Source organism: Streptomyces sp. NBC_01808, assembly GCF_035917395.1.
Taxonomy (GTDB): domain Bacteria; phylum Actinomycetota; class Actinomycetes; order Streptomycetales; family Streptomycetaceae; genus Streptomyces.
Genome location: NZ_CP109072.1, coordinates 2967501 through 3024605, shown reverse-complemented (window position 1 = coordinate 3024605; position 57105 = coordinate 2967501). Strand labels below are relative to the sequence as shown.

The 57105-nt window shown below is 73.5% G+C and carries 48 protein-coding genes, 1 pseudogene and 1 riboswitch (2 of these 50 running past the window's edge); of the genes and pseudogenes, 33 read left to right on the top strand and 16 right to left on the bottom strand.

All coding sequences use genetic code 11. From position 1 onward, the window contains the following. On the top strand, positions 1-172 hold the 3' portion of the coding sequence (locus OG946_RS12850) for a Bax inhibitor-1/YccA family protein (protein ID WP_326796245.1). The gene continues 728 nt to the left of window position 1, outside the view; 172 of the gene's 900 nt are visible here — the last part of the coding sequence; its start codon lies off the left edge, out of view; it ends in the stop codon at positions 170-172. Between the two features lie 81 nt (positions 173-253). Further along, positions 254-907, top strand: coding sequence for a pyridoxine/pyridoxamine 5'-phosphate oxidase (locus OG946_RS12845; protein WP_326796244.1), 654 nt, complete (start codon positions 254-256; stop codon positions 905-907). A gap of 87 nt (positions 908-994) precedes the next feature. Here the strand turns inward: OG946_RS12845 and OG946_RS12840 are convergent, their stop codons facing one another. Continuing rightward, positions 995-1186 carry an Arc family DNA-binding protein gene (locus OG946_RS12840; RefSeq protein WP_326796243.1) on the bottom strand — a complete coding sequence of 64 codons (192 nt, stop codon included), beginning with the start codon at positions 1184-1186 and terminating at the stop codon, positions 995-997. On the opposite strand from OG946_RS12840, the pseudogene OG946_RS12835 reads away from it, so the two are divergent. Further along, positions 1142-1399 (top strand): annotated as a pseudogene (locus OG946_RS12835) (zinc ribbon domain-containing protein); the annotation flags it as partial. The gene OG946_RS12840 and the pseudogene OG946_RS12835 sit on opposite strands and share 45 nt — an antisense overlap. Before the next feature lie 283 nt (positions 1400-1682). Here the strand turns inward: OG946_RS12835 and OG946_RS12830 are convergent. Together OG946_RS12830 and OG946_RS12825 are read right to left on the bottom strand one after the other, a co-directional pair. Then, a complete protein-coding gene (locus OG946_RS12830) occupies positions 1683-2489 on the bottom strand; it encodes an SDR family oxidoreductase (protein WP_326796242.1) in 807 nt (268 codons plus the stop codon). Positions 2490-2616: 127 nt separating this feature from the next. Then, entirely contained in the window at positions 2617-3981 is a 1365-nt protein-coding gene (locus tag OG946_RS12825; protein ID WP_326796241.1) for a diaminopimelate decarboxylase, read from the bottom strand. Positions 3982-4125: 144 nt separating this feature from the next. Here OG946_RS12825 and hutU point away from each other — a divergent pair, with 144 nt between their 5' ends. From hutU to hutI, 4 genes are all read left to right on the top strand, one after another. Next, positions 4126-5799, top strand: coding sequence for a urocanate hydratase (hutU, locus tag OG946_RS12820; RefSeq protein ID WP_326796240.1), 1674 nt, complete (start codon positions 4126-4128; stop codon positions 5797-5799). 20 nt (positions 5800-5819) lie between these two features. After that, positions 5820-7040, top strand: coding sequence for an allantoate amidohydrolase (locus OG946_RS12815; protein ID WP_326800237.1), 1221 nt, complete (start codon positions 5820-5822; stop codon positions 7038-7040). Then, entirely contained in the window at positions 7037-8377 is a 1341-nt protein-coding gene (locus OG946_RS12810; protein ID WP_326796239.1) for a formimidoylglutamate deiminase, read from the top strand. The genes OG946_RS12815 and OG946_RS12810 overlap by 4 nt, the downstream gene beginning before the upstream one ends. Before the next feature lie 84 nt (positions 8378-8461). Beyond that, positions 8462-9661 (top strand): imidazolonepropionase, encoded by a 1200-nt coding sequence (gene hutI / locus OG946_RS12805; protein WP_326796238.1) that lies wholly within the window; start codon positions 8462-8464, stop codon positions 9659-9661. A 67-nt stretch (positions 9662-9728) separates the two neighbouring features. Here the strand turns inward: hutI and OG946_RS12800 are convergent, their stop codons facing one another. Both OG946_RS12800 and OG946_RS12795 read right to left on the bottom strand, forming a co-directional pair. After that, positions 9729-11096, bottom strand: a complete 1368-nt coding sequence (locus tag OG946_RS12800) for an alpha/beta fold hydrolase (protein WP_326796237.1) — start codon at positions 11094-11096, stop codon at positions 9729-9731. A 94-nt stretch (positions 11097-11190) separates the two neighbouring features. Next, positions 11191-12225, bottom strand: a complete 1035-nt coding sequence (locus OG946_RS12795; RefSeq protein WP_326796236.1) for an RNA polymerase sigma factor SigF — start codon at positions 12223-12225, stop codon at positions 11191-11193. 245 nt (positions 12226-12470) lie between these two features. On the opposite strand from OG946_RS12795, the gene OG946_RS12790 reads away from it, so the two are divergent. Then, the gene (locus OG946_RS12790) at positions 12471-12839 is read left to right on the top strand and encodes an STAS domain-containing protein (RefSeq protein ID WP_326796235.1); all 369 of its coding nucleotides are present in this window, start codon (positions 12471-12473) and stop codon (positions 12837-12839) included. A 200-nt stretch (positions 12840-13039) separates the two neighbouring features. Continuing rightward, positions 13040-13573 (top strand): ATP-binding protein, encoded by a 534-nt coding sequence (locus tag OG946_RS12785; protein ID WP_326796234.1) that lies wholly within the window; start codon positions 13040-13042, stop codon positions 13571-13573. A 118-nt stretch (positions 13574-13691) separates the two neighbouring features. Here the strand turns inward: OG946_RS12785 and OG946_RS12780 are convergent, their stop codons facing one another. Further along, positions 13692-14645: an alpha/beta hydrolase gene (locus OG946_RS12780; protein ID WP_326796233.1), complete on the bottom strand. Its 954-nt coding sequence runs from the start codon at positions 14643-14645 to the stop codon at positions 13692-13694. A gap of 202 nt (positions 14646-14847) precedes the next feature. Here OG946_RS12780 and OG946_RS12775 point away from each other — a divergent pair, with 202 nt between their 5' ends. Next, on the top strand, positions 14848-15522 hold the full coding sequence (locus OG946_RS12775; RefSeq protein ID WP_047016091.1) for a response regulator transcription factor: 675 nt from the start codon (positions 14848-14850) through the stop codon (positions 15520-15522). A 27-nt stretch (positions 15523-15549) separates the two neighbouring features. Continuing rightward, positions 15550-16791: an ATP-binding protein gene (locus OG946_RS12770; protein WP_326796232.1), complete on the top strand. Its 1242-nt coding sequence runs from the start codon at positions 15550-15552 to the stop codon at positions 16789-16791. Positions 16792-16900: 109 nt separating this feature from the next. Here the strand turns inward: OG946_RS12770 and OG946_RS12765 are convergent, their stop codons facing one another. Beyond that, a complete protein-coding gene (locus tag OG946_RS12765; RefSeq protein ID WP_326796231.1) occupies positions 16901-17518 on the bottom strand; it encodes a GtrA family protein in 618 nt (205 codons plus the stop codon). A 155-nt stretch (positions 17519-17673) separates the two neighbouring features. Between OG946_RS12765 and OG946_RS12760 the strand changes: the two genes are divergently transcribed. From OG946_RS12760 to OG946_RS12745, 4 genes are all read left to right on the top strand, one after another. Then, positions 17674-18804: a 5-(carboxyamino)imidazole ribonucleotide synthase gene (locus OG946_RS12760; RefSeq protein ID WP_442814611.1), complete on the top strand. Its 1131-nt coding sequence runs from the start codon at positions 17674-17676 to the stop codon at positions 18802-18804. 7 nt (positions 18805-18811) lie between these two features. Continuing rightward, positions 18812-19327, top strand: coding sequence for a 5-(carboxyamino)imidazole ribonucleotide mutase (purE, locus tag OG946_RS12755; RefSeq protein WP_326796229.1), 516 nt, complete (start codon positions 18812-18814; stop codon positions 19325-19327). Positions 19328-19416: 89 nt separating this feature from the next. Further along, positions 19417-20634 carry a dipeptidase gene (locus tag OG946_RS12750; RefSeq protein WP_326796228.1) on the top strand — a complete coding sequence of 406 codons (1218 nt, stop codon included), beginning with the start codon at positions 19417-19419 and terminating at the stop codon, positions 20632-20634. 231 nt (positions 20635-20865) lie between these two features. Next, positions 20866-21058: riboswitch (cyclic di-AMP (ydaO/yuaA leader) on the top strand. Positions 21059-21061: 3 nt separating this feature from the next. Continuing rightward, on the top strand, positions 21062-22276 hold the full coding sequence (locus OG946_RS12745; RefSeq protein WP_326796227.1) for a transglycosylase family protein: 1215 nt from the start codon (positions 21062-21064) through the stop codon (positions 22274-22276). Between the two features lie 85 nt (positions 22277-22361). Here the strand turns inward: OG946_RS12745 and OG946_RS12740 are convergent, their stop codons facing one another. Next, positions 22362-23702, bottom strand: coding sequence for a UDP-glucose dehydrogenase family protein (locus OG946_RS12740; RefSeq protein ID WP_326796226.1), 1341 nt, complete (start codon positions 23700-23702; stop codon positions 22362-22364). A gap of 100 nt (positions 23703-23802) precedes the next feature. Here OG946_RS12740 and OG946_RS12735 point away from each other — a divergent pair, with 100 nt between their 5' ends. Together OG946_RS12735 and OG946_RS12730 are read left to right on the top strand one after the other, a co-directional pair. Continuing rightward, positions 23803-25143, top strand: a complete 1341-nt coding sequence (locus OG946_RS12735) for an LCP family protein (protein WP_326796225.1) — start codon at positions 23803-23805, stop codon at positions 25141-25143. A gap of 95 nt (positions 25144-25238) precedes the next feature. Next, positions 25239-26408 carry an acyl-CoA dehydrogenase family protein gene (locus tag OG946_RS12730; protein ID WP_326796224.1) on the top strand — a complete coding sequence of 390 codons (1170 nt, stop codon included), beginning with the start codon at positions 25239-25241 and terminating at the stop codon, positions 26406-26408. A 37-nt stretch (positions 26409-26445) separates the two neighbouring features. On the opposite strand, the gene OG946_RS12725 is transcribed toward OG946_RS12730, so the two are convergent. Together OG946_RS12725 and OG946_RS12720 are read right to left on the bottom strand one after the other, a co-directional pair. Continuing rightward, positions 26446-27384, bottom strand: coding sequence for a DNA-3-methyladenine glycosylase family protein (locus OG946_RS12725; protein WP_326796223.1), 939 nt, complete (start codon positions 27382-27384; stop codon positions 26446-26448). 126 nt (positions 27385-27510) lie between these two features. Then, entirely contained in the window at positions 27511-28818 is a 1308-nt protein-coding gene (locus tag OG946_RS12720) for a peptidoglycan recognition protein family protein (protein WP_326796222.1), read from the bottom strand. Between the two features lie 82 nt (positions 28819-28900). Here OG946_RS12720 and OG946_RS12715 point away from each other — a divergent pair, with 82 nt between their 5' ends. The 4 genes from OG946_RS12715 (at position 28901) to OG946_RS12700 (ending at position 34911) form a co-directional block, all read left to right on the top strand. Beyond that, complete coding sequence (locus tag OG946_RS12715; protein WP_326796221.1) at positions 28901-29644, top strand: TIGR03089 family protein; 744 nt, start codon at positions 28901-28903, stop codon at positions 29642-29644. 156 nt (positions 29645-29800) lie between these two features. Then, on the top strand, positions 29801-30964 hold the full coding sequence (locus OG946_RS12710) for an LCP family protein (protein ID WP_326796220.1): 1164 nt from the start codon (positions 29801-29803) through the stop codon (positions 30962-30964). A gap of 221 nt (positions 30965-31185) precedes the next feature. Next, positions 31186-33114, top strand: a complete 1929-nt coding sequence (locus tag OG946_RS12705) for an LCP family protein (protein ID WP_442814337.1) — start codon at positions 31186-31188, stop codon at positions 33112-33114. Positions 33115-33165: 51 nt separating this feature from the next. After that, on the top strand, positions 33166-34911 hold the full coding sequence (locus OG946_RS12700; RefSeq protein WP_326796218.1) for an LCP family protein: 1746 nt from the start codon (positions 33166-33168) through the stop codon (positions 34909-34911). Between the two features lie 66 nt (positions 34912-34977). On the opposite strand, the gene OG946_RS12695 is transcribed toward OG946_RS12700, so the two are convergent. After that, positions 34978-36009: a glycosyltransferase family 2 protein gene (locus tag OG946_RS12695; protein WP_326796217.1), complete on the bottom strand. Its 1032-nt coding sequence runs from the start codon at positions 36007-36009 to the stop codon at positions 34978-34980. Positions 36010-36244: 235 nt separating this feature from the next. Here OG946_RS12695 and OG946_RS12690 point away from each other — a divergent pair, with 235 nt between their 5' ends. Then, the gene (locus OG946_RS12690) at positions 36245-37672 is read left to right on the top strand and encodes an LCP family protein (protein WP_442814609.1); all 1428 of its coding nucleotides are present in this window, start codon (positions 36245-36247) and stop codon (positions 37670-37672) included. 36 nt (positions 37673-37708) lie between these two features. On the opposite strand, the gene OG946_RS12685 is transcribed toward OG946_RS12690, so the two are convergent. Then, positions 37709-38239: an acyl-CoA thioesterase gene (locus OG946_RS12685; protein WP_326796215.1), complete on the bottom strand. Its 531-nt coding sequence runs from the start codon at positions 38237-38239 to the stop codon at positions 37709-37711. Positions 38240-38436: 197 nt separating this feature from the next. Between OG946_RS12685 and OG946_RS12680 the strand changes: the two genes are divergently transcribed. Further along, a complete protein-coding gene (locus OG946_RS12680; RefSeq protein ID WP_326800236.1) occupies positions 38437-39606 on the top strand; it encodes an LCP family protein in 1170 nt (389 codons plus the stop codon). Positions 39607-39702: 96 nt separating this feature from the next. On the opposite strand, the gene OG946_RS12675 is transcribed toward OG946_RS12680, so the two are convergent. From OG946_RS12675 to OG946_RS12665, 3 genes are read right to left on the bottom strand one after another with little or no spacing between them, the layout of a single operon-like run. After that, on the bottom strand, positions 39703-41109 hold the full coding sequence (locus OG946_RS12675; RefSeq protein WP_326796214.1) for a coenzyme F420-0:L-glutamate ligase: 1407 nt from the start codon (positions 41107-41109) through the stop codon (positions 39703-39705). After that, positions 41106-42062 carry a 2-phospho-L-lactate transferase gene (gene cofD, locus OG946_RS12670; protein ID WP_326796213.1) on the bottom strand — a complete coding sequence of 319 codons (957 nt, stop codon included), beginning with the start codon at positions 42060-42062 and terminating at the stop codon, positions 41106-41108. The genes OG946_RS12675 and cofD overlap by 4 nt, the downstream gene beginning before the upstream one ends. A 24-nt stretch (positions 42063-42086) precedes the next feature. Further along, on the bottom strand, positions 42087-42608 hold the full coding sequence (locus OG946_RS12665; RefSeq protein ID WP_326796212.1) for a cysteine dioxygenase: 522 nt from the start codon (positions 42606-42608) through the stop codon (positions 42087-42089). A gap of 629 nt (positions 42609-43237) precedes the next feature. Between OG946_RS12665 and OG946_RS12660 the strand changes: the two genes are divergently transcribed. The 3 genes from OG946_RS12660 to OG946_RS12650 all read left to right on the top strand — a co-directional run bounded on the left by OG946_RS12660 (position 43238) and on the right by OG946_RS12650 (position 49149). After that, the gene (locus OG946_RS12660) at positions 43238-43501 is read left to right on the top strand and encodes a WhiB family transcriptional regulator (RefSeq protein ID WP_018840771.1); all 264 of its coding nucleotides are present in this window, start codon (positions 43238-43240) and stop codon (positions 43499-43501) included. 288 nt (positions 43502-43789) lie between these two features. Then, entirely contained in the window at positions 43790-47620 is a 3831-nt protein-coding gene (locus tag OG946_RS12655) for a glycosyltransferase family 2 protein (RefSeq protein ID WP_326796211.1), read from the top strand. After that, positions 47617-49149, top strand: a complete 1533-nt coding sequence (locus tag OG946_RS12650; protein WP_326796210.1) for a DUF5719 family protein — start codon at positions 47617-47619, stop codon at positions 49147-49149. Before OG946_RS12655 ends, OG946_RS12650 begins: the two co-directional genes overlap by 4 nt. Positions 49150-49164: 15 nt before the next feature. Here the strand turns inward: OG946_RS12650 and OG946_RS12645 are convergent, their stop codons facing one another. Next, positions 49165-49545, bottom strand: coding sequence for a metallopeptidase family protein (locus tag OG946_RS12645; RefSeq protein ID WP_326800235.1), 381 nt, complete (start codon positions 49543-49545; stop codon positions 49165-49167). Positions 49546-49897: 352 nt separating this feature from the next. Here OG946_RS12645 and OG946_RS12640 point away from each other — a divergent pair, with 352 nt between their 5' ends. From OG946_RS12640 to ahcY, 7 genes are all read left to right on the top strand, one after another. Further along, positions 49898-50347 (top strand): DUF3499 domain-containing protein, encoded by a 450-nt coding sequence (locus tag OG946_RS12640; protein WP_326796209.1) that lies wholly within the window; start codon positions 49898-49900, stop codon positions 50345-50347. A gap of 130 nt (positions 50348-50477) precedes the next feature. Further along, positions 50478-51836, top strand: a complete 1359-nt coding sequence (locus OG946_RS12635) for a phosphomannomutase/phosphoglucomutase (protein WP_326796208.1) — start codon at positions 50478-50480, stop codon at positions 51834-51836. Positions 51837-52067: 231 nt separating this feature from the next. After that, positions 52068-52280 carry a Trm112 family protein gene (locus tag OG946_RS12630; protein ID WP_326796207.1) on the top strand — a complete coding sequence of 71 codons (213 nt, stop codon included), beginning with the start codon at positions 52068-52070 and terminating at the stop codon, positions 52278-52280. An 8-nt stretch (positions 52281-52288) separates the two neighbouring features. After that, positions 52289-53410: an SIS domain-containing protein gene (locus tag OG946_RS12625; protein ID WP_326796206.1), complete on the top strand. Its 1122-nt coding sequence runs from the start codon at positions 52289-52291 to the stop codon at positions 53408-53410. A gap of 19 nt (positions 53411-53429) precedes the next feature. Further along, a complete protein-coding gene (gene manA / locus OG946_RS12620) occupies positions 53430-54623 on the top strand; it encodes a mannose-6-phosphate isomerase, class I (protein WP_326796205.1) in 1194 nt (397 codons plus the stop codon). A gap of 161 nt (positions 54624-54784) precedes the next feature. Next, positions 54785-55708: a cation diffusion facilitator family transporter gene (locus OG946_RS12615; protein ID WP_326796204.1), complete on the top strand. Its 924-nt coding sequence runs from the start codon at positions 54785-54787 to the stop codon at positions 55706-55708. 340 nt (positions 55709-56048) lie between these two features. After that, positions 56049-57105 carry the 5' portion of an adenosylhomocysteinase gene (ahcY, locus tag OG946_RS12610; protein WP_326796203.1) on the top strand. 407 nt of this gene lie beyond the right edge of the window, so the window shows 1057 of its 1464 coding nt (coding positions 1-1057); it begins with the start codon at positions 56049-56051; the stop codon falls past the right edge of the window.

Genomic DNA, 57105 nt, shown 5'->3' with positions numbered 1-57105 from the left:
GGTGCTCGGCGCGTGCTTCCTGGCCCTGGACTTCAAGCAGGTCGAGGACGGCATCGCCTACGGCGCCCCGAAGAACGAGGCGTGGCTCGCCGCCTTCGGCCTGACCCTGACCCTGGTCTGGATCTACCTGGAGATGCTGCGCCTGGTCGCCATCCTCCAGGGCGGCGACTGACACGGCGACACGACTGACACGACTGACCGTGTGGCCCGGCCGGATCCCTCCGGCCGGGCCACCGGCACGAAGGGGGCGGGCATGACCGACCTGAGGCGGCTGCTGCGCGGGATCGAGGTCTTCGAGGGCGACCTGCCGTCGTTCGACCCGCGGGAGACACCGGACGAGCCGGTCGCGCTCTTCACGAGCTGGCTGCTGGACGCCGTACGGGCGGGGGTGCGCGAGCCGCACGCGATGACCCTGTCGACGGCGGACGCGGCCGGCGACCCGTCGGCGCGGGTGCTGATCCTCAAGGACGTCGGCCCGGACGGCTGGCAGTTCGCCTCGGACGCGGGCAGCCCGAAGGGCCGGGAGCTGGCGGGGCGGCCGTACGCGGCGCTGACGTTCTACTGGTCCCCGCTGGCCCGCCAGGTACGGATCCGGGGCCCGGTCGCGACCGCGGACCCGGAGCTGAGCGCCGCGGACTTCCGCGCCCGCGGCGCCGGCGCCCGCGCCGAGGCCCTCCTCGCCCGCCAGTCCCGCCCGCTCGCGGACCCGGCGGAACGGGACGCGGCGGTCGCCGGATCCCTGGCCCGGATCGAGGCGGATCCGGAGCTGGTGGCCCCGGGCTGGACGCTGTACGCGGTACGGCCGCGGACCGTGGAGTTCTGGCAGGGCGACAGCTCGCGGCGCCATACCCGTATGGTCTACGAGTCCAAGCCGCCGGGCTGGACGAAGCAGATGCTGTGGCCGTGACCGGGTACTGGGTTCCTCCGAGGACGCCCCGACTTCGGACCGAGGGGATCCGCACTTCGGCGGCGGGGCGGGCAAGTCGAAACGGCGTCAGCGCGATTTGTTGTCCGCTTCGGCAGCGGTGCGCTCGGTCTCCAGGCGATAGACGATCTCGGAGTTGAGGGACCTTCGGGCGGACTTGGCCTGAGCTGCCAGCCACTCGTGGAGGTCGGCGGGTAGGCGGAGCGTGATGCGCCTCTCTTCATGGGCCGCAAGCACGGGCGGGACATCCGGCTCGTGCACCCTGCGCACACCACCATGGACTGCGCGTCGTGCGGAGCGAGAACCAAGCACGCACTTCCGCTGTCCGAGCGCACCTACACCTGCAGCGCATGCGGAGTCGTGTCCCCCAGGGACAAGAACTCCGCCCGCGTGATACTCATCCGGGCAGGTCTCAACCCGGCTGGTGCCGAGGGCGTAAGACCTCCGGGGGCGCTGCTCCCGGAGGCGGCCTGAGCCAGGAATCCCCTTTGCATCAGGGAGGGGAGGACGTCAAGGAGTCCTCGAACCCCATCACCGATGCCGACCAGCCATCCACGGCGAGCGGGTGGCCGACGACCCGGCAGTTGCCCGCCCGGCTGATCGCTACGCGAGGAGATGGCTGGTGAAGCCGTCGCGAACGAGGGATGCGTACGCCGCGTACACCTCCCCCGGACCCGAGCTTGGGGTGCCTTCCGGTCCGCGGCCCCGGCCCCGGAGTCATCCCCGCCCCGGACCCCCGGGCCGGAGCTGCGCGGCTTCAGCGGAGGGTGATGATGTTGCCCGTCACGAGGGCGGCGTCGTCGGAGGTGAGAAACACGATGGCCCTGGCGACGTCGGCCGGCGCGGCGACGTGGAAGTGCGTGCCGCTCGACGCGACGAACTCGCGGACCTCGTCGGTGATCCAGCCGGTGTCGGTCACCGGCGGGTGCACGACGTTCGCGGTGATGCCGAGATCGGCCAACTCCGCCGCGGCGGACAAGGTGTAGTCGGTCTGAGCGGCCTTCGCGGCCCCGTAGGAGACCTCACCGGGGAATCCGAGGTCTCCGCCCGAGGTGAGGCCCACGATGCGTCCCCAGGCGGCCCCGCGGGCGCGGTGGCGCCGGGACAGCTCGCCGATCAGCAGGGCGGGGGCCATCGCATCGACGGCGAACTGCTGGGACCACGTCTCGGCGGTGACCGCGCGCAGCGGCCGGCCGAACCGGTCGGCCGGCCGGGGCGCGAAGGAGTCCTGGATCCAGCCGGACGCGTTGTTGATCAGGATGTCGACCGCGCCCAGGCGTTGCTCTGCCGCGTCGAAGAGGGCCGCAGGGGCCGCCGGATCGCTCAGATCCGCTTCGAGGGACTCGGCCCGCCCTCCTGCCTCGCGGATCTCCTCGACGACCGCCTCCCCTCCGGCGGACCGGGCGCGCCGGTAGTCGTCCGTCGCCTCCTCGCCGGATTCGCGCAGGTAGGTGCAGAGCACGGCAACGCCGCGAGCGGCAAGGGCCTTTGCCACTGCCGCCCCGATTCCGTGGTTGGCACCGGTGACGATGGCGACGTGGTCCGTCCGGGCTGTCTCGGGCATGACGAAGTACTAACAGAGCGAGACCACACCGCGACATCGGTTTTCCGGGGTGCTGTCCTTCGCCGGCGGCCGTCTCACCGCAGGGGCCGGCCAGTCCGCGGCCTCGGGCATGTCAGCCGCCGCGGCGTCAGGTCAGAGTGGTGAGGGACCTGCTGTGGTTGCCGCCGGATTCCTTGACGATCTCCGGGAGGGTCTGGGCTGTTCTGACCGTGGCGAAGCGGACCTCGGTGGCGTCCGTCGTGAAGCCGTGGATCGCCGGGCGGGGGAGGCTGTTGTAGGAGAAGGGGTTGGAGAAGTAGTACGCGCCCGTGTCGAGGAGCGCCACGTGGTCGCCTGCCGCCAGCGGGGGGAGTGCGCGGGCGCGGGCCACCAGGTCGCCGGCGAAGCAGCACGGGCCCGCCACGTCCTGGGCGACCGGGGTGCCCGTCTTGGGGTGGCCTGCCGCGTCGTACGCCGTCACGCGCAGCGGCCAGGAGTCCGGGGCGAAGACCGTGCGTACGGCCACCTGGACGCCCGCGTGGGTGACCGCGATGGGGCGGCCGCCGGCGGACTTGGCGTACTCGACGCGGGCCAGCACCAGGCCGTTCTTCGCCAGAAGGGAGCGGCCGAACTCCGTGATCAGCGCGTAGCGGCCGTCGAACAGGCCCGGGATCCCGGCGCGCAGCAGCCGGGCGTAGTCCGCGAACGCCGGCGTGACCTCGTCGGAGTCGAAGTTGACCGGCAGGCCGCCGCCGATGTCCAGCGTGGTGACCTGCCGCCGGCCCGCGGCCGCGTTGATCTCCTCCGCCAGTTCGTACGCCGCGCGCACCCCCGCCGCCATCAGCGGCAGCGGCACGCCCTGCGAGCCCGTGTGGGTGTGCAGCGCGGTGAGCCAGGGGCGGTCGACGTACGCGCGGACCAGCCAGTCGCGGGCGCCCTCGTCCTGGAGCGTCACGCCGAACTTCGACGTGGCCGTCGCCGTGCTCATCGCGCCGATGCTGCCGCCGCCGACCTGCGGGTTGACCCGTACGCCGATCGTCGAGCGGGTCGGCGCCGAGCGGACCAGGGCATCGATGCGGGCCAGCTCTTCGGGGTTGTCGGCGTTGACCGCGATGCCCAGGGCCAGGGCGCCGCGCAGTTCGGCGGCGGTCTTGGCGGGGGAGTCGAGCACGGTGCGGTCCGGGGGTACGTCCGCCGCGCGGGCCAGCTCCAGCTCCCCGGGGCTGGCCACTTCCGCGCCCAGGCCCTCGTCGGCGAGCAGCCGCAGCACCGGCACCAGGGAAGCGGCCTTGACCGCGAAGGAGTGCAGCACCGGCGTCCCCGGCGCGATCACCTCGTCGAACGCGGCCCGCAGCGCGGCCGCGGACTCGCGGATGCCCGCGACGTCCAGCAGCCCCACCACCGGCTCGGCGTCGGACACCAGGCCCCCGGCCAGCGCCGCGCGTACCGCCAGGTCGCGGCGGGCGGCGAGCGGGAGATCCTGCGGCACGGGAACGGGCTCGTCGTCAGGCATGGCGGCAGTCAATCATCCGTCCGCAAATGCTGTCGTACGGCGTCCAACTGTCGGACGCGAGGCGGCCTTGACTAGGGTAATTCAGTCGCGCCAGGATGTGTTTCTGTTCATTCAGGAACGGACGGTGCGCGCCAGGAGGCAGGCATGGCAGGACCCCGACCCGTGCGGGCCCCGCGCGGCAACCAGCCCGGTGCCCGCGGGTGGCAGCAGGAAGCCGCCCTGCGGATGCTGCAGAACAACCTCGACCCCGAGGTCGCCGAGCACCCCGACAAGCTCGTCGTCTACGGCGGCACGGGCAAGGCCGCCCGCGACTGGGACTCCTTCGACGCCATGGTCCGTACGCTGACGACCCTCGGCCCCGACGAGACCATGCTCGTCCAGTCCGGCCGCCCCGTCGGCGTCATGCAGACCCACGAGTGGGCGCCCCGCGTCCTCATCGCCAACAGCAACCTCGTCGGCGACTGGGCCACCTGGGAGGAGTTCCGCCGGCTGGAGGCCCTGGGGCTGACCATGTACGGCCAGATGACCGCCGGTTCGTGGATCTACATCGGCACGCAGGGCATCCTCCAGGGCACGTACGAGACCTTCGCCGCCGTCGCCGCGAAACGGTTCGGCGGCACCCTCGCCGGCACCGTCACCCTCACCGCGGGACTCGGCGGCATGGGCGGCGCCCAGCCGCTCGCCGTCACCATGAACGACGGCGTCGCGCTCTGCATCGAGTGCGACCCCTCCCGCATCGAGCGCCGCCTGGAGCACGGCTACCTCGACGCGAAGGCCGACAGCCTGGAGCACGCCCTGCGGCTGGCCACCGAGGCCCGCGACGCCCGCCGCCCGCTGTCCGTCGGCGTCCTCGGCAACGCCGCCGAACTGGTGCCCCGGTTGCTCGCCGCCGGCGCCCCGATCGACATCGTCACCGACCAGACCTCCGCCCACGACCCGCTCGCGTACCTGCCCCTCGGCGTCGACTTCGCCGACATGGCCGCGTACGCCGCCGAGAAGCCCGCCGACTTCACCGTCCGCGCCCGCGAGTCGATGGCCCGGCACGTCGAGGCCATGGTCGGCTTCCAGGACGCCGGCGCCGAGGTCTTCGACTACGGCAACTCCCTCCGCGGCGAGGCCAAGCTCGCCGGCTACGCCCGCGCCTTCGACTTCCCCGGCTTCGTACCCGCCTACATCCGCCCCCTGTTCAGCGAGGGCAAGGGCCCCTTCCGCTGGGCCGCGCTCTCCGGCGACCCGGGGGACATCGCCGCCACCGACCGCGCCATCCTCGACCTCTTCCCCGGGAACGAGTCGCTGGCCCGCTGGATCCGGCTGGCCGGCGAGCGCGTGCGGTTCCAGGGCCTGCCCGCCCGCATCTGCTGGCTCGGCTACGGCGAGCGCGACCGGGCCGGCGAGCGGTTCAACGACATGGTCGCGAGCGGCGAGCTGGCCGCGCCGCTGGTCATCGGCCGCGACCACCTCGACTGCGGCTCGGTGGCGTCCCCGTACCGCGAGACCGAGGCCATGCGCGACGGCTCCGACGCCATCGCGGACTGGCCGCTGCTCAACGCCATGGTCAACGTCGCCTCCGGCGCCTCCTGGGTCTCCCTCCACCACGGCGGCGGCGTCGGCATGGGCCGCTCGCTGCACGCGGGACAGGTCACCGTCGCCGACGGCACGGCGCTCGCGGGCGAGAAGATCCGCCGGGTGCTGACCAACGACCCCGGCATGGGCGTCATCCGGCACGTCGACGCGGGCTACGAGCGGGCCGAGGAGATCGCCGCCGAGCGGGGCGTGCGCGTACCGATGCGGGAGAACGCGGAAAGCGGACCCGCGTGAGCCCGTCCTCGTTCCAGGAGATGTGGCGCGAGCTGCGCCCCCTCGGGCGGTACGCGCCCTCCGGCGGCTACCGCCGGTTCGCGTGGACGGCGGCGGACGCCGACTGCCGGGCCTGGTTCCGGGCGCAGGCGAGCGCGCGCGGGCTCGCGTACGAGACCGACCGCAACGGCAACCAGTGGGCCTGGCTCGGCGACCCCGCCGCAGGCGGCGCCGTCGTCACCGGTTCGCACCTCGACTCCGTACCCGACGGCGGCGCCTTCGACGGCCCCCTCGGCGTCGTCTCCGCCTTCGCCGCCCTCGACGAGCTGCGCGCCCGCGGCGTCCGCCCAGGGCGCCCCCTCGGCGTCGTCAACTTCGGCGACGAGGAAGGCGCCCGCTTCGGCCTGGCCTGCGTCGGCTCCCGGCTCACGACCGGGCAGCTCACCACCGCCGCCGCGCACGAACTGCGCGACGCCGACGGCGTCACCCTGCCGCAGGCGATGGAGCGCGCGGGCCACGACCCCGACGGCATCGGCCCCGACCCCGAGCGGCTGGCGCGCCTCGGCGCCTTCGTCGAGCTGCACGTCGAGCAGGGCGTGGCGCTCGCCGGTACGGACCACGCGGTGGGCGTGGCGTCGGCGATCTGGCCGCACGGCCGCTGGCGGTTCGACTTCCGCGGCGAGGCCAACCACGCGGGCACGACCCGCATGGAGGACCGCCACGACCCGATGCTGACCTACGCCCACACGGTGCTGTCCGCCCGCAAGAAGGCAGCGCAGGCCGGCGCCCGCGCCACCTTCGGCAAGGTCGCCGTCGAGCCCAACGGCGTCAACGCCATCCCCTCGCTCGTCCGCGGCTGGCTCGACTCGCGCGCCGCCGACGAGGAGACCCTCCACACCCTCGTCGCCGCCGTCGAGCAGGCCGCCCGCGAGCGCGCGGGACGCGACGGCACGGCGCTGGAGGTCACCCGCGAGTCGCTGACGCCCGTCGTCGACTTCGACCACGCCCTGCGCGACCGCCTCGCCGCGCGCCTCGGCGGCGCGCCCCTGCTTCCGACGGGGGCGGGACACGACGCCGGGATCCTGTCGGGGGCGGTGCCGGCGGCCATGCTGTACGTACGGAATCCGACCGGCGTCTCGCACGCGCCGGCCGAGTCGGCGGACGAGGACGACTGCGCGGCGGGCGTACGGGCGCTCGCGGACGTGCTGGCGGACCTGTCCTGCGACGGCAGCTCCGTACCACGGTCGGAAGGGGCCGCGTGACGACGTACTGGGCGGAACAGGCATGGGTCGGCGGGGTCGTCGAACCCGGTGTCGTCCTGGAGGCGGCGGCGTCCGGCGGGCTGCTCGCCACGGTACGGACCGCGGTCCCCGCGCCGCCGCCGGGCGCCACCGTCCTGCGCGGGCTCACCCTCCCCGGTCTGGCGAACGCCCACAGCCACGCCTTCCACCGCGCGCTGCGCGGCACCGTCCAGGTCGGCTCCGGCACGTTCTGGACCTGGCGCGAGGTGATGTACGGCGTCGCCGACCGGCTCACCCCCGGCACGTACTACGACCTCGCCCGCGCCGTCTACGCCGAGATGGCGCTCGCCGGGATCACCTGCGTCGGCGAGTTCCACTACGTCCACCACGCGCCCGGCGGCGCCCGCTACGACGACCCCAACGCCATGGGCCACGCGCTGATCGCCGCCGCCGCGGCGGCCGGGATCCGGCTGACCCTGCTCGACACCGCGTACCTGGCCGCCGGCTTCGGGCAGCCGCCGGGGCGGCACCAGCTCCGCTTCAGCGACGGCGACGCCGACGCGTGGGCAGAACGCGCCGGCGCCCTCGAACCCGACGACGACACCGTCCGCGTCGGCGCCGCCGTCCACTCCGTACGCGCGGTGCCCGCGGGACAGCTCGCCACCGTCGCGGGCTGGGCCGCCGACCGCCGCGTCCCGCTCCACGTCCACCTCTCCGAGCAGCCCGCCGAGAACGAGGCGTGCATCGCCGCCCACGGCGTCACCCCCGCCCGCCTTCTCGCCGACCACGGCGTCCTCGGCCTCCGCACCACCGCCGTGCACGCCACCCACCTCACCGCCGACGACCTCACCCTCCTCGGCCGCAGCAGCACGGGCGTCTGCATGTGCCCCACCACGGAACGGGACCTCGCGGACGGCATCGGCCCTGCCGCGGCCGTGGAGCGGGCGGGCAGCCCGCTGTCGCTGGGCAGCGACAGCCACGCCGTGATCGACCTCTTCGAGGAGGCGCGGGCGCTGGAGCTGAACGAGCGGCTGCGCACCCGCCGCCGCGGCCACTGGACGGCCCACCAACTGCTGCGCGCCGCCACCGAGGGCGGCTACCAGGCCCTCGGCTGGGACGCGCCGGCCCGGCTGGAGCCGGGCGGGCTCGCGGACTTCACCACCGTGGCACTGGACAGCGTGCGCACGGCGGGCGCGGTGCCGCGGCTGGGCGCGGAGGCGGCGGTGTTCGCGGCGACGGCGGCGGACGTGCGGCACACGGTGGTGGGGGGCCGGCACGTCGTACGGGACGGGGTGCACGCGCTCGTGAAGGACGTACCGGGGGCGCTGACGGCGGCGATCGCGGCGCTGCGCGGCTGACTCCCGTACCCCGGTCCCGCACACCACCGGCCCACGGAACCGTATTCCCGTCCCGCACGCCACCCCGACCCACGAGGGCAGGACATGACCGCCACAGCCATCGTCAACATCGGCAGCCTCGTCACCAACGACCCGGCCCTCGGCGACGGGCCGCTCGGCCTGCTGGAGGACGCGGCCGTCGTCTTCGACGGCGACCGCGTCGCCTGGGTCGGCGCGGCGGACGCGGCGCCGGCAGCGGACACCGCGTACGACGCGGCGGGGCGGGCGCTGCTCCCGGGCTTCGTCGACTCGCACTCCCACCTCGTCTTCGCCGGCGACCGCACCCGCGAGTTCGCCGCCCGGATGTCGGGGCGCCCGGCCGCGTCCTATCAAAAGCGTGGGGCAGGCGGCATCCGCACGACGGTCGCCGCGACCCGCGCCGCAACCGACGAGGAACTGGCGGCGAACCTCGCCCGGTTCGTCCGCGAGATGCTCCGGCAGGGCACGACGACGCTGGAGACGAAGTCCGGCTACGGGCTGACGGCGGCGGACGAGGCGCGGGGGCTGCGGGTCGCGGCGGAGCAGGTGGAGGAGGTCACGTACCTCGGTGCGCATGTCGTCGCGCCGGAGTACGCGGACGATCCGGGCGCGTACGTCGACCTGGTCACCGGCGAGATGCTGGACGCCTGCGCGCCGTACGCGCGGTGGATCGACGTCTTCTGCGAGAAGGGGGCGTTCGACGGCGACCAGGCGCGGGCGATCCTCGCCGCCGGCAAGGTACGCGGCCTGACCCCGCGGGTGCACGCCGGCCAACTGTCGTACGGGCCTGGGGTGCAGCTCGCCGTCGAGCTGGAGGCGGCGTCCGCGGACCACCTGACGCACCTGACCGACGCGGACGTGGCGGCGCTGGCGTCGGGGGTGACGGTGGCGACGTTCCTGCCGGGCTGCGAGTTCTCGACCCGGGCCGTCTACCCGGACGTGCGGCGGGTGCTGGACGCGGGCGCGACGGTGGCGCTGTCGACGGACTGCAACCCGGGCTCGTCGTTCACCAGCTCCATGCCGTTCTGCGTCGCCGTCGCGGTACGGGAGATGGGCATGACGCCGGACGAGGCGGTGTGGTCCGCGACGGCGGGCGGCGCGGCGGCGCTGCGGCGCACGGACGTGGGCCGCCTGGCACCGGGCGCGCGGGCGGACGCGGCACTGCTGGACGCGCCGAGCCACGTACACCTGGCGTACCGCCCGGGGGTGCCCCTGGTGGCGGAGGTGTGGCGCCGGGGGGAGCGGGTGACGGCGGGCGGCAACTGAGGAGCGACGGCGGGCGCGTGCGCGCCGGGCGGCAACTGAGGAGCGGCGGCCGGTCCCGGCGGGCCGGTCAGCAACTGAGGTTCGCGTCCGGGTCCGCCGCGGGGCGCGCCGTCAGATGCTCCACCGCCGCGCGTTCCGCGCACTCGTTGCCGAAGCCCACCAGCCCGTGCCGCCTGCCCGGCACCGTCAGCAGCGGCGCCCGGAACCGCATCGCCACCCGCTCCGCGCCCGCCGCCGGCGTGCGGATGTCGTCCTCGCTGTTGATCAGCAGCAGATCCGCCCCGTCGGCCGCGCCGTAGTCCCCGTCAACGGCTCCGTCTGCGCCCCGTTCACCGGCCCCGGGCCGGACCGCGCCCAGCGGCTCCCCGCGCCCCGGCCAGTGCACGCAGGGTGCGTAGTCGCGCGCCACCGTCCGCGTACGCCACCGCGCCTCGTGGGCGTCGTCCAGCTCCCGCAGCAGCGCCCGCACGTTCCCCGGCCACCGGAAGTCCGTGCAGTGGACGCCCAGGAAGAGCGCGAGGGGCGGCGGTCCCGGGTCCAGTTCGTCGAATGCCGCCCGCACGTCGGACGGCACCGCCTTCGGTACGGCCCTGGGGCCCGGCTCCGGCACCTGCTCGTCGTCCAGCTCCTCGCGGGTGTGCAGCGTCCTCAGTACGTAGGACGTGCCCGGCCGGTCCGGGTCGACGACCCCGTCGAAGACCGCCGCGCGCACCCGCTCAGGGTGGCGGGTGACGTAGACCTGGCCGGCCACCGTGGCGTACGAGTGCAGCAGCAGGCTGATCCGCTCCTCGCCCAGCGCCCGCCGGACCCGCTCCAGGTCCGTCGCGCCCGCGCGGGAGCCGAGGCGGGCCAGCAGCGGGCCGTAGGCGAGGCGGCAGCCCTCGACGTAGTCGCGGGCGGCGGCGTCGACGGCGGTGACGTCCCGGACGAGCCGGAGGCTGCGCGCGGTGCCGAGGCGGTCGAGGGCGCCGCGGGGCTCGCCGCAGTCGACGCGGTGGCTGCGACCGGTGCCGCGGCGGTCGTAGCCGACGATGTCGAATCGGTCGCGCAGCGCGCGCGGGTAGTCGACGCCGGCGGACACGGCCTCCTGGAGGCCCGACAGACCCGGCCCGCCGGGCGCGAGGACGAGCGCGCCGATGCGGCGGGCGGGGTCGCGGGCGGGCAGCCGGGAGAGCGCGAGGCGGAGGGTCTCGTGGCTGCCGCCGCCGACGGGCACGGTGACGCCGCGGCACTCGCGCTGCTCCATGCCCGTCAGCGGGCAGGGGGTCCACTCGTCGCCGCCGGGGTCCGGTTCGTACGAAGAGGTGCCAGCAGCAGACGGCTCCGGGCCGTCCCCGCCCGGCATCGCGCACGCGCCCGTCCACGCCAGCGCCAGCGCCGTGAGCAGGGCGAGCACCGGGCCCTGGCGGCCGGGCCGCCGCCGGGGGGAGGCCATGGGCCGATCATGGCACCGCCTCCCCGGAAACCCGGGGAGGCGGCTCTCGGCCAGGTCCGCGGTCCGGTGTCCGGTCCGCGGCCCGGTCTCCGGCTCACTCCTCGACCATCAGCCCCTTGCGCAGCCGCACCAGCGTCCGCGACAGCAGCCGGGAGACGTGCATCTGCGAGATGCCCAGCTCCTCGCCGATCTCCGACTGGGTCATGTTGGCCACGAAGCGCAGCGAGAGGATCTTCCGGTCGCGCGGCGTCAGCTCCGCTATCAGCGGCTTGAGGGACTCGACGTACTCGATGCCCTCCAGGCCGTGGTCCTCGTAGCCGATGCGATCGGCGAGGGCGCTCTCGGAGTCGTCCTCCTCGGGCTGCGCGTCCAGCGAACTGGCGGTGTAGGCGTTCGAGGCGGCCATGCCCTCGATGACCTCGTCCCTGCCGATGTCCAGCCGCTCGGCCAACTCGTCGACCGTGGGGGCGCGGTCGAGCTGCTGTGCCAGCTCGTCGCCCGCCTTCGCCAGGTCGAGGCGCAGCTCCTGCAGCCGCCGCGGGACGCGTACGGACCAGGAGGTGTCGCGGAAGAAGCGCTTGATCTCGCCGATGATCGTCGGCATCGCGAAGGTGGGGAACTCCACCCCGCGGGCGGGCTCGAAGCGGTCGATCGCCTTGATGAGCCCGATCGTGCCGACCTGGATGATGTCCTCCATCGGCTCGCTGCGCGAGCGGAACCGGGAGGCGGCGAACTTCACCAGCGCCAGGTTGAGTTCGATCAGGGTGTTGCGCACGTACGAGTACTCGTGGGTGCCCTCTTCGAGGGTGCCGAGCCGGTCGAAGAGGGTCTTGGACATGGCCCGCGCGTCCGCGGGGGCGACCTCGTCGAAGGCGATGCCCTCCAGCTCGTCGATGCTCCCCGTGAACGAGGCCGCCGCGATGCCGGCGGCGTCAGCGGCGTCAGCGCCGCTCGCGGTTTCCGCGATGCTCGCGATGTCCTCGGTGGCCTGGTCGGCGGCGTCCTCGCCGCCGGGCCCGCCACGGGAGACGACGGTGTCCGCGCCGTGGTGCTCAGTGTGGTCGTCGCCGTGCTCGGCGTGGGGTCGTGCCGGCGGCGTGCTCGCCGCGGCGTCGAGCCGGGTTGACATTTGTCCTCCATCGTTCTCGGCAATGCGGCTGCCGATGCCAGTTCTTGTCCGCTTGTGGTCTGCGGCGCCTCCCAAGGCCACGTGTGGTGAGTGCTTCTAGCCCTACCCGCTTCTCTCCTCCGGTGCAAGAATCAGGTGTCCATATTTGCCCTATTATGTTGGCTGTTCGGGTGCCGAACGTGTGACCAAAGGCGTAGGGTCGGAGCTGCATCGCACGACAGCCCGAGGTCAGGAGACAAGCGCGCATGGACGCCGGAACCGCCGGAAGCCCGAGCCGCGGCCGACTGCACGTCGACGTGCGGGTCCATGGCGGGAGCGCCGTCCTCACACCTGCGGGTGAACTCGATTACCACACGGCCGAGGTGCTGCGGGAGCCGCTGGAGCGATGTATCGCCGGCGGCCGCAGCCGGCTCGTACTCGACTGCTCGCGCCTGGAGTTCTGCGATTCGACCGGGCTGAACGTGCTCCTCGGCGCCCGCCTCAAAGCGGAGGCCGACGGCGGAGGTGTGCACCTCGCGGGGCTGCAGCCGGTGGTGGCCAGGGTCTTCGAGATCACGGGTGCGGAGGCGGTCTTCTCGCTGCACGACACCCTGGAGGCCGCCCTCGTGGAGTGACCTCCCGGTCACCGGATGCCGGGTGGGGCCGGTGCGTCAGGTGATGCGCGTCACAGTGTCCCGGGGAAACTCGGGGGTGTTTCCGCGATCTCGTAGGGCAGAAGCCCAGGCGAAACTTCTGGAACGGGCAGGAAGGGCACGAATGCGCGGACGGGTGCGCGAGCGGGCGTGCGGTTGCGCGAAGGGGGTGTCGTGAGGCGATGAGCTTCAGGTCGTTGCCGCCGGGCGCACTGCCGCCGGAGGGCGAGGCCGGCAGCGGCGCCGCCGCGCCCGCGCGCCCGGACGGCGCCGCCGCGGACGATCCGGCCGCCGAGCCCGCCCCCGCGGGACAGGTCCGCCGGCTGCGGCTCGTCGGCGCCAGCGGCATGGTGCCCCGCGCCCGCGACTTCGCCCGCCGGGCCCTGGAGGACTGGGGCTGGCTGCCCGCGGTCAACGCGGAGCAGCGCGCGGCCGCGGAGGACGTCCTGCTCGTCGTCTCGGAGCTGGTCACCAACGCCTGCCTGCACGGCGGCGGCCCGGACGAGCTGCGGCTGCGCACGGCGGGCAAGGTGCTGCGGCTGGAGGTCAGCGACTCCGGCACCGGCACGCCCGAGCCGCGCACCCCGCACCGCGCCAGCCGGCCGGGCGGGCACGGGATGTTCATCGTGCAGCGGCTGTGCCTCGACTGGGGCGTGCAGCGGGAGCCCGGAGTGGTGGGCAAGACCGTGTGGGCGGAGCTGTCCGCGCCGCTCTAGCCCGTCGTACGCCGCACTGGCGGTTCGCCGTACGAGCCGCTTGCCGTAAGTCGTACGTGTCCCGCCAGCCGCACGTCGTACGAGCCGATCGTCGCACGCCCCCGCCCGGCGCGTACGCCTATCCGATCCGCTCCCGCAGCCACCCCTCGATCTCCCCGACCACCCCCGGCTCCGTCAGCAGCCGCATCCCGTGCGCGCTGCCCGGCACCACCCGCACCCGGACGTCCCCCGCGGGCATCCCCTGCGCCCGCTCCGCCGCCGCCACCTGCTCCGAGTGGTACGCGGGCACGAAGTCGTGCGCCGAGTGCAGCAGCAGCATCGGGGCGTCGTCCCGCCCGGACGCCGTGCTCCGCGGGTCCAGCGACCACCACGCGCGCCGGCACCCCGGGTCCGCCGACAGCGACGGCGTGCCGTCCGGTACGCACCCCGCCAGCCGCTCCGCGCTCGCCCGCAGCCGCCGCTCCGCCGCCGTCGCCCCCGGCGCCCCGCCGTCCAGCCAGGCCCGGTACGGCGACGCCACCGGCGACAGCGCCACCACCCCGGCGCTGTGCGCGGCCCCCGCCCCGTACGTGGCCGCCGCGACGGCGAGCTGCCCGCCCGCCGACGAGCCCAGCACCCCCACCCGCGCCGGATCCACGGCGTACCCCGCGGCGTGGTGCCGCACCCACCGCAGCGCCGCCAGCACGTCGTCCCGCTGCGCCGGCCACGACACCTCGGGGGTGAGGCGGTAGCCGGCGTCGAAGACCGCGTAGCCGCGCCGGGCGAAGTCCCGCGCCCAGTGCTCCCAGTCGGTGTCGTACGACCAGTACCCCCCGTGCACCACGACCAGCCCGCCCCGGAGCGCCCGCCGCGGCTGCCAGTGGACGGTGACGCGCTGCCGCGGATGCTCCCCGTACGCCTCGACGCTCCGCCTGAGCGCCCCGTCCGCGCCGGGCCGCTGCTCCGCCATCCGCTCCGCCGTGCGCTCCGCGGGCACGATCCCGGCCGGCAGCACCACCGCCGTGAGCGCCGCGGCGGTCCCCAGCGCCGCGGTCACGAGCCGCCGACGCCACCGGACCCGTACCGCAGCCATCGCACCCGCCTCCCGCGGACCGGCCGGCCCGGTGCCCTCATGGTCGCCGACAACCCCGCGCGCCGCGATCCGGCGACCGCGATCAGGCGGACGGCGCGAACCGGCGCACGGACGCCGCCGAGACGTTCGAGCGCGTACCGGGAGGTGAGAGAACCCGACGCCACCGGCACACTCTCGGTGACCGGAGGTCTACCATCGCACCATGACCCGAGTACTGCTGGCCGAGGACGACGCGGCCATCTCGGAACCGCTTGCCCGCGCGCTGCGCCGGGAGGGCTACGAGGTGGAGGTACGGGAAGACGGTCCCACGGCGCTCGGTGCCGGGCTCCGCGGCGGCGTCGACCTCCTCGTGCTCGACCTGGGCCTCCCCGGCATGGACGGCCTGGAGGTGTGCCGGCGGCTGCGCGCCGACGGGCACGGCTTCCCCGTGCTGGTGCTCACCGCCCGCGCGGACGAGGTGGACACCGTCGTCGGCCTCGACGCGGGCGCCGACGACTACGTCACCAAGCCCTTCCGCCTCGCCGAGCTGCTCGCCCGGGTCCGGGCCCTGCTGCGCCGCGGCTCCACCGAGGCGCAGCCGCCGGCCACCCACGGCGTACGCATCGACACCGACTCGCACCGGGCCTGGCTCGGCGAGGAGGAACTGCAGCTCACGGCGAAGGAGTTCGACCTGCTGCGGGTGCTGGTGCGGGACGCGGGCCGGGTGGTCACGCGCGAGCAGTTGATGCGCGAGGTGTGGGACACCACCTGGTGGTCCTCCACCAAGACGCTCGACATGCACATCTCCTGGCTGCGCAAGAAGCTCGGCGACGACGCCGCGAACCCCCGCTACATCGCGACGGTCCGCGGAGTGGGCTTCCGCTTCGAGAAGAGCTAGGCCGGCCGCCCGCGGCCTCAGGCAGCCATGCGCAGACGGCTCATCAACAGCACCCTCGCGGTCGTGCTCGTCGTCATCGCCGTCTTCGGCGTCTCGCTCGTCATCGTCGAGACCCGCACCATCGAGGCCGCCGCGCGCGACCGGGTGCAGTCCGAGGCCGTGCGGCTGTTCAGCGTCGTGGAAGGCAAGATCGCCGACGACGCGCGGGTGACCCGCCAGGCGCTCGCCGGGCAGGTCACGGACGGGCGGTACGCGGAGGTGGAGCTGCCGGGCCGGCCGCCGCTCAAGATGGGGGAGCGGCCCGAGGGCTCGGTCATCGAGGCCACCGAGACCGGCAGCAGGGGCGAGCGGGTCACGGTCATGGAGGCCCGCGACCGGGTCAACGACGAGCTGGGCCAGACCCTGCTGATCATCTTCGCGGTGGCGCTGCTCGCCGTCGGCGCCGCCGTGCTGCTCGCCGTCCGCCAGGCCAACCGGCTCACCGCCCCGCTCACCGACCTCGCCGAGACCGCCGAGCGCCTCGGCTCCGGCGACCAGCGCACCCGCCACCGCCGCTACGGCGTCCCCGAGCTGGACCGCGTCGCCGACGTGCTGGACGCCAGCGCCGAGCGGATCGCGCGGATGCTCACCGCCGAGCGGCGGCTGGCGGCGGACGCCTCGCACCAGCTCCGTACGCCGCTGACCGCGCTGTCCATGCGGCTGGAGGAGATCGCGCTGACCGACGACCCGGCGACGGTCAAGGAGGAGGCGGCGGTCGCGCTCACCCAGGTGGAGCGGCTGACGGACGTGGTGCAGCGGCTGCTGACCAAGTCCCGGGACCCCAAGGCCGGCTCGGGCATGGGCTTCGACCTGGACGAGGTCGTCAAGCAGCAGTTGGAGGAGTGGCGGCCCGCGTACCGCGGCGAGGGGCGGGCGATCGTCCGCTCCGGCAAGAAGGACCTGCGCGCGGTGGGCACGCCGGGTGCGGTGGCGCAGGCGCTCGCGACGCTGATCGAGAACGCGCTGATGCACGGCGCGGGGACGGTCGCGCTGCGCACCCGGGTCACGGGCAACCAGGTGGTCGTGGAGGTCACCGACGAGGGTCCCGGCGTCCCGGCGGACCTCGGCTCGCGGGTCTTCGAGCGCACGGTCAGCGGGCGCAACTCGACGGGGCTGGGGCTGGCGGTCGCCCGCGACCTGGCGGAGGCGGACGGAGGGCGGCTGGAGCTGGTGCAGCAGAAGCCGACGACGTTCGCGCTGTTCCTCGCGCGGGAGCACGAGGAACACTGAGGGGGCGTGCGGCGCACGCGGCCGGCTCGGGCACGGGGCGCGCGGGAGGGCTTGCGGGGGTGGAGGGGGCGCGTACGCGATACGTGAGGGCTCGTACGGGGCGCGGACGCTACCGCCGCGCCGCGACCGCCTCTTCCTGCGCCTCGGGTTCCTCCGGTTCCCCTGGTTCCCCCGGCTCCTCCGGCTCCTTGGCCTCCCGCGGCTTCCGCCGGCCGCCCGGGATCCGCACCTCGGGGGCCACGGCTATGTCACCGGCTTCGCCGGCATCGGCGGGCGCGGCGGCGGGCCGGGCCGCGGGCACCGCACGGAACACCCAGCTCCGGTAGGACCAGAAGCGGAACAGCGACGCCACCCCGATGCCCAGGAACTTGAAGATGTTGTTCTGCAGTGGCGTGTCCCAGTCGAACCCGTACGTGGCCACGTACAGCAGGCCGTTCTCGATGACGAGCCCGGCGGCGCTGAAGACCAGGAACAGGGTGAACTCGCGCGGGGGCCGGGTCTTGTCCCGGTCGCGGTAGGTGAAGTACCGGAAGCCTATGTAGTTGAAGATGATCGCGACGGCCGTCGCGATCATGCTGCAGCGGACCACGGGAAGCTCCGTGGAGTTCCGCACGAGGTTGAAGACCACCAGGTTGACCAGGACACCGATGCCCCCGACCGCGGCGAACTCGGCCACCTCGCGGCTCAGGCGGCGCAGCCGCGTTGCCCCCGGTTGCCGTGCACTCATCAAGATCGTCAGACTCCGATGGTCGGTGGTGTTCCCCTGGTCCCGGTCTTCTCCGGCGGGCCGGAGCCCTCATGCTAACCGGGCCCGCCGACGGAGGGGGCGGCTCCGCCCGGCCGGCCGATACGCTGGGACGCGTGACATTCCCGGTAGTCGGCATGATCGGCGGGGGACAGCTCGCCCGGATGACCCACCAGGCAGGCATCCCCCTCGGCATCAGGTTCAAGCTCCTCAGCGGCACCCGTACGGACTCCGCCGCCCTGGTGGCGGGTGACACGGTCGTCGGGGATTACCGCGATCTCGACACGCTGCGTGAGTTCGCCCGCGGCTGCGACGTGATCACGTTCGACCACGAACACGTACCGACCGAGCATCTGCGGGCCCTCCAGGCCGAGGGCGTCGCGGTCAGGCCGGGCCCGGACGCGCTGGTGTACGCGCAGGACAAGGGCGCCATGCGGGCCCGGCTGACGGAGCTGGGCATCCCCTGCCCGCGGCACCGGATCGTGGCGGACCCGGCGGACGTGGCGCGCTTCGCGCGCGAGGGCGGCGGCTTCCCGGTCGTGCTGAAGACGGTCCGCGGCGGGTACGACGGCAAGGGCGTGTGGGTCGTCCGTACGGAAGAGGACGCCGCGCCCCCGTTCCGCGCGGGGGTGCCGGTGCTGGCCGAGGAGCTGGTGGACTTCCGCCGCGAGCTGGCCGCGAACGTCGTCCGCTCGCCGAGCGGCCAGGCGGTCGCGTACCCGGTGGTGGAGTCGATCCAGGTCGACGGCGTCTGCGACACGGTCCTCGCCCCGGCGCCCGGGCTGGCGCCGGAGGACGCAGTGCGTACGCAGCAGCTCGCGCTGCGCATCGCGATGGAGCTGGACGTGGTGGGCCACCTCGCGGTGGAGCTGTTCGAGGCGGACGGGCCGGACGGCGAGCCCCGGATCCTCGTCAACGAGCTGGCCATGCGCCCGCACAACTCCGGTCACTGGACGCAGGACGGCGCCGTCACCTCGCAGTTCGCCAACCACGTGCGCGCCGTGCTCGACCTGCCGCTGGGCGACCCGCGCCCGCGCGCGCCGTGGACGGTGATGGCGAACGTCCTCGGCGGCGACTACCCCGACATGTACCCGGCGTACCTGCACTGCATGGCCCGGGACCCGGGGCTGAAGATCCACATGTACGGCAAGGACGTGAAGCCCGGCCGCAAGGTCGGCCACGTCAACACCTACGGCGACGACCTGGCCGACGTGCGCGCCCGCGCCCGCCACGCCGCCGACTACCTGCGGGGGACGATCACGGAATGAGCTACGCATGAGCGCGGAGAACAGCCCGCTGGTCGGCATCGTCATGGGCTCCGACTCCGACTGGCCGGTCATGGAGGCGGCGGCGCAGGCCCTGGACGAGTTCGAGGTCCCGTACGAGGTCGACGTCGTCTCCGCACACCGGATGCCGCACGAGATGATCGCCTACGGCGAGCAGGCCGCGCCCCGCGGCCTGCGCACCCTCATCGCCGGCGCCGGCGGCGCCGCCCACCTCCCGGGCATGCTCGCCTCCGTCACCCCCCTCCCGGTCATCGGCGTCCCGGTCCCGCTGAAGTACCTCGACGGCATGGACTCCCTGCTCTCCATCGTCCAGATGCCCGCGGGCGTCCCGGTCGCCACGGTCTCCGTGGCCGGCGCCCGCAACGCGGGCCTCCTGGCCACCCGCATCCTGGCCACCCACGACGAGGACCTCCGCGCCCGGATGACGGCGTTCCAGGAGGACCTGAACCACCAGGCCCGCGAAAAAGGCACCCGCCTCCGCCGCAAGACCACCCACGCGGGCTGACACACCGTCCGATCAGGGCCCGGTCGTCCGGCTGTCAGCCTGCGCGGATAGCGTGTGTCTCACGCTATCCGCGCAGGGAGGACGACCTTATGACCGGCGAACTGCTCGCGCGTGCGCGCGAGGTGCTGCGGGCGCATCCCGTCGTCGACGGGCACAACGACCTTCCCTGGGCCCTGCGCGAGCAGGTGACGTACGACATCGACCGGCGCGACATCGCCGTCGACCAGAGCGCGCGGCTGCACACCGACCTCCCGCGGCTGCGGGCCGGCGGGGTGGGGGCGCAGTTCTGGTCCGTGTACGTGAGCGCCGAGCTGGCCGGGGACGCCGCCGTGAGCGCGTGTCTGGAGCAGATCGACGTGGTGCGCCGGCTCGTGGACCGCTATCCCGGGGAGCTGCGGCTCGCCGTGACCGCCGACGAGGTGGAGGCGGCGCGGGCCGACGGGCGGATCGCCTCGCTGATGGGGGCCGAGGGCGGGCACTCCATCGCCAACTCGCTCGCCACCCTCCGCGCCTTCCGCCGGCTCGGCGTGCGCTACATGACGCTCACGCACAACGACAACACCGACTGGGCCGACTCCGCCACCGACGAGCCGCGGCACGGCGGGCTCACCGCCTTCGGTGAGGAGGTGGTGCGCGAGATGAACCGGGTCGGCATGCTCGTCGACCTCTCCCACGTGGCGCCCTCGACCATGCGCCACGCGCTGCGCGTCACCGAGGCGCCGGTCGTTTTCTCCCATTCATCCGCTCGCGCCGTGTGTGACCACCCGCGCAACATTCCGGATGATGTGCTGGAAATGCTCCCCGCCAACGGCGGCGTGGCGATGGTCACGTTCGTGCCGAAGTTCGTCCTGCCCGCCGCCGTGGCGTGGACCGCGGAGGTGGACGAGCACATGACCGCCCGCGGCCTCGACCCGTTCGGCGCGGACGACGAAGCGGTCCGCGTGCGGCGTGCGTTCGAGGAGGCGCACCCGCGGCCGCAGGTGACGGCCGCGACCGTGGCGGATCACCTGGATCATATGCGCGAAGTGGCGGGAATCGACCATATCGGTATCGGTGGCGACTTCGACGGCACGCCGTTCACGCCGGAGGACCTCGCCGACGTGGCCGGTTATCCGCATCTCGTCGCCGAACTGCTGCACCGCCGTTGGTCGGAAGAAGACCTGGCCAGGCTGCTGTGGGTCAACGCGCTGCGGGTGTTGCGCGACGCCGAGGCGGCGGCGCGCGAAGTGGCCGCTCGGCGCGGCCCGTCGATCGCCACCATCGAACAGCTCGACGGCCCCGCGAAGGTCCAGGGGCGAGCAGAGTGACATAAGTCACTCACAGAATTCTCACGTCATGAGGCGATGTGTCCGACTCCTCTTGTGTCGACAAGTCTCCACCGGAGAGGGGGAATTGAGGAGTGGCACGGGATGGGGCGATTGTCGGGCTGATTCCGATGTGATGTGGGGAACGGCCTTGATGACGGTTCGCAGCTTGTTCTGTTTTCGGCTGTGTGATTACGGTGCTCGCCGTGCTCGCGCCACCGATGCGGGTACCTCGTCGCCGTAACGCCGAATCCTGTCGGCGGCGACGGGCAGGCACTTGAGCTTTCACGGCAGGAGCGGGGGACCCAGGTAAGTGCCGCACCGCGCGCAAGCGCGGGGAGGCTTGGGGTGAAGCCATGCTCCGCATGGCCGGGCATCTCCAGCTCGAACCCGACAGCTCACCTCGCAGGCGTCGGAGAGGAGCATGTCCATGTCCGCACGCGGACGTCACCGTCGCCTGGGCCGGATAGCCCGGGGCAGCAGGGCCCTCATCGTCACCGCCGGCAGCGCCGGCGTCGCCATTCCGCTCATCGCCGGCGGCCACGCCCAGGCCGCCTCCGTCGACACCTGGGACCGCGTGGCCCAGTGCGAGAGCGGCGGCGACTGGAGCATCGACACCGGCAACGGCTTCTACGGCGGCCTGCAGTTCGTGCAGAGCACCTGGGAGGGCTACGGCGGCACGCAGTACGCGCCGCGCGCCGACCAGGCCACCAAGGAGCAGCAGATCGAGATCGCCGAGAAGGTCCTCGCCTCGCAGGGCCCCGGCGCCTGGCCGGTCTGCTCGGTGCAGGCCGGGCTCACCCAGGGCGGCCCCGCCCCGGACCTCTCCACCGGCGGTGGCGAGAAGAGCGAGCCCGAGGCGCAGACCGAGTCCGGGCAGCCCGCCGAGCAGGCCGCCAAGGACGAGGCCCCGAAGCAGGAGAAGGCGCCGGAGAAGAAGTACGAGAAGGCCGGCAACTACACCGTCGTCTCCGGTGACACCCTGTGGGACATTGCGCGCAAGCACGGCATCGCGGGCGGTTGGCAGACGATCTACGAGGGCAACAAGGACGTCATCGGCGACGACCCGGACCTGATCTTCCCCGGTCAGGAGTACGAGTTCGACGGCGGCGAAGAGGTCACCCTGGACGAGCCGGAGACCACGTCGGCCCAGCCGTCCTCCGCGCAGGAGGAGAAGCTGGCGGCCGAGGAGCCGCAGCAGGAGGAGCAGTCCGCCGAGGCCGCTCCTGCGGGCGGGTTCTCCGCCCCGGTCGACGCGGGTCTCTCCACCGCGTACCGGGCCGCGGGCGGCTCGTGGTCCAGCGGTTACCACACCGGTGTCGACTTCTCCGCCGGCACCGGCACCCCGGTCAAGGCCGTCACCTCCGGCACCGTCGTCAAGGCCGGCAACGGCGCCGACGGCGGCGCGTACGGCATCGCCGTCGTGATCAAGCACGACGACGGCCGCTACAGCCAGTACGCCCACCTGTCGTCCACCTCGGTGAGCGTGGGCCAGAGCGTGGGCGCCGGCGACCAGATCGGTCTCTCCGGCTCCACCGGCAACTCCACCGGGCCGCACCTGCACTTCGAGGTGCGCACCAGCCCGGACTACGGTTCGGACGTCGACCCGGTCGCGTACCTGCGCGACAACGGCGTCTCCATCTGAGGGTCCCCCGCACGGCGCAGCCCCCCGTTTCCGGCGGAACGGGGGGTTCGCCGTGTCCGGCGTCCCGGAGCCGCCCCGGCGTGCGCTACGCCGCCGGGCGGCCCATCGCGCGGAACGTCCAGCCCGCGGCGCGCCACGGCACCGGGTCGAGCGTGTTCCGGCCGTCGATCAGATGCGGCCGGGAGACGACGTGCGCGAGCTGCCCGGCGTCGAGGGCGCGGAACTCGGGCCACTCGGTGAGGTGCAGCACGAGGTCGGCGCCGCGCAGCGCGTCCTCCGCCGACTCGGCGTAGCGCAGGGTGGGGAAGACGCGGCGGGCGTTGTCCATGCCCTTCGGGTCGTAGACGGTGATCTGGCCGCCCTGGAGGTGGATCTGCCCGGCGACGTTGAGCGCGGGGGAGTCGCGCACGTCGTCGGAGTCGGGCTTGAACGCGGCGCCCAGGACGGCGATCCGGCGGCCCAGGAAGGTCCCGCCACAGGCTTCGCGGGCGAGTTCGACCATGTGGGCGCGGCGGCGCATGTTGATCGAGTCGACCTCGCGGAGGAACGTCAGCGCCTGGTCGACGCCGAGTTCGCCGGCGCGGGCCATGAACGCGCGGATGTCCTTGGGCAGGCAGCCGCCGCCGAAGCCGATCCCGGCGCGCAGGAACTTCTTGCCGATCCGGTCGTCGTAGCCGATCGCCTCGGCCAGCTTGACGACGTCGCCGCCCGCGGCCTCGCAGATTTCGGCCATGGCGTTGATGAACGAGATCTTCGTGGCGAGGAAGGAGTTGGCGGCCGTCTTCACCAGCTCGGCGGTGGGGTAGTCGGCGACCACGAACGGCGTGCCGGAGTCCAGCGGCGCGGCGTACACCTCGCGCAGCACCTTCTCGGCGCGGTCGCTCGCCACGCCCACGACGATACGGTCGGGGCGCAGGGTGTCCTCGACGGCGAAGCCCTCGCGCAGGAACTCCGGGTTCCACGCCAGCTCGGCCTGCTCGCCCGCCGGGGCCAGCTCGGCCAGCCGGCGCGCCAGCCGGGCCGCGGAGCCCACCGGCACCGTCGACTTCCCGACCACCAGACAGGGGCGGTCGAGGAGGGGCGCCAGGGTGTCGATCGCGGCGTCGACGTAGCTCATGTCGCAGCCGTACTCGCCCTGCTTCTGCGGCGTGTTGACACAGACGAAGTGCACGTCGCCGAAGGCCGCCGCCTCCGCGTACGACGTCGTGAAACGCAGCCGGCCGGACGAGCCCTCGACCCCGGAGACGTGCGTGCGCAGCAGGTCTTCCAGGCCCGGCTCGTACATCGGCACCCTGCCGGTGGACAGCAGCTCGACCTTTTCCTCGACCACGTCGAGGCCGAGCACGTCGAAGCCCAGCTCGGCCATCGCGGCGGCGTGCGTGGCCCCGAGGTAGCCGGTGCCGATCACGGTGATCTTCAAGGTCATGGTCCCGAGCATAACGGCGGGCTCCGACACACCCACCTGGGCAACCATGGGCCCGGGTGCGGAGTCTGACTCATGACCGTGCACGAAAAGGAGTGGGACCGTGGCGAGGCAGCATCTGGACGGAGCGGGCAGCGGAACCGACGAGCCCGGTACGCCGCGCGCCCGCGAACCGGAGGCGCCGTACGCCGGGGACACGTCGACGGCGGCGCACGCGGCGTACGTGGACGCGGCGTTCGCGCCGGGCGCGCAGGGGGCACCGGGAGCGCCGGGTGCAGCGGGGGACGGGCCCAAGGGACCCGACGGCCGTGACCCGCTTGCAGACCCGGCGGCCGATCCGGCGACCGGCCCCGTCGACCCGGCCGGCCCGGACGACCCCGAAGACCCCGCCGGCGCCCCCTCCCACGCCGCGCCCCGCCGCCGCATGCGCCGCGGCCGCAAGGTGCTCCTCGGCGCCGTGATCATGCTCTTCGCCGGCGTGCTCATGGTCGCCGGCGGCCTCTGGTGGGCGTACGAGCACTACACGGGACGCGTCGACCGCATCCCGAACGCCTTCCCGACGAACGTGCCGGAAAAGCACCGGCCGGCGCCGTCCAAGGGCGGCGAAACGTACCTTCTCGTCGGCGTCGACGCCCGCTCCGACCTCCCGCTCACCGGCGACGGCGCCGGGGAGCACACCTGGAAGCCGGGCGCGCAGCGCAGCGACACGATGATGCTCGTCCACCTCCCCGAGGGCCGCGACGGCGGCTACGTCGTCTCCCTGCCCCGCGACTCCTGGGTGAACATCCCCGGCAAGGGCGACGCCAAGCTCAACGCGGCCTTCTCCTACGGCGGCCCCCCGCTGCTCATCGACACCGTGCAGCGCATGACGAAGGTCGAGATCGACCACCTCGCGGTGATCGACTGGAGCGGCTTCAAGCGGCTCACCGACGCCGTCGGCGGCGTGGACATCACCATCGACGAGACCACCCCGCGCCGCAACGGCGGCGGCGAGTGGACCGCCGGCACCCACCACATGGACGGCAAGACCGCCCTCGACTACGTACGCGAACGCCACGGCCTGCCCCGGGGCGACCTCGACCGCACCCAGCGGCAGCAGAACTTCCTGCGCGCCGTCATCACCGAGACGATGTCCTCGGACAACTTCTCCAACCCGCTCAAGGTCAAGCGCCTGCTGGACGCGGTGACCGCCACGGTCAGCGTCGACGACCGGTTCTCGGACGGCGCGATGCGCGACCTGATGTGGGACATGAAGGGGGTGCGCTCCGGCGACCTGGTGTTCATGAACGCACCGGTCGCGGGCCTCGACATGATCGAGGGCCAGTCGGTGGTGCTGCTGGACGACAAGGCGGGCGATCCCCTGTGGGAGGCCATGCGGAACGACACCATGGCGCAGTACGTCGAGAAGTACCCGACCGACCGCCTGGGCGGCACGGCACCCTGAGCCGGGCCGCGCCCCTGTCGCCAACGTCACGTAGGTCCGCTCGCCGCGCACGGCATACCATCAGAACTACTTAACGGTAATTAGCATGTGCGGGAATGGAGAGAGCCTTGGCAGGAGCGCCCGAATTCGACCTGTACCGCCCGGCCGAGGAGCACGACATGCTCCGCGACGCCGTACGCTCGCTCGCCGAGGCGAAGATCGAGCCCTTCGCGGCCGAGGTGGACGAGGAGGCGCGCTTCCCGCAGGAGGCGCTGGACGCGCTCGTCACCAACGACCTGCACGCCGTCCACGTCCCCGAGGCGTACGGCGGCGCGGGCGCGGACGCGCTGGCGACGGTCATCGTCATCGAGGAGATCGCCCGCGTCTGCGCCTCGTCCTCCCTCATCCCGGCCGTCAACAAGCTGGGCTCGCTGCCCCTGATGCTCTCCGCCTCGGAGGAGCTGAAGGCGAAGTACCTGACGCCGCTGGCGCGCGGCGAGGCGATGTTCTCGTACTGCCTCTCCGAGCCCGAGGCCGGCTCCGACGCGGCCGGCATGAAGACCCGCGCGGTACGGGACGGCGACTCTTACGTCCTCAACGGCGTCAAGCGCTGGATCACCAACGCGGGCATCTCCGAGTACTACACGGTGATGGCCGTCACCGACCCGGAGAAGCGCTCCAAGGGCATCTCCGCCTTCGTCGTCGAGAAGTCCGACGAGGGCGTCTCCTTCGGCGCCCCGGAGAAGAAGCTCGGCATCAAGGGCTCCCCCACCCGCGAGGTCTACCTCGACAACGTCCGCATCCCCGCGGACCGCATGATCGGCGCCGAGGGCACGGGCTTCGCCACCGCGATGAAGACCCTCGACCACACCCGCATCACCATCGCCGCCCAGGCCCTCGGCATCGCCCAGGGCGCCCTGGACTACGCCAAGGGCTACGTCCGTGAACGCAAACAGTTCGGCAAGCCGGTCGCGGACTTCCAGGGCGTCCAGTTCATGCTCGCCGACATGGCCATGAAGATCGAGGCCGCCCGCCAGTTGACCTACGCCGCCGCCGCCAAGTCCGAACGCGGCGACGCGGACCTCACCTTCCAGGGCGCCGCGGCCAAGTGCTTCGCCTCCGACACGGCGATGGAGGCGACGACGGACGCGGTCCAGCTCCTCGGCGGCTACGGCTACACGCGCGACTACCCGGTGGAACGCATGATGCGCGACGCCAAGATCACGCAGATCTACGAGGGCACGAACCAGGTCCAGCGCATCGTCATGGCCCGCAACCTGCCCTGATACGGGGCGACGCCCGGCCCCGCCGCGCGCGGCGGGGTCAGAGGCGGGCTATGTCCGGGATGGCCGCCTTGGGTTTGCGGCGCGGGGGCATGCGGCCCAGGAGGCAGATGTAGCGCGTGGCGCGGTGGCGCTGGCCCGCGGCTTCGTACGGGGCGAGCAGTTCGAGCATGCGCTCGTCGTCCGCGTCGCGTTCGCGAACCAGGGTGTGGCCCACGATGCGGGGCAGGTGCAGGTCGCCGACCGTGACCGCGTCGGCCGCGCCGATGACGCGCTGGAGGGTTTCCGCCGCCGTCCAGGGGCCGATGCCCGGGATGGCGGTGAGGCGGCGGGTGGCGGCTTCGAGGTCCATGTCCGCCGCCGCCTGGAGGGCGCGGGCGCGGCGGACGGCTCGTACGATCGTCGCCGCGCGCTTGCCGTCGACGCCCGCGCGGTGCCACTCCCAGGACGGGATCATCGCCCAGCCGCGCGCGTCCGGCATCACCCGCATCCGCAGCTCCGTCCCGGCAGGACCCGGGGCCTCGGTGCCGTAGCGGTACAGCAGCAGGCGCCAGGAGCGGTACGCCTCGTCCGTGGTGACCTTCTGCTCCAGCACCGAGGGGATCAGCGACTCCAGCACCACACCGGTGCGGATCAGGCGCAGGCCCGGGTGGCGGCGGCGGGCCTCGTGGACGACGCGGTGGCGCGGCGTGAACGGCTCCGGATCGTCCTCCGCGCCCAGCAGCGCCGGGAGGCCGTCCAGCAGCCACTCCGCGCCCGGGCCCCACGCCTCGGCGGCGACCGCCCCGCCCGCCGGGGCGACGCGCAGCGTGCCGGGGCCCGCGGGGGTGTGGCTCGCCCGCCAGACCGCGCCGTCCGCGACGCGGAACGCCGGATCGCCGGGCCCCCGCCGCAGCACGCCCAGGGTGCGCCACAGGTCGTACGGACCCGGGGGTGCCCAGGTCCGGGTACGGGCGCGGTGGTCGGGGGCGGCGGGCACGTCGCACGACTCTAGCCTCCGCCACCGACAGCCACGGCGGCGGCCGGCGCCGGGAGTTGCCCGCGCCGCGGCGCCTCGCCCGCGCGGACCGCGGGCGCGCCGCCGGCGACCGGCGCGCCCCTCTTCTCAGCGGCGGCCCTGGTACGACGCCGAACTCGCCCTCGCCGCGCCCAGCCTGTCGTACAGCCGCACCCCCGGGCAGTCCGTCGCGAAGCCGTCCCGGTGCCCCGAGATGACGTTCAGCCTGACCCGCGTCCCGCTGGTGTACTTGCCGCCGCCCGACACCTTCGTCTGCTTGCTCTTCGGGTTCTTGCCGAACAGGCCCAGCTTCCACGCTGTCAGCCGCGACACCGCGTTGACCGCGGCCTTGGACGGCGCCGCCGAGTCATAGTTGCCGAGGACGGCGATGCCCGTGCTGTTGTGGTTGAAGCCGTACGTGTGCGCCCCCAGGACCGCGCGCGTGACGCCCCCGGCCCTGCCCTCGTAGACGCGGCCGCACTTGTCGACCAGGAAGTTGTAGCCGACGTCTGCCCAGTTCAGACTCTGGGTGTGGTAGCGGTATATGCCGCGGATCAGGCCGGGTGCCTCGGTGCAGCGGTAGTTGTTGCCCGTCGCCGAGTGGTGGACGAAGGCGATGTTCACGGTCTTCGTGTACCGGTACCCCTTCGCCCGCTTGCTCTCGTCCGCGCCCCACCCCTTGCGCGTGACGATCTTCGGCCGCGGGCCGACGAACGGCCGGGCGGCGGGCAGGGCGGGGTTGAGGCGGACGGCGTCCGCTTCGGACGCGGCCTTGGTCTGGGCGGCGAGTCGGCCCGCGGCCGCGGTGCCGGCCGCTCGCACCTTGTCCGTTCCGGCCCCCGCCCCGCCCGGGTCGATCAACTCGGCGGTCAGCCCCCGCGGCAGCCCCGCCGCCCCCGCTGCGTCCCCTGAGCGCGACCGCGCGGGTACGACGCGGACCTCGACCCCCGTCGAGTCACCCACCCACAGCGGCGCCGTGCCCCCGCGCCGGGCCACCGTGCCGCCACGGCCCCCGTTACCGGCCTCGCCGCCGGACTCCGCGCCGGGCCCCGGGTCGGGCGCGTCCGCGGCGTGGGCGTCCAGGTCCTGCCAGCCGGACCAGCGGCCCGTCTCCGCCGACCTGGCGCGTACCTGCACGCGCCCGTCCAGCTCCGCCTCCGGGTCCTTCCAGACGACGCCGACCATGGTGAACGGCCCCGCGTCCGGCTTCGACAGGCCCATCGTGCCCGCCCCGGGCCCGCGCGAGGACGAGCCGAACGGTGCGAGCGGCAGCGACTGCGTACGGCCGCCGGCCCGCTCGACCTGTTCCGCCCGAGGGACCACGCCCGCCGAAGCGGGCGGCGCCGCGAGCGGCGTCAGCGGAGCGAGCAGCGCGGCGGCGGATATCGCAACGACCGAAGAAGAATATGCGTACATATGACGCATCCTTTCCATGCCCCCCACCGCTGTCCATTTGCCCCCGCCGGACGGAGTAACGCGACGGCGTAACCTGACGGCGATGAACCCCACCGCCGCCACCCCCGCCGCCCTCCTCGACGCCGCCCTCGCCGCTGACCCGGCCCGCCCCCTGGTCACGTACTACGACGACACCACCGGCGAGCGCGTCGAACTGTCCGTCGCCACCTTCGCCAACTGGGTGGCCAAGACCGCGAACCTCCTCCAGGGCGACCTCGCCGCCGAACCCGGCGACCGGCTCGCGCTGCTCCTGCCCGCCCACTGGCAGACCGCCGTCTGGCTGCTGGCCTGCGCCGCGACCGGCGTCACCGCGGTGCCCGCCGACCCGGACCCGGCCGCCGCCGACCTCGTTGTCAGCGGTCCCGACGCGCTGGAGCAGGCCCGCGCCTGCACCGGTGAGCGGGTCGCCCTCAGCCTGCGCCCGCTCGGCGCCCGCTTCCCGCAGCCGCCGGACGGCTTCCTCGACTACGCCGTGGAGGTGCCGGGGCAGGGCGACCGCTTCCAGCCGTACGGCCCCGCCGACCCGGACGCGCCGGCGCTCGAAGCACCCGGCGCCCGGTTCACCGCCGCCGAGCTGGTCGACCGGGCCCGCGCGGACGCGGAGTCGCGCGCGCTCGCGCCGGGCTCCCGCACGCTCTCGACGCTCGGGTACGACACGTGGGAAGGGCTCTCCGCGGGCCTCTACGCCCCCCTGGCCGCCGGCGCGGGGGTCGTGCTCTGCCCGTACCTGGACCGGCTCACCTCCGAGCAGCAGGAGAAGCGCAGGGCCGACGAGCGCGTCTCGTGACGCGGCCCGCGCCGCCGCCCCCGAGCGACGCGCGCGGGCGAAGTTATCGGACGTAGCGCCTCATTCGTGATGCGATGTACCGAATGCGGCGGGCCGTACGACCCGGGGGTGCTCGGCCGTCTGCACACGTGGACAACGGCCGAGTGAGTGTGAGGGATGGGCGCAGACGAGACCGGCCCGCGGGAGGGCACATCCCCGTACCAGGCAGACCCCCCGCCGCCCCGCCGCCCCCGTCCCAAGAGCCGCCGCCGCGTCCTCGCCCGCCGCGTCGGCCTCGGCCTGGCCCTCTTCGTCCTCGCCCTCTCCGGTGTCGGCTGGTATTTCTACCAGCGCTTCGACAGCAACATCACCGTCGACTCCGCCACCGCCCGCGAGCTGCAGCGCCACGAGAAGGACCGCCCCGCGCCCGCCGCCGGCGGGGCCACCAACATCCTCGTCCTCGGCTCCGACTCCCGCGCGGGCAGCGAGCGCTACGGCCACGACACCGGCGTGGAGCGCTCCGACACCGCCGTGCTCCTGCACCTCGCCGGCGACCGCGACAGCGTCACCGCCGTGAGCATCCCGCGCGACCTCATGGTCAAGATCCCCGACTGCCGCCGCCCCGGCGGCGGGACGAGCGGCAAGCAGGTCAACCAGTTCAACTTCAGCTTCGCCTACGGCGGCGCCGCCTGCACGATCCGCGTGGTGGAGAAGCTCGTCGGTGTGCGCGTCGACCACCACGTCATCGCCGACTTCCAGGGCTTCAAGGAAGTCGTGGACGCCGTGGACGGCGTGGAGGTATGCCTGCCGGCGGCGATGCATGACAAATCGGCCAGGCTTCGGCTGCCCAAGGGCCGCCAGGTGCTCGACGGAGAGCAGGCGCTCGGCTACGTACGGGCACGCAAGTCCCTCGACGGCGGCAGCGACACCCAACGCATGTCGCGGCAGCAGGAGTTCATGGCCTCGCTCGTCAACAAGGTGCAGAGCAACGGCGTGCTGTTCAACCCGCTGCGGCTGGCCCCGCTGGTGGACGCGGTGACTTCCGCGCTCACCGCCAACGAGGAGCTGTCGTCGCTCACCGAGCTGTACGACCTCGTACGCGTCGTCCGTGACGTGCCCAAAGAGCGCGTGCACTTCATGACCGTGCCGCGCCGCCCGTACCGCCTGGACTCCAACCGCGACGAACTGGCGCAGCCGGCGGCGCGCGAATTGTTCGGCGCACTGAGAACCGACAGCGTCGTGCGCTTCGTCTCCGAAGGCAGGAAAGCCAAGCAGAAACGGGACTCCGGCGCGCCGTCCGTATACAAGGGGACAACCCCTGTGGATGACATCTGCCGATAGAGCGGATCAACGCGCACAAGGGGGGCACGGTGTATGGAGGGGATGCGTGGGATGTCCTGTTACGAGTGCGTGGAATTTGTCACGGACGTCGCCAGTCGTCGAAAGAGGCGGCTAGTGTGAGCCGACCGGCCGCCTGATAGGCGGTCGTCGAGCGTATGGCAGGAAGACCGGCGCCGGCAGGGGGAGGCGCTGACCGAGCGATGTGAGGGACCCAAGCGACCGTGGATGGGCGAGGCCGTGGACACGCCGGCGAGGTCGACCCCGCAGATCAGTGGGTGTTCAATCCCGAGACTGGCAGCTACGAGCTGCGTCTCGACCCGCAGATCCCGGGCAGACAGGGCCCCCAGCCCCACGGCCAACACGCACCGGGGCCGCACGGTCACGCCACGCACGGGTACGGCGGCCCGCCGCAGCAGCCGCAGCAGTACATCCCGCAGCAGAGCGGGCAGCCCCCGCACGGCCAGGCCCCGGGCCCGCAGCACGCGCAACCGCCGCACGCGCAGCCGCCCCCCGGCCCGCAGCCGCCCCCCGGCCCGCCGCAGCCCGGCGGCCCGCCCCGGCCCGGCGGCAGGCATCAGGCCCACGCGTCGCCCGCGGAAGCCCCCGAGAGCCTCCAGGAGCCCCGCCTGCCGTCCCAGCGCCGCCGCGGCGCGGCGGGCGGCTCCGGCGGCGCGGGCGGCTCCGGTACGGGCTCCGGACCGGACGGGGGCGGGCCGCGCAGCCGCCGCCGTCCCAAGCCCCGTAAGAGCAAGAAGAAGAAGGCGCTGATCTGGGTCGCCGGCGGCCTCGCGGTCGTGCTCTTCGCCGTCGGCACCGCGGCGTTCCTCATCTACCGCAAGCTCAACGGGAACATAGACAAGGTCGAGGTCGCCGGCGAGGATCACGCGGCGGTCATCGACGGCCCCGTCAACATCCTCGTGATGGGCACGGACAAGCGCACCGGCAAGGGCAACGACGGCTACGGCGACATGAACAGCCCCGGCCACGCCGACACCACCCTGCTGTTCCACGTCTCCGAGGACCGCACGAACGCCACCGCGATGAGCATCCCGCGGGACATGATCACCGACATCCCGGACTGCAAGACCAAGCAGGAGGACGGGAGCTGGAAGACCATCCCGGGGACGTACGAGACCAAGTTCAACGAGAGCCTCGGCCAGTTCGGCCGCGACCCGGGCTGCACCTGGAAGACCGTCGAGCAACTGACCGGGCTCGACGTCAACCACTTCATCCTCGCGGACTTCAACGCCGTCAAGGACCTGTCCAGCGCGGTCGGCGGCGTCGAGGTGTGCCTCGCCGAGGACATCGACGACCCCAAGTCGAAGCTCAACCTCCCCGCCGGCCGGCACACGATCGAGGGCGAGGAGGCGCTCGCCTTCGTCCGCACCCGCTACTCGGTCGGGTTCGGCAGCGACCTGAGCCGGATCGAGCTCCAGCAGCAGTTCCTCAGCTCGCTCATCCGCAAGATGAAGTCCGGCGGCTCGCTGAGCAACCCGAAGAAGATGTACGACCTGGCCGACGCCGCCACCAAGGCGCTCACCGTCGACTCCGGCATCGGCAGTGCGAAGAAGCTCATGGACCTGGCCAACGACCTCAAGAAGGTCCCCCAGGACGACATTACTTTCGCGACTTTGCCCGTCCTGGACAACCCTGAGGACGAAGCAACAGTCGTCATGGATGAGGCCAAGGCGAAGCCGCTCTTCAAGCTACTGGCCGCGGACAAGCCGTTCGACGGGGCGAAGAAGGGCAAGAAGGGCAAGCCGGTGAAGAAGTCGGAGCCCGGGGAGGTGAGGGTCGACGTCGTCAACGGCGGTGGGGAGTCCGGCATGGCGTCGGCCACCGCCGGGTGGCTTCTCGACGAGGGCGCGGGCTACGCCGCCGAGGCCGGCAACACGCCGGATCTCCAGCCGGAGACCCGGCTTGAGTACGGTCCTGACCAGGCCGAACAGGCCGCGCGGCTCGCCGACATGATGGGGCTGCCGAAGTCGGCCATGAAGAAGACGGGGGAGAACGCAGGGGCCGAGGGAACCATGACGCTCACGCTCGGCGAGGACTTCGCCGCGCCGGGCACCCCGGTCGAGGCGCCCGACAAGGCGCCGGACGGGGTGCAGAACGTCAAGGCCGGAGACAAGAACGTCTGTGCGAAGTGAGGCGTACGTGCGGACTGGACACCGCACGTCCGCGATCGACCAGGAGGCCCCATGCGCCGCAGCAACGTCCGCGGTAGCGGAGCAGACGGTCGCCCCGACAGAGCCGGCGAGCTCGGCTGGGACGACTCTCTGTACGAAGACGCGGGCGCGCCAGGCATGCCGCGGCAGCGTGGCTACGCGCGTCACACCGGCGACCACGGCCCGCACCACGACGACGCCCACGAAGGACCGGGCCCCGAGGCCCGCTCCGAGAGCCACGCGGAGGGCCCCGGCGACGGCGGACCGCCGCCGCGGCGCCGCCGCGGGGCGCGTATCGCCCGCTGGTTCTTCGGCATCGTCGCGTTCCTCATACTCGGCACCGCGGCCGCGGGCTATCTCTACTACCGCGACCTGAACAACAACCTGGAGAAGGACCCCCTCAACCTCGGCAAGAACAAGCTCGACGAGAAGCAGCCCAACGCGGAGGGCCAGACCCCGCTGGACATTCTGCTCCTGGGGTCCGACAGCCGGAACTCCGACGAGAACGTCCGCCTCGGCGGCTCCCGCGCCGACCGCGGCCGCAAGCCGCTCGCCGACGTGCAGATGCTGCTCCACGTCTCCGCGGACCGCAGCAACATGTCCGTCGTCAGCGTCCCGCGCGACACCCGGGTGACGATCCCCGAGTGCACCGACCCCGACGACGGCACGGTCTACCCGGAGACCACCACCCAGACCATCAACACCAGCCTCCAGCACGGCGGTCCCGGCTGCACCGTCGCCGCCTGGGAGGCCATGACCGGCGTCTCCATCGACCACTTCATGATGATCGACTTCGCCGGGGTGGTGAGCATGGCCGACGCGGTCGGCGGCGTCCCCGTCTGCGTACGGGACAACGTCTACGACGATGACTCCGGGCTGCGCCTCGAAGAGGGCGAGACGACCATCAAGGGCGAGCAGGCGCTGCAGTGGCTGCGTACCCGGCACGGCTTCGAGGACGGCAGCGACATCGGGCGTACGCACGCCCAGCACCAGTACATGAACTCGATGGCCCGCCAGCTCAAGGAGGGCGCCAAGCTCTCCGACCCCGGCAAGCTGCGCCGCCTCGCCGAGGCGGCGACCAACGCGCTCCACGTCGACGACGGCCTGGGGGACCTGAAGAAGCTCTACGACCTCGGGAACGACATCAAGCGGGTGCCGCCCGAGCGCATCACCATGACCACGATGCCGTGGGTGCCGGACCCCCAGAACAACGCGCACGTCGTGCCCAACGAGCAGGACGCGTCGCAGATCTGGTCCATGATCCGCAACGATGTCGCCTTCGACGGCAAGGACAAGCCCAAGAAGAAGAAGCCGGACGACCTCGTCGCCCAGGCCGAGCCGAAGGCGGACATCCCCGTCCTCGTCCAGAACGGCACGGGCACCACGATGTACGCCCCGGTCACCGGGCGGGCCGGCGATATCGCCGAGGTGCTCGCCACCGACGGCTTCACCCAGGCCGCCACCGACGCCACCCCCAAGTCGCAGGCGGACACCACCATCTCGTACGCGACCGAGGAGCAGCACGCGAACGCCCTGGCGGTGGCCAAGGCGATCGGGCTGCCCGACCGGGCGGTGAAGGAGTCCAGCGGCGTCGACGGGGTGACGCTGGTGGTCGGCGCCGACTGGCGGGAGGGCGACGCCTACCCGCCGGACGCGGGCGGCGACGCCGCCGACGGCGGCGAGGAGGCGGGTCCTGAGAAGGCGCCGGAGAGCTCCAACCCGCTGGCGGGCAGTGACAAGAAGGCGTGCATGGACGTCAATCCGTCCTACACCTGGTGACGCCGCGACCCCGCTCGCGCGTGCGGGCGGGGCCGTACGGAAGTCCGTGGGGAAGGCAGCCGGAGGTCAGCCCGCCGTGACCGCGGGGCGGCGGCTGGCGATCACCTTCTGCGCCAGCGACCGCGGGCTGGTGAGGAACCCCCAGCCCCACGACATGTGCATCGTGGCCAGCGCCACCGGGATCTGCAGTCGCGCGCGTACCGGCAGACCGCGCCCCGCGGGCACCGAGCCGGCCGCGATCCCCACGGCGTACGCGAGCGGAATCGCCAGCCCCAGCGGCGTCAGCGGGGTGACCAGCACGCCCGCGACGATCCCGGCGAGGGCGGCGGGCGGCGCGAGATAGCGCGGGTTGATCGAGCCCTTGTGGTACCGGGCGACGACGCGGCGCCAGCGGCCGTAGTCCTTGTACTGCTTGGCCAGCGCCCGCAGGTTCGGCCGCGGCCGGTACGAGACCTTCAGCTCCGGCGAGAACCAGACCGCCCCGCCGGCCGAGCGGATCCGGAAGTTCAGCTCCCAGTCCTGCGCGCGGATGAACTCCTCGTTGTACCCGCCCTGCTGCTCCAGCGCCTCCCGGCGGAAGACGCCGAGGTACACGGTGTCCGCGGGCCCCGCCTCGCCGCCGGTGTGGAACGCGGCGTTGCCTACCCCGATGCGCGCGGTCATCGCCGCGGCGACGGCCTGCTCCCAGCTCGTCTCGCCCTCGGCGTGCATGATGCCGCCGACGTTCTGCGCGCCGGTCTCGGCCAGCAGCCGGACGGCGGTGGAGACGTAGCCGGGGGAGAGCATGCCGTGGCCGTCGACGCGGACGACGACGGGGTGCGAGGAGGCCGCGATGGCGGCGTTGAGCCCGGCGGGCGTACGGCCCGTGGGGTTCGGCACCGTCTGCACCCTGGTCCGGGCGCCGTCGGCGGTCTCGCGGACCAGCTCGGCGGCGATGGCGTCGGTGCCGTCCGTGGACGGGCCGAGGGCGATGACGACCTCCAGCTCGCCCTCGTAGTCCTGCTCCAGGATGTGCCGCACCGCCTCACGGAGGTGCCGCTCCTCGTTGAGCACCGGCATGATCACGGAGACCGCGGGGGGAGTCGCAAAGTCGTTCATGGCGCCGCTCAGGTTACCGCGAACGGGGGATCGGGGCGTGCCCGCAGGGTGGCGTTAAGCGTACGGACGGCGTGTGCGGGGAAGGACGGCGCCTACGTCCCTACCGTGGTCGGGTCCGTGCCCGTGCCACCGCCCTGGCACGCAGCACAGACGCGCGCGTGCCCGCATGTGCGCGCCACAGCCGACGCCCGCACCCGAGCCCCGCGGAGGTCCCCACACCGTGCCAGCCCCGTCCGTGAAGCGCCCGCGCTGGGGTCTGCGGATCGCCACCGCGCTCTCCCTCCTGCTGCTGGCGACCGGAGGGGCCGGGTACTTCCTGCTCAGCTCCATCGGCTCCGGCATCCACCGGGTCGACGCCTTCGGCGGCATCTCCGACCGCCCCCGGGAGGGCCACGGGCTCAACTTTCTCGTCGCAGGCGTCGACCGGCGCGACAGCGTGAGCGAGGAGGACCGGCGCAAGTACCGCCTCGGCGGGGAGCCGTGCAACTGTACGGACGCGCTGATGCTCGTCCATCTGTCGAAGGACCGCGAGCGCGCGAGCGTGGTCAGCATCCCGCGCGACAGCTACGTCGAGCTGCCGCCGCACACCAACCGCGCCCTCGGCGAGCGGCGCACCGCGCACGCCGCGAAGGTCAACGCCGCGTACACGCACGGCGGCCCGCCGCTGACCGTACGGGCCGTGGAGAAGCTGTCCGGGGTGCACATCGACCACTACGTGGAGATCGACTTCGCGGCGTTCATGAAGACGGTGGACGTGGTCGGGGGCGTGCAGGTGTGCACGCAGCGCCCGCTGCGCGACAAGTACTCCGGTCTCGACCTGCCCGCCGGCACCAGCAGCCTCGGCGGCGGCGAGGCGCTGGCGTACGTACGCGCCCGGCATCTGGACGGCGCGTCCGACATGGGCCGGATGAAGCGCCAGCAGCGCTTCCTGGCCGCCGTGATCGACAAGCTCACCGGCACCAGCGGCCTGATGAACCCGCTGCGCTTCCGCGAGGTCGGCTCGACGCTCCTGGGCGCGGTGCGTACGGACGCGGCGCTGGACACCGGCGCGGTGTTCTCGCTGGGCAAGGCGCTGCACGGGTTCTCGCCGGGGTCGTCGGAGTTCGCGACGGTGCCGCTGGCGGACATGGACTACGAGGTGCCGGGGCTCGGCGCGACGGTCAGATGGGACGAGGAGCGGGCCCGGCGGCTCTTCGACAGGCTGCGCGAGGACAGGCCGCTGAAGGCGCGTAGCGGGGACTCGGACGGCCGGAAGGGACAGGGGAAGGGGAAGGGAGGACCGGGCAAGGCGACGCCGGTGGAGGTGCCGCCGGAGCAGGTCCGGGTGCAGGTGGCGAACGGCACGGGGGAGGACGGCCTCGGCGGCCGGGTGGACCGCTCGCTGGCCCGCACCGGCTTCGACACCACCGGCACGCCCACGACGGCGGCGCGGACGGACCGTACGGTCATCACGTACGACCCGGAGTGGGACCGCTCCGCCCGCTCCCTGGCGGCCGCCTTCCCGCACGCGAAGCTGGTCCCCGACCGCGGCCACGGTGCGCTCATGACCGTCACGCTGGGCGACGACCACGAGAAGGTGCACCGGGTACGGCCCGCGGACCCGATCCTGGACGGCGCGGACGTCTGGTCGGCGGTCTCGGGCGACGAAGTCCTCTGCACGTGACGCCTCCCGCGGGGACGGCGGGGGGCGGGACCGCCGTCAGGCGGGTTCGCTGCGGGCGCGGAGGTTCTTGATCGCGCGCCGGCGGGCCAGCCGGTGGGTGCGCCGGATCTGCGCCTCCTGGCAGCGCCGCTCGTCGCGCTCGGTCTCCGGCGCGACCGCCGGCACCGGGCGCGGGCGGCCCCGGTCGTCGACCGCGGCGAAGACCAGGTACGCGCTCGCGACCTGCTTCGCCGGCGTCGACTCGTTCCACCGCTCCGCCATCACCCGCACCCCGACCTCCATCGAGGTCCGCCCCGTCCAGTTGACCTGCGCCAGGACGTGCACGAGATCCCCGATGCGCACCGGCTCCAGGAACACCATCTCGTCCATCGACGCCGTCACCGCGGGCCCGCCCGAGTGCCGCCCCGCGACGGCCCCCGCCACGTCGTCGACCAGCTTCATGATCACGCCGCCGTGCACGGTGCCGAGGAGGTTCGCGTCGTTCGCCGTCATGATGGACGACAACGTGGTGCGGGAGGCCGAGGTGGGCTTCGTCTCACCTGCCGCCGGCCGTGCCTGCTCGTTCATGTGTGTCACTGTATGCGGCGCACCGCTTTGCATCAGAACCGCTACAAGCCCGGTCCGATTCGGAACCCCCCTTCAGGTCGGCCGGGCGGGCAGGGCACACTTCCCGCATGAATGACTGGCCCGAGGGATGGACTGCAGACAGCAGGGACCGGTACGGGCGCGGCAGTCGCGCGTCCGATCCGGAGCCCCACCGCGTCATGCCCGTCGTGGGCGGCGGCGGGGTGCCGCCGCAGCGATCCCGGGGCTACGACGACGGCCACGGTGCGTACGACGACGGTTACAACGAGGGGCAGGTCTACCGCAGCGGCGGCGGCGACCCCTCACGGCCGTACGGCGAAGACGGCGGCGGCCGCCAGGCCGGGGGCTACGGAAAGCCGCCGCCGAACTGGCGCAAGCGGATCAAGATCGGCGCCATCGTCGCGCTCGTCATCCTCATAGTCGTGCCCGTCGCCACGTACTTCTGGGCGGACTCCAAGCTGCGCCGCGAGGTGGACCTCAGCAAGGTCGAGGACCGCCCCGGCGACCAGGACGGCACGAACTACCTCATCGTCGGCTCCGACAGCCGCGAGGGCATGTCCAAGGAGCGGCAGCAGGAGCTGCACACCGGCTCCGTCGAGGGCAAGCGCACCGACTCGATGATGATCCTGCACACCGGTGACAACGGGAACACGATGGTCAGCCTCCCGCGCGACTGGATGGTCACCATCCCGTCGTTCACCGGCTCGGAGACCGGCAACCGCATCCCGGAGCAGACCCAGAAGATCAACGCCGCGTACGCCATCGAGGGCCCGGAGCTGCTGGTCCGCACGGTCGAGTACAACACCGGCCTGAAGATCGACCACTACGCCGAGATCGGCTTCGGCGGCTTCGCCAACATCGTCGACGAACTCGGCGGCGTCGAGATGTGCTTCGACGAGGCGGTCAAGGACAAGAACTCCGGAGCCGACTTCGAGAAGGGCTGCCAGGACCTCGACGGCGCCGAGGCGCTGGCCTTCGTCCGCAACCGCTACGCGCTGCCGGGCGGCGACCTGGACCGGACGAAGAACCAGCAGAAGCTGCTGTCGAAGCTGGCCAGCGAGTCGGCGAAGTTCACGACGATCATGAACCCGTTCAAGCTCTACCCGACGATGGGCGCGGGCCTGGACTCGCTGATCGTCGACAAGGACATGAGCCTGTTCAACGTCGCCCAGATGTTCTGGGCCATGAAGGGCGTCTCGGGCGGCGACGGCAAGTCGATGAACCTGCCGGTCGTCTCCGGCGGCACCGACCCGCGGCTCGGCTCCGTACAGAAGTGGGACGAGCCGAAGGCCAAGCAGCTCTTCGAGCAGCTCAAGAACGACGACAAGGTCACCGTCTCGGCCGACTGAGCGTTGGCCAACCGAGCAAATTGATCAGTCGGACGGGACCCCGGCCCGCGGTGGGCCGGGGTCCCGCCGTCGTACGCCTCCGGGGGCGCGCCGCGCTCAGCGCACCACCGTGAACGTGTCCGCCGTCCGCGGCGGGCGCTGCCGCGGCGGGGCCGCCGCGTGGCCCACGGCCACCGAACCCATCGGGTCCCAGTCCGCCGGCAGGTCCAGCACCTCGCGGACCACGTCCCGGCAGAACATCGTGGACGACACCCACGCGGAGCCCAGCCCCTCGCCGGCCAGCGCGACGAGGAAGTTCTGCACCCCGGCACCGGTGGCGACGACGAACATCTCCCGCTCGGCGGCGTTGCGCCGGTCGTCGGGGTAGGTGTGCGAGCCGTCCATCACCAGGCAGGGCACCACCAGATACGGGGCGTTGCGCAGCACGTCCCCGCGGCGGATCCGCTTGGCGATCGACTCCTCCGTGAAGTTGCTCAGCTCCCGCAGGTCCCGGATCCACGCCTCGCGCATCGCGTCCAGCAGCTCCGTGCGCGCCTCCTGCGACTCCAGCAGCACGAACCGCCACGGCGTCGTGTGGTGCGGCGCCGGCGCCGTCACCGCGGCGGCCACGGCCCGCCGCACCGCCGCCGGGTCCACCGGCTCCGCGGTGAACTCGCGGACCGTACGCCGCTGCGTCACCGCCTCGCGGACCGCCTCCGAGGTGCCGAGGCGGAACATGTCCTCGGCCGGCTCCCGCACCAGTGCCCGCGCGTCCGGTCCGTCGTCCTCGCCGGCCGGGGCGACGAGCTGCGGCAGCCCGCTGAGCACCGCGACCGGCAGCCCGTCGGCCTTGCCCTTGACCAGCTCGCCGGCGGCGGCCAGTTCGTCGGCGGCGGCGACGATCGTGCCCTCCAGGGCGTTGCCGTACGTGTCCGGGGCGCCCCGCAGGTCGTCGAGCACCCGGACGCCGGCGGCGCCGATGGCGACGTCCGTGACGCCGTTGCGCCAGGGGCGGCCGAAGGTGTCGGTGATCAGGACGCCGACGTTGACGCCGAGGGCCGTGCGCAGGCCGGCGCGGAGCGCGCGGGCGGAGGCGTCGGAGTCCTCGGGGAGCAACAGGACGGTGCCGGCCGGTGTGTTGGAGGCGTCCACGCCGGCGGCGGCCATGACCAGGCCGTGCCGGGTCTCGACGATGCGCAGCGGGCCGCGGCGGGCGACGAGGCGTACGGCCTCCTCGTCGATGGCGGCCTCCCGGTCGCCCGGCACGGCGGTCTGCCGGACCCGGCCCTCGGCCTTGCTGACGATCTTGGACGTGACGATGAGGATGTCGCCGTCGGCGAGCGGGGGGCCTGCGAGGCCGGGCGCGGCGGCGGCGACGAGCTCGGCGAGGTCGTCGCCGGGCCGGACCTCGGGGATGCCCGGCAGGGCCCGTACGCGGAACTCCGGGGCACCCGCGTCCCTCCCGGCCACCGCCGTGGCGGTCTCCGCGCCGGTCTCCGTGCCCGTACCCGGGTCCGCCGTCATGCCCGTACCTCCTGAGCCAGCTCCAGCGCCGCCGCGGCCATCCGCGCCGTCGCGTCCGTGTCCCGCATCATCAGCGGCACCGCCCGGCAGCGGATCCCGGCGGCCTCCACCGCCGGCACCGCCGCCGCGTCCACCTCGTCGACCAGCCAGCCGTCGATGAGCCCGGAGCCGTAGTGCAGCGCGACCGCCTCGGCGGTGGACTCGACGCCGACCGCGGCCAGCACCTTGTCCGCCATGCCGCGCACCGGGGCGCCGCCGACGATGGGGGACAGGCCCACGACGGGCACGTCGGCGTCGGCGATGGCCTCGCGGATGCCCGGCACGGCGAGGATCGTGCCGATGCTGACGACGGGGTTGGACGGCGGGAAGAGCACCACGTCGGCCTCGGCGATGGCCTCCAGCACGCCGGGCGCGGGCTTGGCCTGCTCGGCGCCGACGGGCACCACGGCGAGCGCGGGCACGGAGGCGCGCAGCCGCACCCAGTACTCCTGGAAGTGGATCGCCTTGCGCTCGCCGTCCAACTCGACGGCGACGTGCGTCTCGACCCGGTCGTCGGTCATCGGCACCAGCCGTACGCCCGGCCGCCAGCGGTCGCACAGCGCCTCGGTGACGGCGCTGAGCGGGAAGCCGGCGCCGAGCATCTGGGTGCGCACGATGTGGGTGGCGAAGTCGCGGTCGCCGAGCCCGAACCAGCCGGGCCCGACGCCGTACGCGGCCAGTTCCTCCTTGACCGCGAACGTCTCGCCGGCGCGGCCCCAGCCCTGCTCCTCGTGGATGCCGCCGCCGAGCGTGTACATCACGGTGTCCAGGTCGGGGCAGACCTTGAGGCCGAACAGGTGGATGTCGTCGCCGGTGTTGCCGACGACGGTGACGTCCGCGTCCGGCTCTTCCTGCTTCAGGCCGCGGAGGAACCGGGCGCCGCCGATCCCGCCGGCCAGTACAACGATGCGCATGGCGCCCAGTCTTGCAGGCCGGGCTCAGCGGCGGGCGGGCTCGTGCGTCCGGCGGGCGGCGCAGCAGGCGACTGTAATTTGAGGGGGACGGTCCTCGTGCATCGGCATCTCGGTGAGGGCGGGGAAGTAGACGTGCAGGCTCACGGCGGGCGTCAGCGCGTCGTTGACGACTTCGTGGACGTACCCCGGCGCGAAGACGCGTTGCGCGCCGGGCGTGAGGGTGCGCGCGGTGTGGTTCGCGCGCTCGGTCAACTCCCCTTCCAACACGGTGAGTACGCCCGAGGACGGGCCGTGGCCGTGCGCTCCGCTGCGCTGTCCCGGCAGCCAGCTCAGCAGCCACACCTCGTAGCCGGGGCCGGTGCGCAGCCGGTGGTACCAGCGGGTGACGGGGTCGTAGTCGACGAGCGGCGCCCAGGCGTCCCGGTCGGCGGCGAGCGCGCGGGCGAGGCCGGCGAAGTCGGCGACCGTGACGGGGTGGGCGGGCGCGGGCGGGAGGAGGTGGGGGAAGGCGAGCGGGTCGCCGCCGATCTGGATGTCGCTGAGCATGGGGCTCGGGAGTCCTTGGCGTGTGTGGTGCGCGAGGAGTGCGGAGAGTGGCGAAGGGGTGGCCTGCGGAGCAGGCAGCAGGCAGCGGGGAGCGGAGCTGGAGCCTCAGCGGCTACAACAGCTCGGACACTCCTCGCTCGGCCGGTACGGCCACGGGCCCGACATACGCATCAGCACAGCGGATCCGGGGGGTGGTTGTCAACTGGATGTCCGGGTTGACCGCAAGGATTCACACCTTCCGGTTGCCGGGCGTGGCGAAAGGTTTATTCACCCCGTTGTACGGAGAGACGGCGACCAACCGCAGGGCGACCATCGGGGCCGGGGTGCCGTTGTGCATCCGTGACGCGACTGTGATCTTCTTCGCTTTGCCGGGCGGGCCGCAACGGCGCCGTAGCCCCGATCGTCTCCCCCGGTAGGGGTGCCTGCCGGGATCGCGGTCTATCGGACTGTCATGGTCTTGGCCGATATGAACACTATTCACGAGGGCTTGGTGCCGCAGGGTGAATAAGAGGTCCAATAGCAGATCCCGGCTTGACTGTGCCAGAGCGGCGTACCTGTAATTTCACACGTGTCCGTTCAGGCGATTCAGTAACGGCAACATCACGGGGAAGCAAAGACGAGGGGCGCACATGACCGAGCTGTTCCAGCAGGTGCTGGTCGAGGAGGCGGACGAGGAGCTCGGGTGGCAGGAGCGCGCGCTGTGCGCCCAGACCGATCCCGAGTCCTTCTTCCCGGAGAAGGGCGGATCCACACGCGAGGCCAAGAAGGTCTGCCTCGCCTGCGAAGTCCGGTCCGAGTGCCTGGAGTACGCCCTCGCCAACGACGAGCGCTTCGGCATCTGGGGCGGCCTGTCCGAGCGGGAGCGGCGCCGGCTGAAAAAGGCGGCCCTCTAGCCGGTGCCCCAGCCCGTGCCCCAGCCCGTGCCGTAGCGGGCGCTGTCACCGGCGGCGCAGCCGCGCGCCGGGCGGACCCGGAGCGGCGGGCGCGGCGCCACGGGATTCGCGCGGGCGTGCGCCCGGCGCCCGTACGACGTACGTGACCTCGGCGGAACCCGGTGGCGGCCCGGGGATCGTCCGCCAAGTCGCCGTGTGACGGAGGGACCCTCTAGTGTGGGGCACCGTCCACGACAGCCGCCACATTCCCGGGAGGTGACCCGGACTCCACCAGGGGTCCGCACCTCGATGTCCGAGCACAGCAACGCTGACTACGCGGCCGGCTACCCGGCCGCCGCAGCCGACGCGGCAGGCCGGCCCGGGACGACCGCGGCCGCCCCCGGCGGCGGCACCCCCGCCTTCCCGCGCCACGTCGTCACCGCCGTGCTCGTCTCGCACGACGGCGAGCGGTGGCTGCCCGACGCGCTCGCCGCGCTCACGGCGCAGGAGCGCCCCGTGCAGAGCGTCATCGCCGCCGACACCGGCAGCGCCGACGGCTCCGCCCGCATCCTCACCGAGGCCCTCGGCGCCGAGCGCGTGCTCCACCTCGCCCGCCGCACCGGCTTCGGCGCCGCCGCCGCGGAGGCCGCCCGCACCGCGGGCGTGCTCACCCCCGACCAACTGCCGTACCTGCGCCGCCCCAGCGGCTGGGACCCCGTCAGCCGCAGTTGGCGCGACGACGCATACGACATGCCGGAGTTCCCGCACGGCGAGCCCGTCCAGTGGCTCTGGCTGCTGCACGACGACTGCGCCGCCGAGCCCGACGCGCTCGCCGCCATGCTCCGCCTCGCCGACGACATGCCCTCGGCCGCGATCATCGGCCCCAAGCTGCGGAGCTGGTACGACCGCAGGCAGTTGCTGGAAGCCGGCGTCTCCATCGCCCACAGCGGCCGCCGCTGGACCGGCATCGACCGCCGCGAGCAGGACCAGGGCCAGCACGACGGCGTCCGCGACGTGCTCTCCGTCTCCACCGCCGGCATGCTCATCCGCCGCGACGTCTTCGACCAACTCGGCGGCTTCGACGCCCGGCTGCCCCTCATGCGCGACGACGTCGACCTGTGCTGGCGCGCCCACAAGGCCGGCCACCGGGTCGTCGTCCAGCCCGACGCCGTCATGCGGCATGCCGAGGCCGCCGCCCGCGAGCGGCGGTCCATCGACTGCATGGGCAGATCCGGGCAAACCGCAAAGGGGGCGAGCCCGCACCGCGTCGACAAGGCCGGCGCCGCCTACACCCTGCTCGTCAACTCCAGCGGCGCGGCCCTGCCGTACATCGCCTTCCGGCTCGTCCTCGGCACCCTGCTGCGCACGCTGGCGTACCTCGTCGGCAAGGTCCCGCGGCAGGCGCTCGACGAAGTGGCGGGGCTCGGCGCCGTGCTGCTGCGCCCCCACCGCATCGCCGCCGCCCGCCGCAGGCGCGGCAAGCCCGCCGTGCCGCCCGGCGACCTCAAGCCCCTCTTCCCGGGCCGCGGCGCGACCGTACGCGTCACCGTCGAGCAGGTGCTCAGCAACTTCAGCGGCCGCTCCGAGCCCGAGCTGTCCGGCGGCGGCCGGCACGGCGGCGCCGTCGAGACCGGCCCGGGCGACGACGATGCCGACTTTCTCGAAGTCGAACAGTTCGCCCGGCTGAAGCGGGTGGCGCGCAAGCCGGGTCCTGCGCTCTTCGCCGTCCTGCTGCTGGTCGCCCTCATCGCCTGCCGCGAGCTGATCGGCGGCGGCGCCCTCATCGGCGGCGCGCTCCTGCCCGCCCCCGCGGACGCCGGCGACCTCTGGTCGTCGTACGCGGACTCCTGGCACCCCGTCGGCACCGGCGGCACCCAGGACGCACCGCCCTACCTGGCCTTCCTCGCCGGTCTCGGCACCGTCCTGTTCGGCAGCACCAACGCCGCGCTGACCCTGCTGCTCGTCTGCTCCGTGCCGCTGGCCGGCTTCACCGCGTACTTCGCCTCCCGGCCGCTCATCAGCTCCCGGCTGCTGCGCGCCTGGGGCAGCGTCGCGTACGCCTTCCTGCCGGCCGCCACCGGCGCGCTCGCCGCCGGCCGCATCGGTACCGCGGTGCTCGCCGTGCTGCTGCCGCTCCTCGCCCGCGCGGCCGTCGCCGCCAGCGGGCTGCGCGGCCGGGCGAGCTGGCGCGGCGCCTGGGCGTACGCGCTGCTGCTGACCGTCACCACCGCCTTCACCCCCGTCGTCTGGCCGCTGGCCGTCCTCCTGGCCGCCGCGCTGGTCGCCTGGACCGTCGTGCGCGGCCGGAGCCCCGTCGGGCCCGGCCTGCGCCAACTGGCCGTCCTGGTGACCCCCGTGGTGCTGCTGGCGCCCTGGTCGCTCGATCTGCTGACCGAACCGTCCCGCTTCTTCTCCGAGGCCGGCCTGGACACCACCGCCGACGACGTGTCCCCGCTCGGCCTGCTGCTCGCCTCGCCCGGCGGCCCCAACGCGGGCGGCGGCGTGCTGCTCGCCGGCGTCGTGCTCGCCGCGCTGGCCGCCCTGCTGCGCTCCGACCGGCGGCTGCCGGTGGGTGCCGCGTGGGCCGTCGCCGCCGTCGCCGGGCTGCTCGCCGCGGTCGGCGCGGGCGACGGCTGGACCGGGCCGCAGACGCTCGTCTACGGGCTCGCGCTGCTGGCCGCCGCCGTCATCGGCGCCGACGGCGCCCGCCACCGCGTCGCCGAGCAGTCCTTCGGCTGGCGGCAGCCGGCCGCGGTGCTCGTCGCCGTCGCCTGCGCGGTGGGGCCGCTGGTGCTGGCCGTCGGCTGGATGTGGCGCGGGGCGGACGGGCCGCTGGAGCGCGGCGGCGCCGACCAGGTGCCGGCGTTCGTCGCGGAGGAGAGCCGCACGGCGGACCAGCCGCGCACGCTGGTCGTCGGCGGTTCGGTCGGCCAGGTCGAGTACATGCTCGTACGGGGCGCGGGCGCCCGCCTCGGCGACGCGGAGCTGGCCGCGGCCGCCGGCGGCAACTCCCGGCTCTCCGGCACCGTCTCCGGGCTCGTGGCCGGCTCCGGCGCCGACCAGTCGGCGGAGCTGGGCGCGTACGCCGTGCGCTACGTCCTCGTACGCAACGACGCCCCGCGCACCTTCGGCCGCGTACTCGACGCCACCCCCGGCCTGACCCGGCTCAGCCAGCAGGACGGCGGCGCGCTCTGGCGCGTCGACGCGCGGGTCTCGCGCGCGACGGTCGTCGCGGGTGACGGCGAGGGCCGGGGGGCCGCCGAGCCGGTGCCCGTGGCCGCCGGGCCCGTCGAGGTGCACACGGACCTCAAGGAGGGCCCCGAGGGCAGGGTGCTGCGCCTCGCGGACGCGGCCAGCGCCGGGTGGCAGGCCACCCTGGACGGCGAGCCGCTGGAGGCCACGACGGTCGACGGCTGGGCGCAGGGCTTCGAACTGCCCGCGGGCGGCGGGCGGCTGGACGTCACGTACGACACCGCCGTGACGCACACGGCGTGGACCTGGGCGCGCGGCGCGGCGCTGCTCGTCGTGCTGGTGCTGGCGCTGCCCGGGCGGCGGCGCGACGTGGACGACGACCTGCCGGAGGCGGGCGCCCCGGCGATCCCGGCGCAGGCGCTGGAGGGTGACGGGCGGCGCGCCCGCCGGCTGCGGGCGCAGGCCGCCGCGGCGGAGGCCGAGGGCGCCGGGGCAGCCGCGGGCGCGGGCGCGCCGGGTGCTGTGCCCGGGGCGCCGCCGATGCCGCCGGCTCCGCCCGGTGCACCTGCTGCGTCCGGTTCGCCCGACGAGCAGCCGGCCTGGGCCGCGGCGCCGGTGCCGGGTGCCGGGCAGGTGGAGCAGGGCTACGGGGACACGGCGGTCGCCGACCCGTACGCGGCCCCGCCGCAGGGCTACGAGTGGGACGGCACCGGCTACGGCGGGCAGTACGGCGGGACGTCGTACGAGGCGCCCTACGAGCCGCAGTACGACGCCGGTGCGTACGAGGGCGAACAGCGGCCCGGCGCCCCCGCCGTGCCGCAGCAGGGCGGCCAGGGCTACGGCGACGGCGAGCAGGACCCGTACGGCGCGGGGCAGTACTCCGGCCCGTACTACGACCAACGGAACTACGGCGCGGGCGCCGAGCGGGACGGGAGTGACAACGCGTGAAGACCGGCCCTCTCTCCCTGATCGCCGCCGCGGCCGCACTCGCCGTCACCGCGGGAATCGCCACCCTCACCGTCCCCGGCGACGAGGACGACGCCGGCAAGGCAGCGCCCGCCGCGGAGCGTATCGCCGTCGAGCGCTCCACCCTCCTGTGCCCGCAGCCGGGCGACACGGAGGTCGGCGAGACGACGTACACCTCCTTCGTGCCCGGCGGGGAGGGCGACGAAGGAAGCGCCGAACTGCTTCCCGCCACAACGGAGTCCGAAGTCGCGGACCAGCAAGAGAAGAAGGACGACGGCGGCGACAAGGGCGACGGACAAAAGAAGGACGACGCCCCGGACCCCGTCGCCCTTCTGAAGCGGGCCGGCACCCCCGCCGAGGCCACCACCGACGAGGCCGAGGCCCCCGCGCTCGTCGGCACCGCCGAGGGCGACTTCGCCCCCGGCTGGAGCGTGCAACAGACGACCCTCGTCACCGCGGGCGACGGCCGGGGCCTGTCCGGCGCGCGCTGCACGGCCCCGGACAGCGAGTTCTGGTTCGCCGGCGCCAGCACGATCGACGAGCGCCGCGACTACGTCCAGCTCACCAACCCCGACGACGAGGCCGCCGTCGTCGACCTTGAGTTGTTCGACAAGGACGGCCCGGTCGAGAGCGAGACGGGCAACGGCATCCAGGTCCCGGCCCGCTCCAGCGTCTCGGTGCTGCTCTCCACGGTCGCCGAGGAGCCGTCGATCAACGTCGCGGTGCACGTCGCCGTGCGCTCCGGCCGCGTCGGCGCCGCGGTGCGCGCCGCCGACGAGCAGGTCGGCGGCGACTGGCTCCAGCCCGTCTCCGAGCCCGCGCCCGGCGCCGTCCTCCCCGGCATCCCCGGCGACGCCACCTCCGTGCGCCTCGTCGTCTACGTCCCGGGCGAGGACGACGCCGACCTCGCCGTGAAGCTCGCGGGACCCAACGGCTCGATCACCCCCGCCGGGTACGAGTCGGTGCACGCCAAGAGCGGCATGACGACGGCGATCGACATGCAGAATCTCACCAAGGGCGAGGTGGGTTCGCTGATCCTGGAGCCGGAGGACGGCAGCAAGGCACCCATCGTCGCCGCGCTGCGGGTGACCCGCGGCAAGAACACGGAGCAGGAGATGGCGTTCATCCCCTCCGCCACGCCGGTCGAGGAGCGCACCACCGCCTCGGGGAACTGGCCGAAGGCCGCAAGCCTGTCGCTCGCCGCGCCGGGCAAGGCCGTCGAGGTCAAGGTCACCGCGTCGCCGGGCAGCGAGGGCGGTGAGCCGGCGGAGGAGACGTACACGGTCAAGCCCCGCACCACGCTGACCGTCGAGCCGCCCAAGACGTCCGGCACCAAGGGCACCTTCGCGCTCACCGTCGAACGCGTCTCGGGCGGCGAGCTCTACGCCTCGCGGACGCTGGAGACGAAGGAGAGCGGCATTCCGATGTTCACGATCCAGACCCTCCCCGACGACAAGGGGATGGTCGAAGTCCCGGACGCCGAGCAGGACCTGGGCGTCCTCACGGACTGACGTACGGTGCCGCCGTCAGTCCTGGCCGTAGTGCGGATCGACCGACTCCGGGGCGACGCCGAGGAGTTCCGCGACCTGCTCGACGATCACCTCGTGGACCAGCAGCGCCCGCTCGTCGCGGTTCTTCGTACGGATCTCGACGGGGCGGCGGTAGACGACGATGCGGTCCGGGCTCCCGCTGCCCGTGACGAGCCGGCCGAGCGGCACCCCGCCGTCGTCCTCCCAGCCGGGCGGGCCGCTGTCGCCGCCGGGGACATCGAGGACGGCGAACTCGACGCCGGCGAGCTGCGGCCAGCGGCGTTCGAGCCGGGTGGCGGACTCGTGCACCAGGTCGACGAAGGCGTCCGAGCGGCTGACCGCCAGCGGCACCTGCGGCGGCGCCACGGGACCCCGCATGCCGCGGCCGTGGCGGTCGCGGGTGCGGCCGCGCGGGCGCGGCGGGGGCCCTGGGGGCGGCGCCGGTCGTTCTGTGTGCTCCATCACCGATGAGCGTAGCCCGCGCCGGGCCCGCCGCAGACCATCCCGGGGCAACCCCGGGAATGTCGCGAAGTGAACGGTCGGCACAGGAATCGGCCCGCAGATGAACGGGCCGAAGTCCGCCGAAACCGGTTGGATTGACATGATTTGCAGCCAGGACTGATCACTTGCAACGTCGTAGCCACCGCCGATGTGACCGACGTCGCAGGTCAACTCGGCCATACGCGACCGGCTTCGCGCCGGACGGCGGGCGACACGGGTGGGTGACGCGATGGTGAGTCGTCGCGGCCCGCTCAGGAGTGCGGTACCGTCCAACGTCGTGAGCCCTGTACGTCGCTGTTCGCGCACCGCATGCGGCCGAGCCGCCGTCGCGACGCTCACCTACGTCTACGCCGACTCCACCGCCGTCCTCGGCCCTCTCGCGACGTACGCCGAGCCCCACTGCTACGACCTGTGCACGGAGCACTCCGAGCGGCTCACGGCCCCGCGCGGCTGGGAGGTCGTCCGGCTCGCGGTCCCCTCGGGACCTGCGCGGCCCAGCAGCGACGACCTGGAGGCCCTGGCCAACGCCGTACGCGAAGCGGCCCGCCCGCCCCGCGCGGCGGCGGACGGTGACGGGATGGCCGCCCCGCGCGCCGTGGCCCCCGGTGGCCGGAACGCCGACCCCATGGAGGTCGCGCGCCGCGCCCACCTGCGGGTGCTCCGCTCCCCCGAAGGCTGACCGCCCCCGCCCCGCCGGCAGCCCGCAGGGCTGCTCCCGCACGGCCCCTCGCCTGCCCGGCCCGGGACGGCGTGTGTCCGCCCCATCGCGTACTGTGCAAGCCTCAGCAGCGTGCGAAGGGCGGTAAACCGTGACCGATCTCTCGACGATCGTGAAGGCGTACGACGTGCGCGGCGTCTTCCCCGAGCAGCTCGACGAGCCGCTCGTCGAGCTCTTCGGCGCCGCCTTCACCGAGACCACCGGCGCCGACAAGATCGTCGTCGGCCATGACATGCGCCCCTCGTCGCCCGCGCTGGCCGCCGCCTTCGCGCGCGGCGCCGTCGGCCGCGGCGCGGACGCCGTCCTCATCGGCCTGTGCTCCACCGACCAGCTCTACTTCGCCAGCGGCCATCTCGGCCTGCCCGGCGCCATGTTCACCGCGAGCCACAACCCCGCGCGGTACAACGGCATCAAGATGTGCCGCGCCGGTGCCGCCCCCGTCGGCCAGGACACCGGGCTCGCCGAGATCCGCGCCAAGGTCGAGGGGTGGCAGGCCGAAGGGGCGCCCGCCCCGGTCGCGAAGCCCGGCAGCGTCACGGAGACCGACCTCCTCGCCGACTACGCGGCGCACCTGCGCTCCCTGGTCGACCTCGGCGCCATCCGGCCGCTGAAGGTCGTCGTCGACGCCGGTAACGGCATGGCGGGCCACACCGTCCCCAGCGTCTTCGAACCGCTGCCCGTCGAGGTCGTCCCCATGTACTTCGAGCTGGACGGCACCTTCCCCAACCACGAGGCCAACCCGCTCGATCCGAAGAACATCGTCGACCTCCAGGCCGAGGTCCGCAGGACCGGCGCCGACGCCGGCCTGGCCTTCGACGGCGACGCCGATCGCTGCTTCGTCGTCGACGAGAAGGGCGACCCGGTCGCGCCGTCCGCGATCACCGCGCTGGTCGCCGCGCGCGAGCTGGAGCGCAACGGCGGCGGCACGATCATCCACAACCTCATCACTTCCTGGTCCGTGCCCGAGGTCGTCAAGGAGCACGGCGGCACGCCCGTGCGCACCCGCGTCGGCCACTCCTTCATCAAGGAGCAGATGGCCAAGACCGGCGCCATCTTCGGCGGCGAGCACTCCGCGCACTACTACTTCCGCGACTTCTGGAACGCCGACACCGGCATGCTCGCCGCGCTCCACGTCCTCGCCGCCCTCGGCGGCCAGGACGGCCCGCTGTCGCAGCTCGTCGCCGCCTACGAGCGGTACGCGGCCTCCGGCGAGATCAACAGCACCGTCGACGACCAGGACGCCCGCCTCGCGGCGGTCAGGGCCGCGTACGCCGGGCGCGAGGGCGTCACGATCGACGAGCTGGACGGGCTCACGGTCACCGGCGACGGCTGGTGGTTCAACCTGCGGGCGTCCAACACCGAGCCGCTGCTGCGGCTGAACGTGGAGGCGGGCGAGGCCGAGACGATGGCACGGGTACGGGACGAGGCGCTGGCGCTGGTACGGGGCTGAGGCGGCGGGCTCGCGGCAGGCGGGCCGGTAAGGGGCAGCGCCCCTGGGCGTACGGCCCTTACCCCCGCCCCTACGGCCCTCACCGCCGCCCGCACGTACGGCCGTCCCCGCGCCCGTCCACAGGGCCTGCCCGCGCGCAGGCGGGCCACTACGCCCGGCGGTAGGCTGGCGGCTGCCGCTCGTACGCACAACCGAGCCCAGCACCGCAGCAGCCAGCCGAAGGGGACGTACATGCCGGTCGACGCCAGCCTCTTGGAGATCCTCGCCTGCCCGGCGTGCCACGCCCCGCTGCGCGAGAGCAAGGACGGCGCGGCCGGCGGCGGCGCCTCCGACGCCCCCGGCGAGCCCGAGCTGCAGTGCACCTCCGATACCTGCGGCCTCGTCTATCCCGTACGCGACGAAATCCCCGTCCTGCTCGTGGACGAAGCCCGCCGCCCCGCCTAGGCCCCGCCATGCTCGACGAGTCGCTGCTCGACGACCCCGAGGAACTCGCCCGCGCCGATGCCCGCGGCCTGCTGCGCAGCGCCGCACAGGCCGGCGCCCAGATGCGCATCGCCGCCCGCCAGGCCGCCGAGTCCGACCTCGCCCGGGTGCGGCCCGACGGCCGCCCCCGCGCGGTGCTCGTCGCCGCCCCCGGACCCGTCGCGAACACCACCGCCGACCTGCTGCGCGCGCTGACCGCCGGCGCCAGCCCCGTCGCCGCCCTGCGCCCCACCGGCGCCCGCCCCGAGCCCAGCGCCCTGAACTGGACGCTGCCCGGCTGGGCCGGCCCGTACGACCTGCTGCTCATCGCCACCGACTACGGCCGCGAGCCGGGCCTCACCGCGCTCGTCGAGCAGGCGTACCGGCGCGGCTGCACCGTCGCCGCCGTCGCCCCGCGCACCTCCGCGGTCACCGAGATAGTGACCTCCCGCGGCCTCGCGATGCCGCTGCTGCGCGCCCCCGGCGAGCAGATCGAGACCGGCGGCCTGTGGCCGCTGCTCACCCCGCTGCTCGCGCTCGCCGACCGCATCGACCTGATCGACGCCCCCGACGACGCCCTTTCGCGGGTCGCCGACCGCCTCGACATCGTCGCCGAGCGCTGCGGTCCGGCCATCGAGACGTACGCGAACCCCGCCAAGACGCTCGCCGCCGAGCTGGCCGAGTCGCTGCCGCTGCTGTGGAGCGAGGGCCCCGTCGCGGGCGTCGCCGCGCGCTACTTCGCCCGCCAACTGGCCGCCGTCGCCGGCCGCCCCGCGCTGCCCGCGACGCTGCCCGACGCGCTCGCCGCCCACGCCATGCTGCTGTCCGGGGCCTTCACCTCCGGCGCCGACCCCGACGACATCTTCCGCGACCGCGTCGAGGAGCCCGCCGCGCTCCGCGCCCGCATCGTCCTGCTGCACGACGAGTCCGCCGACACCGCCCGCACCCCCCGGGAGGCCGCCCCCGCGGCCCGCGAGCTGGCCTCCGCCCAGGGCACCCCCGTCAGCGAGCTGGAACCGTCCGACGGGGATCCCCTGGAGGCCGCGGGCGAGCTGATCGCCACCGCCGATTTCACCGCCGTTTACCTCGCCCTGGCTGCAGGTTCCGCCTGACCCGTACCAAGATGGCCGTATGGATCGCCTGAACAACACCGTCCGCCCGTACGCCTGGGGCTCCACCACCGCCATCCCCGAGCTGCTCGGCACCGACCCGACCGACGAGCCGCAGGCCGAGCTGTGGATGGGCGCCCACCCCGGCGCACCCTCCCGCCTCGACCGCGGCGCCGGGCCCGTCCCCCTGGACCAGGTGATCGACGGCGACCCCGAGGCCGAGCTGGGCGCGGCGACGGTGGCGCGCTTCGGGCCCCGGCTGCCGTTCCTCCTCAAGGTGCTCGCCGCCGCCGCCCCGCTCTCCCTCCAGGTCCACCCCGACCTCGCCCAGGCCCGCGTCGGCTACCTCGACGAGGAGGAGCGCGGCGTCCCCGGCGACGCCCCCGAGCGCAACTACAAGGACGCCAACCACAAGCCCGAGCTGATCTGCGCCCTCACCCTCTTCGAGGGCCTGTGCGGCTTCCGCCCGCCCGCGGACGCCGCCGACCTGCTCGACGGCCTCGGCGTCGACGGCCTCAAGCCGTACGCCGACGCCCTGCGCGCACAGCCCGAGGAGGCCGCGCTGCGCGAGGTGTTCGCCGGCATACTGCGTGCGGACCGTGACGAGCTGGCGGCCGCCGTCGAGGCCACGGGCCGGGCGGCGGAGAAGCTGAGCACCACCGGCACCCCGTACGCCGCCGACTACGCCGCCTACGGCGCGCTGGCCCGCTCCTGGCCCGGCGACCCCGGCGTCATCGCCGCCTTCCTGCTCAACGTCGTCAGGCTGCAGCCCGGCGAGGCGCTCTTCCTCGGCGCCGGCGTCCCGCACGCCTACCTCGACGGCGTCGGCGTCGAGATCATGGCCAACTCCGACAACGTGCTGCGCTGCGGCCTCACCCCCAAGCACGTGGACGTGCCGGAGCTGCTGAAGATCGTCTCGTTCACCCCCGGCGCCCCCGAGGTGCTGCGGGCCGGCCCCGACGGCCGCTACGCCGTCCCCGTCGGCGACTTCCGCCTCCACCGCCACGACCTCGACGACGGCCCCGTCACCGTCGCCCAGGCGGAGGGCGCGGGGCCGCAGATCCTGCTGTGCACCGACGGCAGCGCCGAGCTGACCAACGCCGCCGGCGAGCACCTGGCCCTGCACCGCGGCGAGTCGGCCTTCGTCCCGGCCGCCGACGGCACGCTGCACGCCACCGGCTCCGGCATGCTCTTCCGCGCCACCACGGCCAACTGACCGCCACCGACCGGATCTCCGCGCTCCGCCGCGGGTTGTCCACAGCCGCGGCCGGCAGGGCTTGCGCCCACCGGCCGCGGTGCTGACAGAATGTGCCGCCGTGAAGGGCGCGGCCTCCCGCCGCGCCCCGCGGAGGGCAGACGGAAGGGAACCGGCGGCACATGGCTGCAGGCGGCGGTACGAAGGCGATCCTCGCGGCGCTCGGCGCCAACTTGTCGATCGCGGTCGCGAAGTTCGTGGCATGGGCCTTCAGCGGCTCGTCCTCCATGCTCGCCGAGGCCGTGCACTCCCTGGCCGACTCCGGCAACCAGGCGCTGCTCCTCCTCGGCGGCAAGCGCGCCAAGCGCGCCGCCACGAAGGAACACCCCTTCGGCTACGGCCGCGAGAGGTACGTCTACGCGTTCCTCGTCTCCATCGTCCTCTTCACGGTCGGCGGCCTCTTCGCGATCTACGAGGGCTATCACAAGATCGAGGACCCGCACGCGATCGACCACTGGTACTGGCCGGTGGGCGTCCTCGTCTTCGCGATCATCGCGGAGACCTTCTCCTTCCGCACCGCCATCAAGGAGTCCAACGAGGTACGGGGCAGCCAGGGCTGGTGGCAGTTCATCCGCCGCGCCAAGGCCCCCGAGCTGCCCGTGGTGCTGCTGGAGGACCTCGGCGCGCTCGTCGGCCTGATCCTGGCGCTCCTCGGCGTCGGCGTCGCCCTCGCCACCGGCGACGGCGTCTGGGACGGCGTCGGCACGGTGTGCATCGGCGTCCTGCTGCTGATCATCGCCGTCATTCTCGCCATCGAGACCAAGAGCCTCCTCCTCGGCGAGGGCGCCAGCGAGACCGACGTCGAGGCCATCAGCAGCGCGCTCGTCGACGGCGACGCCGTCACCCAGGTCATCCACCTCAAGACCCTCTACCTCGGCCCGGACGAGCTGCTGGTCGCCGCGAAGATCGCGGTGCAGCACGACGACACGGCGGGCGAGGTAGCGCGCGCCATCGACGCCGCGGAGTCGCGGGTACGGGAGGCGGTGCCGGTGGCGAGGATGATCTACCTGGAGCCGGACATCGCCCGCGCACAGGCGGACACATAGCGAGAACCGGGGCCGGCGCGAAGCGACCGCCGGCCGGCCGACCGCACCCCCACCCGGGCCGGCCGTCTCACCGACTGTCCGCTTCGCGGGATGGCCAGTTCCCGTTACCCACATGCCCACGCGGCGAGGGCGGCCTGCGGTAGATTCGTGGGGCAGAGCCAGACGTCGCTGCTGATGGCGATCGGGTGGCCCGCGAGCGGGCCGGCCGAGGGGGAGAGAGGGCCTCCGGCGGACTGAGCCGCAGAGGGACCGGTGTGTCCGTACGCGTGCGTGCGCATGCGCGCCGCGCGCACGTCCCGTCTGCGCTCAGGGAATCCGATCACCCTCAAGGAGTTGCGACGTGACTTCCACGACCACCGCCACGAGCCCGGACTTCAAGGTCGCCGACCTGTCCCTGGCCGCCTTCGGCCGCAAGGAGATCCAGCTCGCCGAGCACGAGATGCCCGGCCTCATGGCCATCCGCAAGGAGTACGCCGAGGCCCGGCCGCTCGCCGGCGCCCGCGTCACCGGCTCGCTCCACATGACCGTGCAGACCGCGGTCCTCATCGAGACGCTGACCGCCCTCGGCGCCGAGGTCCGCTGGGCCTCGTGCAACATCTTCTCCACCCAGGACCACGCCGCCGCGGCCATCGCCGTCGGCCCCGACGGCACCCCGGACGACCCCCGCGGAGTCCCGGTCTTCGCCTGGAAGGGCGAGACGCTGGAGGAGTACTGGTGGTGCACGGAGCAGGCGCTGACCTGGCCCGGCACCGGCACCGGCGGCCCGAACATGATCCTCGACGACGGCGGCGACGCCACGCTCCTCGTCCACAAGGGCGTTGAGTTCGAGAAGGACGGCAAGGTCCCCTCGCCCGACACCGCGGAGAGCGACGAAGAGCGCGTCATCCTCCAGCTCCTCACCCGCACCGTCGCCGAGACCCCGCAGAAGTGGACGCAGCTCGCCTCCGAGATCCGCGGCGTCACCGAGGAGACCACCACCGGCGTCCACCGGCTCTACGAGATGCACCAGGCCGGCACGCTGCTCTTCCCGGCCATCAACGTCAACGACTCGGTGACCAAGTCGAAGTTCGACAACAAGTACGGCTGCCGCCACTCCCTCGTCGACGGCATCAACCGCGCCACCGACGTCCTCATCGGCGGCAAGACCGCGGTCATCTGCGGCTACGGCGACGTCGGCAAGGGCTGCGCCGAGTCCCTGCGCGGCCAGGGCGCCCGGGTGATCATCACCGAGATCGACCCCATCTGCGCCCTCCAGGCGGCCATGGACGGCTACCAGGTGGCGCGGCTGGAGGACGTCGTCGAGACCGCCGACATCTTCGTCACCGCCACCGGCAACAAGGACATCATCCTCGCCGAGCACATGCAGCGGATGAAGCACCAGGCGATCGTCGGCAACA

What these genes read in the sequence shown, in the direction of transcription:
- OG946_RS12845 (WP_326796244.1), top strand. Translation starts at nt 254, where the DNA reads ATGACCGACCTGAGGCGGCTGCTGCGCGGGATCGAGGTCTTCGAGGGC.
- OG946_RS12830 (WP_326796242.1), bottom strand. Translation starts at nt 2,489, where the DNA reads ATGCCCGAGACAGCCCGGACGGACCACGTCGCCATCGTCACCGGTGCC.
- OG946_RS12825 (WP_326796241.1), bottom strand. Translation starts at nt 3,981, where the DNA reads ATGCCTGACGACGAGCCCGTTCCCGTGCCGCAGGATCTCCCGCTCGCC.
- hutU (WP_326796240.1), top strand. Translation starts at nt 4,126, where the DNA reads ATGGCAGGACCCCGACCCGTGCGGGCCCCGCGCGGCAACCAGCCCGGT.
- OG946_RS12815 (WP_326800237.1), top strand. Translation starts at nt 5,820, where the DNA reads ATGTGGCGCGAGCTGCGCCCCCTCGGGCGGTACGCGCCCTCCGGCGGC.
- hutI (WP_326796238.1), top strand. Translation starts at nt 8,462, where the DNA reads ATGACCGCCACAGCCATCGTCAACATCGGCAGCCTCGTCACCAACGAC.
- OG946_RS12800 (WP_326796237.1), bottom strand. Translation starts at nt 11,096, where the DNA reads ATGGCCTCCCCCCGGCGGCGGCCCGGCCGCCAGGGCCCGGTGCTCGCC.
- OG946_RS12795 (WP_326796236.1), bottom strand. Translation starts at nt 12,225, where the DNA reads ATGTCAACCCGGCTCGACGCCGCGGCGAGCACGCCGCCGGCACGACCC.
- OG946_RS12790 (WP_326796235.1), top strand. Translation starts at nt 12,471, where the DNA reads ATGGACGCCGGAACCGCCGGAAGCCCGAGCCGCGGCCGACTGCACGTC.
- OG946_RS12785 (WP_326796234.1), top strand. Translation starts at nt 13,040, where the DNA reads ATGAGCTTCAGGTCGTTGCCGCCGGGCGCACTGCCGCCGGAGGGCGAG.
- OG946_RS12780 (WP_326796233.1), bottom strand. Translation starts at nt 14,645, where the DNA reads ATGGCTGCGGTACGGGTCCGGTGGCGTCGGCGGCTCGTGACCGCGGCG.
- OG946_RS12775 (WP_047016091.1), top strand. Translation starts at nt 14,848, where the DNA reads ATGACCCGAGTACTGCTGGCCGAGGACGACGCGGCCATCTCGGAACCG.
- OG946_RS12770 (WP_326796232.1), top strand. Translation starts at nt 15,550, where the DNA reads ATGCGCAGACGGCTCATCAACAGCACCCTCGCGGTCGTGCTCGTCGTC.
- OG946_RS12765 (WP_326796231.1), bottom strand. Translation starts at nt 17,518, where the DNA reads ATGAGTGCACGGCAACCGGGGGCAACGCGGCTGCGCCGCCTGAGCCGC.
- OG946_RS12760 (WP_442814611.1), top strand. Translation starts at nt 17,674, where the DNA reads ATGATCGGCGGGGGACAGCTCGCCCGGATGACCCACCAGGCAGGCATC.
- purE (WP_326796229.1), top strand. Translation starts at nt 18,812, where the DNA reads ATGAGCGCGGAGAACAGCCCGCTGGTCGGCATCGTCATGGGCTCCGAC.
- OG946_RS12750 (WP_326796228.1), top strand. Translation starts at nt 19,417, where the DNA reads ATGACCGGCGAACTGCTCGCGCGTGCGCGCGAGGTGCTGCGGGCGCAT.
- OG946_RS12745 (WP_326796227.1), top strand. Translation starts at nt 21,062, where the DNA reads ATGTCCGCACGCGGACGTCACCGTCGCCTGGGCCGGATAGCCCGGGGC.
- OG946_RS12740 (WP_326796226.1), bottom strand. Translation starts at nt 23,702, where the DNA reads ATGACCTTGAAGATCACCGTGATCGGCACCGGCTACCTCGGGGCCACG.
- OG946_RS12730 (WP_326796224.1), top strand. Translation starts at nt 25,239, where the DNA reads ATGGAGAGAGCCTTGGCAGGAGCGCCCGAATTCGACCTGTACCGCCCG.
- OG946_RS12720 (WP_326796222.1), bottom strand. Translation starts at nt 28,818, where the DNA reads ATGTACGCATATTCTTCTTCGGTCGTTGCGATATCCGCCGCCGCGCTG.
- OG946_RS12715 (WP_326796221.1), top strand. Translation starts at nt 28,901, where the DNA reads ATGAACCCCACCGCCGCCACCCCCGCCGCCCTCCTCGACGCCGCCCTC.
- OG946_RS12710 (WP_326796220.1), top strand. Translation starts at nt 29,801, where the DNA reads ATGGGCGCAGACGAGACCGGCCCGCGGGAGGGCACATCCCCGTACCAG.
- OG946_RS12700 (WP_326796218.1), top strand. Translation starts at nt 33,166, where the DNA reads ATGCGCCGCAGCAACGTCCGCGGTAGCGGAGCAGACGGTCGCCCCGAC.
- OG946_RS12695 (WP_326796217.1), bottom strand. Translation starts at nt 36,009, where the DNA reads ATGAACGACTTTGCGACTCCCCCCGCGGTCTCCGTGATCATGCCGGTG.
- OG946_RS12685 (WP_326796215.1), bottom strand. Translation starts at nt 38,239, where the DNA reads ATGAACGAGCAGGCACGGCCGGCGGCAGGTGAGACGAAGCCCACCTCG.
- OG946_RS12680 (WP_326800236.1), top strand. Translation starts at nt 38,437, where the DNA reads ATGCCCGTCGTGGGCGGCGGCGGGGTGCCGCCGCAGCGATCCCGGGGC.
- OG946_RS12675 (WP_326796214.1), bottom strand. Translation starts at nt 41,109, where the DNA reads ATGACGGCGGACCCGGGTACGGGCACGGAGACCGGCGCGGAGACCGCC.
- cofD (WP_326796213.1), bottom strand. Translation starts at nt 42,062, where the DNA reads ATGCGCATCGTTGTACTGGCCGGCGGGATCGGCGGCGCCCGGTTCCTC.
- OG946_RS12665 (WP_326796212.1), bottom strand. Translation starts at nt 42,608, where the DNA reads ATGCTCAGCGACATCCAGATCGGCGGCGACCCGCTCGCCTTCCCCCAC.
- OG946_RS12660 (WP_018840771.1), top strand. Translation starts at nt 43,238, where the DNA reads ATGACCGAGCTGTTCCAGCAGGTGCTGGTCGAGGAGGCGGACGAGGAG.
- OG946_RS12655 (WP_326796211.1), top strand. Translation starts at nt 43,790, where the DNA reads ATGTCCGAGCACAGCAACGCTGACTACGCGGCCGGCTACCCGGCCGCC.
- OG946_RS12645 (WP_326800235.1), bottom strand. Translation starts at nt 49,545, where the DNA reads ATGCGGGGTCCCGTGGCGCCGCCGCAGGTGCCGCTGGCGGTCAGCCGC.
- OG946_RS12640 (WP_326796209.1), top strand. Translation starts at nt 49,898, where the DNA reads ATGGTGAGTCGTCGCGGCCCGCTCAGGAGTGCGGTACCGTCCAACGTC.
- OG946_RS12630 (WP_326796207.1), top strand. Translation starts at nt 52,068, where the DNA reads ATGCCGGTCGACGCCAGCCTCTTGGAGATCCTCGCCTGCCCGGCGTGC.
- OG946_RS12625 (WP_326796206.1), top strand. Translation starts at nt 52,289, where the DNA reads ATGCTCGACGAGTCGCTGCTCGACGACCCCGAGGAACTCGCCCGCGCC.
- manA (WP_326796205.1), top strand. Translation starts at nt 53,430, where the DNA reads ATGGATCGCCTGAACAACACCGTCCGCCCGTACGCCTGGGGCTCCACC.
- OG946_RS12615 (WP_326796204.1), top strand. Translation starts at nt 54,785, where the DNA reads ATGGCTGCAGGCGGCGGTACGAAGGCGATCCTCGCGGCGCTCGGCGCC.